At 52.1% G+C, this 57671-nt stretch carries 44 protein-coding genes, 1 other RNA gene, 2 pseudogenes and 1 other annotated feature (1 of these 48 running past the window's edge); of the genes and pseudogenes, 21 read left to right on the top strand and 26 right to left on the bottom strand.

The window, feature by feature from the left end; genetic code table 11:
• On the top strand, positions 1-275 hold the 3' end of the coding sequence (ptsP, locus tag ACI2I2_RS16055) for a phosphoenolpyruvate--protein phosphotransferase (RefSeq protein ID WP_404658782.1). Its footprint begins 2215 nt before the window's first position; the window shows 275 of its 2490 coding nt (coding positions 2216-2490); its start codon lies off the left edge, out of view; its stop codon occupies positions 273-275.
• A 247-nt stretch (positions 276-522) separates the two neighbouring features.
• Positions 523-2631 carry a metallophosphoesterase gene (locus ACI2I2_RS16050; protein ID WP_404658781.1) on the top strand — a complete coding sequence of 703 codons (2109 nt, stop codon included), beginning with the start codon at positions 523-525 and terminating at the stop codon, positions 2629-2631.
• 185 nt (positions 2632-2816) lie between these two features.
• Here the strand turns inward: ACI2I2_RS16050 and nhaC are convergent, their stop codons facing one another.
• The 3 genes from nhaC to ACI2I2_RS16035 form a co-directional block, all read right to left on the bottom strand.
• Complete coding sequence (gene nhaC / locus ACI2I2_RS16045; protein WP_404658780.1) at positions 2817-4253, bottom strand: Na+/H+ antiporter NhaC; 1437 nt, start codon at positions 4251-4253, stop codon at positions 2817-2819.
• 10 nt (positions 4254-4263) lie between these two features.
• Complete coding sequence (locus ACI2I2_RS16040; RefSeq protein WP_404658779.1) at positions 4264-5475, bottom strand: trans-sulfuration enzyme family protein; 1212 nt, start codon at positions 5473-5475, stop codon at positions 4264-4266.
• A gap of 276 nt (positions 5476-5751) precedes the next feature.
• The gene (locus tag ACI2I2_RS16035; protein WP_404658778.1) at positions 5752-6006 is read right to left on the bottom strand and encodes a helix-turn-helix domain-containing protein; all 255 of its coding nucleotides are present in this window, start codon (positions 6004-6006) and stop codon (positions 5752-5754) included.
• 108 nt (positions 6007-6114) lie between these two features.
• On the opposite strand from ACI2I2_RS16035, the gene ACI2I2_RS16030 reads away from it, so the two are divergent.
• The 3 genes from ACI2I2_RS16030 (at position 6115) to ACI2I2_RS16020 (ending at position 10185) form a co-directional block, all read left to right on the top strand.
• Positions 6115-6333 carry a helix-turn-helix domain-containing protein gene (locus tag ACI2I2_RS16030; protein WP_404658777.1) on the top strand — a complete coding sequence of 73 codons (219 nt, stop codon included), beginning with the start codon at positions 6115-6117 and terminating at the stop codon, positions 6331-6333.
• Positions 6334-6659: 326 nt separating this feature from the next.
• On the top strand, positions 6660-7601 hold the full coding sequence (locus ACI2I2_RS16025) for a DUF1837 domain-containing protein (RefSeq protein WP_404658776.1): 942 nt from the start codon (positions 6660-6662) through the stop codon (positions 7599-7601).
• A 1-nt stretch (position 7602) separates the two neighbouring features.
• Positions 7603-10185 (top strand): DEAD/DEAH box helicase, encoded by a 2583-nt coding sequence (locus tag ACI2I2_RS16020; RefSeq protein ID WP_404658775.1) that lies wholly within the window; start codon positions 7603-7605, stop codon positions 10183-10185.
• A gap of 273 nt (positions 10186-10458) precedes the next feature.
• Here ACI2I2_RS16020 and ACI2I2_RS16015 read toward each other — a convergent pair whose 3' ends face one another.
• From ACI2I2_RS16015 to smpB, 10 genes and pseudogenes are all read right to left on the bottom strand, one after another.
• Positions 10459-10740 (bottom strand): hypothetical protein, encoded by a 282-nt coding sequence (locus ACI2I2_RS16015; protein ID WP_404658831.1) that lies wholly within the window; start codon positions 10738-10740, stop codon positions 10459-10461.
• An 18-nt stretch (positions 10741-10758) separates the two neighbouring features.
• Positions 10759-11022: pseudogene (locus ACI2I2_RS16010) on the bottom strand (tyrosine-type recombinase/integrase); the annotation flags it as partial.
• A 45-nt stretch (positions 11023-11067) separates the two neighbouring features.
• Complete coding sequence (locus tag ACI2I2_RS16005) at positions 11068-12273, bottom strand: hypothetical protein (protein ID WP_404658774.1); 1206 nt, start codon at positions 12271-12273, stop codon at positions 11068-11070.
• Positions 12274-12283: 10 nt separating this feature from the next.
• Positions 12284-12495, bottom strand: a pseudogene (locus tag ACI2I2_RS16000) (tyrosine-type recombinase/integrase); the annotation flags it as partial.
• Between the two features lie 341 nt (positions 12496-12836).
• Positions 12837-13200, bottom strand: a transfer-messenger RNA (tmRNA) gene (gene ssrA, locus ACI2I2_RS15995).
• A gap of 69 nt (positions 13201-13269) precedes the next feature.
• A complete protein-coding gene (locus ACI2I2_RS15990; RefSeq protein WP_404658829.1) occupies positions 13270-14433 on the bottom strand; it encodes an HlyD family type I secretion periplasmic adaptor subunit in 1164 nt (387 codons plus the stop codon).
• A gap of 7 nt (positions 14434-14440) precedes the next feature.
• Complete coding sequence (locus tag ACI2I2_RS15985) at positions 14441-16627, bottom strand: type I secretion system permease/ATPase (RefSeq protein WP_404658773.1); 2187 nt, start codon at positions 16625-16627, stop codon at positions 14441-14443.
• On the bottom strand, positions 16624-18033 hold the full coding sequence (locus tag ACI2I2_RS15980) for a TolC family outer membrane protein (protein WP_404658772.1): 1410 nt from the start codon (positions 18031-18033) through the stop codon (positions 16624-16626). Before ACI2I2_RS15980 ends, ACI2I2_RS15985 begins: the two co-directional genes overlap by 4 nt.
• A 75-nt stretch (positions 18034-18108) precedes the next feature.
• Entirely contained in the window at positions 18109-29631 is an 11523-nt protein-coding gene (locus ACI2I2_RS15975) for a BapA/Bap/LapF family large adhesin (RefSeq protein WP_404658771.1), read from the bottom strand.
• 766 nt (positions 29632-30397) lie between these two features.
• Complete coding sequence (gene smpB / locus ACI2I2_RS15970; protein WP_330985160.1) at positions 30398-30880, bottom strand: SsrA-binding protein SmpB; 483 nt, start codon at positions 30878-30880, stop codon at positions 30398-30400.
• Positions 30881-31027: 147 nt separating this feature from the next.
• Here smpB and ACI2I2_RS15965 point away from each other — a divergent pair, with 147 nt between their 5' ends.
• The gene (locus tag ACI2I2_RS15965) at positions 31028-31465 is read left to right on the top strand and encodes a type II toxin-antitoxin system RatA family toxin (protein ID WP_404658770.1); all 438 of its coding nucleotides are present in this window, start codon (positions 31028-31030) and stop codon (positions 31463-31465) included.
• 1 nt (position 31466) lies between these two features.
• Positions 31467-31742 (top strand): RnfH family protein, encoded by a 276-nt coding sequence (locus ACI2I2_RS15960; RefSeq protein ID WP_404658828.1) that lies wholly within the window; start codon positions 31467-31469, stop codon positions 31740-31742.
• Positions 31743-31976: 234 nt separating this feature from the next.
• On the opposite strand, the gene bamE is transcribed toward ACI2I2_RS15960, so the two are convergent.
• From bamE to nadK, 3 genes are all read right to left on the bottom strand, one after another.
• Entirely contained in the window at positions 31977-32321 is a 345-nt protein-coding gene (gene bamE, locus ACI2I2_RS15955; protein WP_404658769.1) for an outer membrane protein assembly factor BamE, read from the bottom strand.
• A gap of 275 nt (positions 32322-32596) precedes the next feature.
• Positions 32597-34258 carry a DNA repair protein RecN gene (gene recN, locus ACI2I2_RS15950; protein ID WP_404658768.1) on the bottom strand — a complete coding sequence of 554 codons (1662 nt, stop codon included), beginning with the start codon at positions 34256-34258 and terminating at the stop codon, positions 32597-32599.
• Between the two features lie 85 nt (positions 34259-34343).
• Positions 34344-35222, bottom strand: a complete 879-nt coding sequence (gene nadK / locus ACI2I2_RS15945) for an NAD(+) kinase (protein WP_404658767.1) — start codon at positions 35220-35222, stop codon at positions 34344-34346.
• Positions 35223-35344: 122 nt separating this feature from the next.
• On the opposite strand from nadK, the gene grpE reads away from it, so the two are divergent.
• Positions 35345-35938: a nucleotide exchange factor GrpE gene (gene grpE, locus ACI2I2_RS15940; protein WP_404658766.1), complete on the top strand. Its 594-nt coding sequence runs from the start codon at positions 35345-35347 to the stop codon at positions 35936-35938.
• Between the two features lie 42 nt (positions 35939-35980).
• On the opposite strand, the gene ACI2I2_RS15935 is transcribed toward grpE, so the two are convergent.
• The gene (locus ACI2I2_RS15935; RefSeq protein WP_404658765.1) at positions 35981-37267 is read right to left on the bottom strand and encodes an HlyC/CorC family transporter; all 1287 of its coding nucleotides are present in this window, start codon (positions 37265-37267) and stop codon (positions 35981-35983) included.
• Positions 37268-37285: 18 nt separating this feature from the next.
• Complete coding sequence (locus tag ACI2I2_RS15930) at positions 37286-38077, bottom strand: inner membrane protein YpjD (RefSeq protein WP_404658827.1); 792 nt, start codon at positions 38075-38077, stop codon at positions 37286-37288.
• A 164-nt stretch (positions 38078-38241) separates the two neighbouring features.
• Between ACI2I2_RS15930 and ffh the strand changes: the two genes are divergently transcribed.
• The 7 genes from ffh (at position 38242) to ACI2I2_RS15895 (ending at position 43845) form a co-directional block, all read left to right on the top strand.
• The gene (gene ffh / locus ACI2I2_RS15925) at positions 38242-39603 is read left to right on the top strand and encodes a signal recognition particle protein (protein ID WP_330985169.1); all 1362 of its coding nucleotides are present in this window, start codon (positions 38242-38244) and stop codon (positions 39601-39603) included.
• 262 nt (positions 39604-39865) lie between these two features.
• Positions 39866-40114, top strand: a complete 249-nt coding sequence (gene rpsP / locus ACI2I2_RS15920; RefSeq protein ID WP_022649067.1) for a 30S ribosomal protein S16 — start codon at positions 39866-39868, stop codon at positions 40112-40114.
• An 18-nt stretch (positions 40115-40132) separates the two neighbouring features.
• Complete coding sequence (rimM, locus tag ACI2I2_RS15915) at positions 40133-40681, top strand: ribosome maturation factor RimM (protein ID WP_330985170.1); 549 nt, start codon at positions 40133-40135, stop codon at positions 40679-40681.
• A gap of 45 nt (positions 40682-40726) precedes the next feature.
• Positions 40727-41494 (top strand): tRNA (guanosine(37)-N1)-methyltransferase TrmD, encoded by a 768-nt coding sequence (gene trmD, locus ACI2I2_RS15910; RefSeq protein ID WP_330985171.1) that lies wholly within the window; start codon positions 40727-40729, stop codon positions 41492-41494.
• 40 nt (positions 41495-41534) lie between these two features.
• A complete protein-coding gene (rplS, locus tag ACI2I2_RS15905; protein WP_006178051.1) occupies positions 41535-41882 on the top strand; it encodes a 50S ribosomal protein L19 in 348 nt (115 codons plus the stop codon).
• 130 nt (positions 41883-42012) lie between these two features.
• The gene (locus ACI2I2_RS15900) at positions 42013-42420 is read left to right on the top strand and encodes a DUF2946 domain-containing protein (protein WP_404658764.1); all 408 of its coding nucleotides are present in this window, start codon (positions 42013-42015) and stop codon (positions 42418-42420) included.
• A 57-nt stretch (positions 42421-42477) separates the two neighbouring features.
• Positions 42478-43845: a PepSY-associated TM helix domain-containing protein gene (locus ACI2I2_RS15895; RefSeq protein ID WP_404658763.1), complete on the top strand. Its 1368-nt coding sequence runs from the start codon at positions 42478-42480 to the stop codon at positions 43843-43845.
• A gap of 3 nt (positions 43846-43848) precedes the next feature.
• Here ACI2I2_RS15895 and ACI2I2_RS15890 read toward each other — a convergent pair whose 3' ends face one another.
• From ACI2I2_RS15890 to ACI2I2_RS15875, 4 genes are all read right to left on the bottom strand, one after another.
• A complete protein-coding gene (locus ACI2I2_RS15890) occupies positions 43849-44331 on the bottom strand; it encodes an OmpA family protein (protein WP_404658762.1) in 483 nt (160 codons plus the stop codon).
• A 16-nt stretch (positions 44332-44347) separates the two neighbouring features.
• Positions 44348-45568 carry a diguanylate cyclase DgcN gene (gene dgcN / locus ACI2I2_RS15885; RefSeq protein ID WP_404658761.1) on the bottom strand — a complete coding sequence of 407 codons (1221 nt, stop codon included), beginning with the start codon at positions 45566-45568 and terminating at the stop codon, positions 44348-44350.
• The gene (locus ACI2I2_RS15880) at positions 45561-46169 is read right to left on the bottom strand and encodes a YfiR family protein (RefSeq protein ID WP_404658760.1); all 609 of its coding nucleotides are present in this window, start codon (positions 46167-46169) and stop codon (positions 45561-45563) included. The genes dgcN and ACI2I2_RS15880 overlap by 8 nt, the downstream gene beginning before the upstream one ends.
• Before the next feature lie 64 nt (positions 46170-46233).
• Positions 46234-46608, bottom strand: coding sequence for a DUF2799 domain-containing protein (locus tag ACI2I2_RS15875; protein WP_404658759.1), 375 nt, complete (start codon positions 46606-46608; stop codon positions 46234-46236).
• A gap of 216 nt (positions 46609-46824) precedes the next feature.
• Between ACI2I2_RS15875 and aroF the strand changes: the two genes are divergently transcribed.
• From aroF to ACI2I2_RS15860, 3 genes are all read left to right on the top strand, one after another.
• On the top strand, positions 46825-47895 hold the full coding sequence (aroF, locus tag ACI2I2_RS15870; protein WP_404658758.1) for a 3-deoxy-7-phosphoheptulonate synthase AroF: 1071 nt from the start codon (positions 46825-46827) through the stop codon (positions 47893-47895).
• 9 nt (positions 47896-47904) lie between these two features.
• Positions 47905-49026 carry a bifunctional chorismate mutase/prephenate dehydrogenase gene (gene tyrA / locus ACI2I2_RS15865; RefSeq protein WP_404658757.1) on the top strand — a complete coding sequence of 374 codons (1122 nt, stop codon included), beginning with the start codon at positions 47905-47907 and terminating at the stop codon, positions 49024-49026.
• 64 nt (positions 49027-49090) lie between these two features.
• On the top strand, positions 49091-49963 hold the full coding sequence (locus tag ACI2I2_RS15860; protein ID WP_404658756.1) for an SMP-30/gluconolactonase/LRE family protein: 873 nt from the start codon (positions 49091-49093) through the stop codon (positions 49961-49963).
• On the opposite strand, the gene pheA is transcribed toward ACI2I2_RS15860, so the two are convergent.
• The 4 genes from pheA to bamD form a co-directional block, all read right to left on the bottom strand.
• On the bottom strand, positions 49960-51120 hold the full coding sequence (gene pheA / locus ACI2I2_RS15855; protein WP_404658755.1) for a bifunctional chorismate mutase/prephenate dehydratase: 1161 nt from the start codon (positions 51118-51120) through the stop codon (positions 49960-49962). The two genes, ACI2I2_RS15860 and pheA, sit on opposite strands and share 4 nt — an antisense overlap.
• Before the next feature lie 22 nt (positions 51121-51142).
• Positions 51143-51268, bottom strand: a sequence feature (Phe leader region).
• Positions 51220-51267, bottom strand: a complete 48-nt coding sequence (gene pheL / locus ACI2I2_RS15850) for a pheA operon leader peptide PheL (RefSeq protein ID WP_110512077.1) — start codon at positions 51265-51267, stop codon at positions 51220-51222. (Overlaps the previous feature by 48 nt.)
• Before the next feature lie 280 nt (positions 51269-51548).
• Complete coding sequence (gene raiA / locus ACI2I2_RS15845; RefSeq protein WP_330985177.1) at positions 51549-51890, bottom strand: ribosome-associated translation inhibitor RaiA; 342 nt, start codon at positions 51888-51890, stop codon at positions 51549-51551.
• A 272-nt stretch (positions 51891-52162) separates the two neighbouring features.
• Positions 52163-52906 carry an outer membrane protein assembly factor BamD gene (gene bamD, locus ACI2I2_RS15840; RefSeq protein WP_404658754.1) on the bottom strand — a complete coding sequence of 248 codons (744 nt, stop codon included), beginning with the start codon at positions 52904-52906 and terminating at the stop codon, positions 52163-52165.
• Positions 52907-53037: 131 nt separating this feature from the next.
• On the opposite strand from bamD, the gene rluD reads away from it, so the two are divergent.
• From rluD to clpB, 3 genes are all read left to right on the top strand, one after another.
• Positions 53038-54018 carry a 23S rRNA pseudouridine(1911/1915/1917) synthase RluD gene (rluD, locus tag ACI2I2_RS15835; RefSeq protein WP_404658753.1) on the top strand — a complete coding sequence of 327 codons (981 nt, stop codon included), beginning with the start codon at positions 53038-53040 and terminating at the stop codon, positions 54016-54018.
• The gene (gene yfiH, locus ACI2I2_RS15830) at positions 54015-54746 is read left to right on the top strand and encodes a purine nucleoside phosphorylase YfiH (RefSeq protein ID WP_404658752.1); all 732 of its coding nucleotides are present in this window, start codon (positions 54015-54017) and stop codon (positions 54744-54746) included. The genes rluD and yfiH overlap by 4 nt, the downstream gene beginning before the upstream one ends.
• A gap of 128 nt (positions 54747-54874) precedes the next feature.
• Entirely contained in the window at positions 54875-57448 is a 2574-nt protein-coding gene (clpB, locus tag ACI2I2_RS15825; protein ID WP_404658751.1) for an ATP-dependent chaperone ClpB, read from the top strand.
• Positions 57449-57671 lie beyond the last annotated feature (223 nt).

The raw sequence follows: 57671 nt of genomic DNA, 5'->3' as shown, positions 1-57671 counted from the left end.
GGTTCGCCATTGCGCTTCCGCATTGTAAATCCTCTGCTGTCACCAGTAGCAGTGTCTCGGTGATGCGCTTAACGGAGCCGCTGGCCTGGAGTGATGACGTCGACGTGTCACTGGTCATCATGCTGACGGTCAGCGAACAGGAGAAAGGTGACCATATGAAAATATTCTCCAGACTGGCTCGAAAATTAATGCATGCAGATTTCCGTCAGCAGTTAATGGACAGCAAAGCCCCTCAAAATGTTGCTGAGCTACTCGAACAGGAAATGGCGGGCTAATCATGATGCAACAAATTCCCTACTGATTACCCAGCGTTAAGAGGAAATGATTATCTCCATAATCATAATGTTTCATGGCCTGGGAATAAAACAGGGTTCCCTATGCTGGAATCGATTATGTCTCCTGTAATGATGGCTCTTACATAAAAGACGGAAAAACATATCGGGATGCCTGGGCGATGCGTTATCGCGTCGGTTTTGCAAATAATTTCTAATTCATTCAGTTGAATGCTGGAGGGTGTGATTTATGAACAATAAAATGTGTTCGTGTCTGATGCTGGGTCTAATGCTATCAGGGAAATTAGCCGCTGCTTCGGATTATCAATATAGTGTTGCGTTTATGCCAGATATCCATTTTCATGATGTCTACGGGCATTTTTCCGACGGTGCATTTGATGGACTGAAAAACAGTAAAAGTGGTCAGCCAGCCATGATCCGCACAATGTACGCACAGTTAACCTCGACCCGACTTTTTAATGAGAATTATTTTGCATTACGCGCCGCACTTGATGATGCGGGCAAAAAAGGCATTAAACTTGTCGCTTTGCCTGGTGATTTCAGTGACGACGGTCAGCCCGTTCATTTAAGAGGGTTGGTAAAGATACTGCACGAGTATGAGCAGAAGTACGGCATGCGCTTTTTTGCGACGCCAGGGAATCACGATCCAAACCGGCCATTTGATCTGCCGGGCGGAGAGGAAGACTTTCTGGGGGCAGGGGGGAAAACTCAACGCATTTTTAGCTACGGTGCAAAGGAATGTACAGGATATAAAGGCAAAACAACGGTTATTCAAACCGATGCAGAATTACCGACAATTTGCAGTGAGGAAATGGTGAGTAGTGGTTATCAGCATGTTATGGATGCCATGAAATCCTTTGGTATGAATCCATTGCCTGATGATATCTACTGGGAAACACCCTATTCTGACTATCATTCTAAGAGATATAGTTACGCCGAAGCCCTCAGATTCAGTGATTTCAGTCAGCGACAATATGAAATTTGTACTCAGGGTACAGGAGGGAAATATAAACAACCAGGGTATGGGCCATGTTTTAATGTTGCAGACAGCAGTTATCTTGTTGAACCTGTTGCTGGACTCTGGCTGATGGCGGTAGATGCAAATGTCTATATTCCTTCTGCAAAGGCTGATATCACAAATCCAACTTACGCGAAGAATTTTGAAGGCTCTGGAGATGCCGGGTACAACAAAATGCTGACGCATAAACAGCAGACTGTTGCCTGGATGGCGTCGGTTGCAAAACGTGCCAAAGCTCAAAATAAAACACTTGTGACGTTTAGCCACTTTCCGATGGTTGAGTTTGATAATGGTGCAGCAAACGATATAGAAACCCTCTTTGGTGAAGGGAAATTCCAGTTAGCCCGGGCACCTAAAGAAGATACCAGCCATGCACTGGCAAAAACGGGTATCGGTGTTCATGTCGGTGGCCATATGCATTTCAATGACACCGGCGTACGACGCTATAAAGATGGGAGCTTATTGTTTAACATTCAGGCGCCATCAATGGCAGCGTATGTGCCTGCTTATAAGATATTGAATTTCAAAAACCAGCATGAAATTGATGTCCAGACCGTCGTTATTGATTCCGTCCCACGGTTTAATGAATTGTTCGAGCATTATCAGCAGGAATGGGACCATCTGAATGCAATTCATTCCCCACATATCTGGAATAATAATATCCTCAAAGCCGGAAGTTATTACGACTTTACCAACTGGCACATTACTGAGTTAACTCGTCTGCGTTTCATTCCTGAAGAGTGGCCATGTGAAATCCGGCAGATGGTGTTTAGTCTGAATGGCAAGGAAATGCTGATATTAAGTCAGCTTGAGGGATCAATGCCTTACAGTGATGTTCTCCGTGCTCCTTTGAGCGCCAGTCATGCCATTTGTGCCAAAGGTACGAATCTGGAGACGGTTGATATCACGCAGCGCTATCTTAAAAAGAATGCAGGTGCATGGAAAACGGCCAGCAAAAAAGCCGAAATACTGGCAATGAATGCAGGTTTTCAGTTGGATGACTTCGCGCGATGGAATGGATTTGATCTCGCCGTAGACTTCTATCGTTTGCGCAATGCAGATGAACTTGCACTGCGTGATATTTCGGGATCTCGCTTGAGCCAATATCGCCTGTTGACCGGGAGTCTTGCCGCTACACTACCACCGACAGTGATTAAGATTAATTCCGGGAGTTCATTTGAAACCATATTCAAATTACGCTTTGGCAGTATTTTTAGCGTTATTGACAAATATCTGAAAGGGACGCCGAGCCGTAACTTCCACATCAATACGAAAACCGGAGAAATTTCACCTGTTATCCAGAATGTGACCCCGATATAGTTGTTTAACCTGCGCAGGGCTCTGTTCTTATATAGAGCCCTGCTTGCTGTGTAAGTATCCAGAAAAAAGACCCTTTAAATTTCGAAATTGGTTCTAAAAGTTACTTGCCGGGCTGGAAGTGCAAAAATTGTTTTGTGGGGTGTGCGTTGGCAGGGCGGATATTCCCCCTGCCAACGTTAAGCTAATTAAACGAGAGCCGTCACATAGCGTGTGCCAAAACTCGTCCATTTAGACAAGAAAGCATACAGGATCGCAATCAGCCAGCAGGACAAATTAAAGAGAACAAACGGCAGGTAATCGACAGTCGCAACGCCGAGCGTTTTCGCCATAAACATGCCGGAGATTGTCCACGGGAACAGGCCTTCAAGCAGCGTTGCGCCGGATTCCATGGCGCGAGACATATTCACCCGGTGCAGTTTCTGCTTCTCATAACACGGCTCGTACATGCTTTTGACGATAAAAAAGCTGATCACCGCGTTGCCCGTACAGGCAACCAGCACCGAACTGGTGAACATCGTCGCGAGGATGGTGCGAGTGACGGTATTGAGCTTTTGCACCAGCCGCCGGAGGATCACCGCCAGCGCCCCGGAAACATCCAGCGCGGAAGCAAACAGAAATGCGCACAGCATCACCACTATCGGGCCGACCATCGAATACATGCCGCCACGGTTCAACAGCACATTGATATTCTTCGCGGTGGAAGCATCCATTGTTAATGACGCCAGCTCCGGCAGCATGCTGGAGTTAAATCCATTGATTGCTGCGCCAACAATATCTGCCATCGCGATATCCTGAAAAACCACTGCCAGCGCAATGCCGAAAGCGGCTGAGGCAATCAGGACTATCACGGAATCCCATTTCTTCATCGCGCCGATAAACACTAAAAGCGCGGGGGAGAGCAGTAACGGGTTGAGCCAGAACAGCGTGTTTAGCGACGACTTCATCACCGCAATCGCCGCCATTTGTGCGCCGGTGCCACCGCTCAGATGGTTGCCCAGCAGGTAAAAGCCGACACAGGCGCAGAAGAACGCCGGAACCGAGGTATAGAGCATATTGCGGATGCTCTGGTACAAATCCGCGCCTGCAGCAATGGCGGCCATGTTGGTGGTATCGGACAGCGGTGAAAGCTTATCGCCAAAGTACGCCCCGGAAATCACGGCCCCGGCGGTTATCGGCAATGAGACTTCCATCGCCGAAGCCACGGCCATCAACGCCACGCCAATGGTGCCCGCCGTTCCCCATGATGTGCCGGTAAACGTTGAGATGCAGACCGTCACCAAAAACGCGGTGAGGTAGAGATAGGCCGGATTGATCACCGCCAGGCCGTAATACACCATCATCGGAATGGTGCCGGAGACCATCCAGCAGCCAATCAGCATACCAATCGACAACAGCAGCAAAATGGCGGGAACGGCGTCTTTGATTTTCACGACCAGGGCTTTTATGACCTCGCTCCAGCTGCCGCCGTACCAGACGGCATAAAAGCTGGTAACAAGGGTGATGCAGATTAAGGTGAATTCGACCGGGTAGTTCAGCAGGCCAATGCCGACGGCAAAGACCAGAAAGATAGCGATCAGCAAGCCGACCGCAGAGGCGAACGAAGGCTGTTTTTGCGTGTTCATCCTTAACTCCTCACTTTCCATGAAGGGAGGCAAAAGCCGACTCCAGATCGGCAATCAGCAGCGTCGGGCTTTCCTGGCCGACAGAGAGACGAATCAGGCCCGGCGCGATGTCATCCGCCGCCAGTGCGGGTTCGTTGTAACCCCGATTTGGCGAGATAATCAGGCTCTCGTAGCCGCCCCAACTGCAGCCGATTTTGAACAAACGACAGCTGTCGATAAAACGCTTCACCTCTGCGAAGTGCCCGCCGCGAATTTCAAAGGAAAACAACCCAGAGAAGCCGTGCATCTGCTTGCGGATAATCGCCTGTTGCGCGGCATCTGCCATGTACGGATGGCGGATGTTTTCCACTTCCGGGCGAGTTTTCAGGTACTCAATCACCTGCAACACGTTCTCCTGATGGCGCTGCATGCGCACAGGCAAAGTGCGTAATCCACGCAGCAGCAGCCAGGCGACAAACGGCGACAGCACCGCGCCGAGCAGCTGGTGGGAGAAATCGCGGATCTCCGCCATGCGCTCACGAGAAGTGATCACCGCCCCGGCAATCAAATCACTGTGGCCGCCGAGATATTTGGTACAGGAATGAATCACGATATCGAAGCCAAGTGTCAGCGGCTTTTGAAACAGCGGCGTGGCCCAGGTGTTGTCGATAACCGTGGTAATCCCGTGCGCCTTCGCAAGCGTGGCGATAGCCGCCAGATCGACAATGTTCATCGTCATGGTGCCGGGTGATTCAGCGTATATCACACGCGTGGACGGACGTATCTGGCGGGTAATCGCTTCCGGCGTGCCATCCAGCACCACGTCGTACTCTATGCCGAATTTCTTCGCCATCTGTTTAATGAGCGCCATCGCCGGGCCGTAGACGTTATTGACCAGAATAATGTGATCGCCGCTGTTGAGGTTTGCCATCAGCACCGCGCTGATAGCGCCCATGCCGGAAGCAAAACAGCGGCACGCCTCGCCACGCTCCAGCTTTGCCAGCTTGTCTTCCACCATTTGCACCGTGGGGTTCAGGCCGCGAGAGTAGATGAAGCGTTCAGCCTCGTGCTGCATGTCGTCGCAGTAGGTTTGATAATCTTTCTGTACAAACAGGCTGGTCTGGATTATCGGGGCGCTGACCGCGCCAAAGTAGAGCTCGTACGGCTCGTCCTGCCCGGAGCAGGCGATAGCATCGGCAGCCGTAAAATCGTCATTTTGCAGGAACAGAGTATTGAGGTTCATTCGACATATCCTTGTGAAATAAAAGACAAAGCGAGACCCGGCACGCACGGGGAATCCGTACATGAGGGGCAATGTGTAGAGAAAAAAGCTAACGAGCAGGGCGCAACGGCCTGGTGATAATGGCTAAGGAAAGTGGGAGCAGCTTTCCCGGAAGTGGGGCAACGGAATGAGGTGGAACCAGTGTGAATCAGCGTGCATAAACAACTCCAGAGTGGGTGTTGTGGGAATGCGTCTGTCACTCACAGCGCGGGGTAAACAGCCCCGGAGTCACGGTATTCAGGAAGCAGGGTGAAGCAGTTCTCTCGGTAAACGGGTGTCGTGGCTGCCGCTATATCTATCAGGCCAGATAACCGCCGGATGCACATTAAGTGCGTTGGCAATCAACCACTCACCTTTCGGCCACGGGCGATTCAACGCATTCGCCAGCGTCGACGACGCCAGCCCCGCTTCGCGCGAAACCCTCGCCAGACTTGTGCCTCGCTTGCGTAGCCCGGCTATGATGTCGGCTGGGTGCCAGTTTTGGTTGGTCATTTCAGTTACTCCCTCTGTAGCCTATGAGTCACTTAATGGATGCTATCATCTTTGTTATGTGACTCATAGTCCGTGGTCCGATAAGCGACAAGAAGAGATGCTGAGCGGATGAAAAATCCATCTGGCATTCAAGTGCGCTTTGGTGCACATATCAAAAAACTCAGGCTTGAATCAGGCCTGTCTCAAGAAGCATTTGCAGATAAATGCGGCCTCGATCGCACCTACGTCAGCGGGATTGAGCGCGGAGTCCGAAATCCTACGATCGAGGTGGTTAGCGTTTTGGCTCGGGGGCTTGGGTTAGAGGTTCGGGAGTTGTTTGAGTTTTAGACTGTATTTTTTCTATTTAAGAATTCAAATGGCCATGACCCAAAATCCAGCGCCTATCATCCATGGGCTTTGAGGAAAAATTGGCAGTGCATGAAAACATATGCGTCAACTGAAGTGGGGTGGAGGCCGGGTTGAACACGAGAAAGGGAGAGCTTGTGAGTTAGCGCGATTCTACGTTTCCATTTAGTTAATTTAAATTAAGATGGGCGGGCTTTGTGCATTTAATGTGGTTGGCGTAGCATGGCAAGGCAAAAATGTTGCAACTACTTGAAATACGTATATATTGCGATTTATAGTTTAATTTTTATACGTGCGAGAACTAACTCATGGATGCACTGCATATCGCCCTTGATAAGCTTATAAGAGATGATGGTCAAACCTTAAATAGCTATTTTCGTGAGGTTAAAGTTAACTCATTGATTGAAAACACGAAGGCTACTTGTCATTTTCATTGTTTAAATTTGGATGGGAATGGGCGTCCTAGAGTTGATGCTCTCATAGAGTTTCTCAAAAGCAAAGTTGTTGATTATGCAATTCCACGAAAAAAAATAAATGAAGCTGTTGAGTATTTTAATCAAACAAAGTCAACATCAAAAATAGCAAAGCTTGCATCAGAAGCTCAGAGGCTTTTTACTAGACTAGCCAATAGTGGAGAGGGGGGCGAGTTTATTCTTTTTTTGTTTGCAGAGCAATTTTTAAAATTCCCTCAAATTATATGCAAAATGAGTTTAAAAACCAGTAGTCAGATGCATTACCATGGGGCCGACGGTATCCACATTGGTGTCGATAAGGACAATAAGAGATTGTGTTTATATTGGGGAGAGTCAAAACTTTATTCAAGTTTGTCAAAAGGAGTTGCGGAATGTATGGACAGTATAGCCCCGTTACTTCAAAGTACCATGGGAGCATACGGCGCAGAAACCCGCGATATGCAATTGCTTGAATCGCATCTTAACGTCGATGACCCAGACTTAGAGATTGCATTAAAAAGCTTCTTGGATCCAGATAACCCCGATTTTAATAAACTAGAATATAGAGGAATATGTTTAGTTGGTTTTGATCTTAAGGATTATCCTCAGGGTCCTAGTCAGATCAATATAAACGAATTGGTCGCTTTAATTAATGCCAAAATAGAGAGATGGTCAGCTAATGTTCAAGGGGGCATTTTAAAGAAAAAACTAGATCATTTTTCAATGCATGTTTTTATTTTGCCATTCCCATCAGTCAAGTCATTTAGAGCTAATTTGGTTAAAGCATTGGAGAGCTGATATGTCATTGAAAAATTTATCTGACTGGCTGATCAACAATGAAGGTTTTTTAAAAAAATATCAATCCTTGGTTTCAAAATCTATTAGAGATCAGTTTCCTGCTGTTGAGTCTGAGGTCATTACCAATATTAAGACAGAAGATGTTGGGTATCTTTTGACATGTGCAAGTTCTTTAGCGTTTTCAAATGATGAAAAATGCCAAGATGCAGCGCTTCGGATTGCACAGTATTGTCTTTTGAACGAAAAAAGTTCAGCGAGAAAAGATAGCGCTGCATTGATCTTAGATTCACTTTCAAATAATGCCGCTATAAAACTAGCAGAAAATCGAGGTTATATTTCTCCTGAGTTCGAAAATAGAATTCCATTTAAAGCTCAGCTAGAATTAACAAAACGAAAAATACAGTACACTATTGAAATAGATGCTGATAAAGATATATACGCAAATAGGTTTCAATCGGATTTTTGGGATGCAGTGCAGGAAAATTCATGGATTAGTGTTTCTGCTCCAACATCTGTGGGCAAATCATTTATTTTAGAGTCCTGGGTTGAGCGGTTTGTAAAATTTAATTCAAGCTGTTTGGTTATTTATGTCGTTCCAACAAGGGCTTTGATCTCAGAAGTACATTCTGAGTTACAAAAAAGGCTGGATCCGGATTTAACAAATGCTATAAATATTCAAACGCTACCTTTAAATAACGTATATAAACCTGGGAAGCCAAACGTCTTCATCTTCACGCAAGAACGTTTGAACTTGTTTTACAATCACTTTGCCGATATTCCTGTAGTAGATGTATTAGTAGTGGATGAAGCACACAAAATAGGTGATGGAGGGAGAGGGATCATACTGCAACACGTTATCGAAATGACCTGTATCAAAAATTCTGAAACAAAGGTTATTTTCGCAAGTCCATTCACATTGAATCCTGAAATACTTCTTACCGATGCACCTATCTCGAAAAAGAAGAAAACTATAAAAAGCAACTATGTTACTGTAAATCAAAACCTAATTTGGGTTGAACAAAAGCCGAGGAAAACAAAAGAATGGGCTATGTATTACTTGTCAAACAATGACAAGGTAGAGCTTGGGAATTTTGTTTTGAAAAACACACCATCACCAGAAAGCAAGAGGTTACCTTTTATAGCATTATGTTTAGGCGAAAGCACATCAGGTAATGTGGTTTATGTAAATGGTGCGGCAGAGGCAGAGTCAACTTCAAAGCTTTTGGCTGCAAGTATATCTAACGAAACAGATGATTCAGAGATTCTAGATCTTATTGAGTTAAGTGAAAAGGTTATACATAAGAATTTTGCTCTTAACAGAACGCTAAAGAAGCGAGTCGCATTTCATTATGGTAATATGCCATTGATAATTAAGGGGGAAATTGAAAGGCTATTCAGCAAAGGCAAGATTGATTATTTAGTTTGCACTTCAACGCTGGTTGAAGGAGTCAATATGGCGTGTAAGAACATATTCATTAGAGGGCCTAAAAAAGGCAATCTTAAGCCAATGAGAGAAGAGGATTTTTGGAATCTGGCAGGTAGGGCTGGAAGATGGGGAAAGGAATTCCAAGGAAACGTTATTTGTGTTGATACTGATAGTGAAAGACTGTGGCATGGAGAACCGCCAAAATCTAAGAAAAATATTATTATTACACGAGCCACAGATGCAATTTCAACTGATTCAGATGAGTTAATATCATATATATACTCTGAGAATCATTATGGAATGTCTGAGCGAAATTCTAAACTACAGAGCTTGTTTAGCTATTTGTGTTCTTCATTTTATTTCTACAATGGCTTGGATAATAATCCTTACATGGAAAAGTATAAAATAAATAATATGGATGAAATAAATGAAGTTATTTTTGACGTTTTTGACTCATTAACGTTCCCTCATGATATTGTTGTTAGACACCCAGGTATTAGTCCACTGTTAATGCAGAACCTATGGGAGCGTTTTTCAAAAGATAAAACAAAGCCCGTAGAAAGGTTATTGCTCTCTGAACCTGGAAGTAATGATGCCTTAGACTCATATGTGGCCGCATTCTCTAGAATAAGTGATACTTTAAGTAAGAAGTTAGGCTATAATTCAAAAGGTGCATTTGTACAAGCATTGCTTGTTTCTAAATGGATGCGGGGTTATCCTTTGGCTCGCTTGATTTCAGATAGAATCTCCTATAATAAAAAGAGAAATATTGAGTTCAAAGAGGCGACTCTAATTAGAGGAGTTATGAAAGATGTTGAAGAGATTGCTAGGTACCATGCGCCAAGACTTTTGGGGTGCTATAACGACTTACTGAAGAGTTTCTATATCTCTATTGAAAGGTTAGATCTTGTTAAAGATGTTGAAGATATCGGTGTGTTTTTAGAGTTAGGGGTTAGTTTAAAAACACAGATTTCATTAATTGGTCTTGGATTTTCGCGAACGGCAGCAGTTATGCTATCTGAGCTAATTCCTGATGATAGCCTAGATGAAATGGATTGTATTAACTGGATTAAAGACAATAAAATTGATACAGATGAATTGCCACAGTTAGTTCAAAATGAAATCGATACAATATTTCGTGGTATGTGGATTAAATAGCAATTTGATAATATTCTTTGCTGAAAAGAGAAGTTAAACATAAGCACTAAATTTCTTAGTTGGAGCTGAGGTGCGACTTCTCTCTTATATTCGTTCAGAACGCTATTCCAGCATAGGCTTTGCTAACATTGCCATGACTTTGTGCACAGGCCCTTAGAATCGTTAGTGCATGCATTATCAGTACTTCGCTACGCTCAGCTTGAAACAATTCGTTATTGAATTTTCCCCCATGGAATAGATTGTTTCTTACTCTACGAATCAAAATAAATGTTTTTATGGCTGTGCTGTCTTCTTGAGGTAGTGAATCATCCCATGAAAGAATTCCATCATTAATAATTTTTTAGGTGGTGAATCCATATAATAATTAATTGCATCTATAAGATCAGGGTTGTCCGGCTTATAAAAAACCTTTTCAACTTGCTTTGCATACTTATCCCAATTTGCTTTTGCATCTTTTGTGTTATGATAAAGGCCAATTGCTTTTAGACAATATTCATAGCGCGCAAATTCTCTGAAAAATTCATAGCATAATTTATCTAGTGATGACATTTCCATTTTATATGACCTCTCGGATTTATTATTAATTTGGCTTCCCCACAAATCCATGAGAATAACTCTTTTCTCAAGATAAATGGCCCGGTTATCTGCTCGTCTAACTTCATTTTATTTGAATGAGATAACGCAGGCTCTATGACATCTGCGTTAAAGCCGGCCTCATTCATCGCGGTACTCGCGATTGAGCGCAACCCGTGTGCAACCGGCTTCCCTCCATAACCAATACGGCTTAAGAGCCGCGTTAGTAGTCTGACTATTCATCGTTTGCTTTGGATCATTTCTTACAGATTTTTAATGCTCAGCCGCCAAAAAAAACCGCCACTGCGTTTATGGTTTAATATGATCATATATCTGTATTTCATCCATGCATGTTTCAAGTTTGTAAAAATCAGTCAAAGGATAAATGGATAAAATTTCATCGTCAATGCTACCGGTTAATGCACGATCTTTTCTTCTTCGGAGCCTTTTACTGAGATATTCTCTATTCGAATGCACCTCTGATTCTGGTATGTAATCGACTGTTTTAAGAACCTGCCAGGATACAGGTAATGTGAATTTAAAAATCTTAGCTAAATTTGGACAAAATTCATTATTAACCATCTCCTCATAACGTACTTTTGGGGGAAGCACAACGTTTATGCCTCTGGCACCAAGAGCATTAGCTGGCAATTTTGTTGAGCGGTAAGCAATCCCAATTACATCCTCATCACTGTTTCGACTTATCCATTGCATTAGAAGATTTGGGATTATATACTCTTGAACAAAAGACGCATTGTCATATTTTTTTAAATAATTGCATGCGATGATTAATGGCCAAAGCGCTAAATATGATAATTTAGTGTTGAAGTCATATTTGTTTTTTCTTTTTGACTCTAATATAGATCTCTTCTTGTATAAAAAATCAGGTCCCAAATTAAGTACCATTGAGTAATCATCTTCGGAAACCTTGTAAGCAGATATATATAGCTTGTCAAAATCAGGTTTATCCATTTCTCTCCAGCATATGTAAAGAGATGTTCCTAGATACAAGCAAGGTAGACCAGCAACCGAAAATCTTTGCGCTCTAACTAAATGGCGTTGGTTGAATGGGATATGAAACATATCTTTTCTTGTGGAAAGCGGTTTGTCTGACTTCCTAACGCGAAACAATGGTTCTTCATCATTGCATAAATCAGAAAGAGGGATACATATATTTTCAATATGTCTAGATATAGTTCGAGGTTCAAGCATACTTTCAAATGAGTCATATGCCGATTTAATGTCACCTGATAAGAAACATTCTAAGCACGTTATAATTTCTTTTTGGATTATACCTACCGCTCTTAATCTATTACGTAAACGTGAACTTAATCTATTGTTATTTCCGTTGATGTAATCGACTAAGCAATCTCTAAATTTATTGCATTTAAGAGTAAAATCATCAATTAATGTGAGGTTTTTGTCAATTTCAATTGGCGGTCTAATACTGGATTTTCTTCTGATTGTATCAAAAAGGTCATTAAGTTCTTCGTCAAGTTCTTGCTGTGTAATCATTTTTTAATCACTATAAATTAAATAAAGGATTTTTAGGAACCATATATTCAAGATGTTCTGGTGCAAAGTGAGCATAAACCATAGTCATTTGATAGCCGAGTGACCTAATATATCTCTAAGGACCAGTATGTTTCCGCCGTTCATTATAAAGTGACTGGCGGATGTATGCCGAAGTACGTGGGTACATTGGCCTTCCGATAGTTCTTTGCCGGCTCGCTTTACTGGGCACGGCAGGTTGTTTCTGATCATCTTTATTCAGTCACCTTTATGCTGTGGGAACTCGTTGCAGGATCATTCGAAGATCCTTGTCGAGTACTCGGATAACGCGGTAATGGACTTCTTTACCAAGGCTGTTGTTTTGACAGGATTTTACGGCAGAAATGTTATGAGAGAAAAGCAAGAACTGCAATTTTGTAATGAAAACTTAGAATTGTATATCGTTCTTAGTTGGCTTAACTCCGCAAAAGTGAGTAAACCACAGACACAAAAAAGCCCGCAGGGCGTTTGCCGTGCGGGCTTTCAGGACTTCGTCTCAGGCTCTGGTGACCATCAACCAAGAATTTTGGTGGAGCTGGCGGGAGTTGAACCCGCGTCCGAAATTCCTACATCCTCGGTACTACATGCTTAGTCAGTCTTTACATTCGCCTGGCACCTGCGGATTGACACGCCACTACCAGACTAGCCTGATTAGTTTTAACACTTCAGCCCCAGGCAGGACATCCATGCGATCTCTTTTGGGTTTGACCTCTCTTTGATCCCCGTCTTAAGAGCGGAAGCTAGGGAGAGAGGGCTCAGAGCAGGTTATTAAGCTGCTAAAGCGTAGTTTTCGTCGTTTGCGACTATTTTTTTGCGGCTTTTTACGAGGCAAACCGCCCCTCGGCATGCACCTTGGGTTTCGCGAATCCCGTCGAATCCAGAATCAGCCCCAATGTGTCCGGCCAGTATAACAGACCTGTCACCCTGAATACCACCGCTAACAGGCCCGGAAACGCTCACTTAACGCTCACGTAGCGCTTCTTTTGCGCGATTGAACGGTTTGATCAGGTAATCCATGATGGTTTTTTCGCCGGTTTTAATGTCGACGCTGGCGACCATCCCCGGGGAAATCGAGAATTTATGCCCCTTTTTGTTGACCAGATAGTCCTGATGGGTGCGGATAAACACCCGATAGTAAACGATTTCTGGCTTCACTTTGTCCTGGATGGTGTCCGGCGAGATGGTTTCCACTTCGCCTTCCAGGCCGCCATAAATGGCATAATCGTAAGCGGTGATTTTCACCAGCGCGCGCTGGCCTGGGTGGATAAACGCGATGTCTCGCGGTGAAAGACGTGCCTCAATCAGCAGGTGATCGTCCAGCGGCACAATCTCCATTAAATCCCCGTTCGGCGGGATAACGCCGCCGATGGTGGTGACCTGAATGTTTTTGACGATGCCGCGCATCGGCGAGCGCACGGTCAGGCGGTTCACCGAGTCTTCGCGCCCTTTAAGTATGGAAGAGAGCATGTCGACTTCGGCATTAGCCTTGGACAGTTCCTCACGCGCCTGCACGTAATATTGCGAGCGTAAATCGGTGATTTTCAGCCCCAGGTCGCTCTTTTCCCTTTGCAGCCGCAGCACTTCTACGTGGCTTGCCGCACCGCTTTTTTCCAGCCTTTGGGTGATGGCGAGTTCTTTGTTCACCGAGTCGATGGCGTCCTGAATTTCGCGTTGGGAATCGGTTAACTGCGCGCGACGGGTTTTGTAGAGCCGGGTCTCAGAAGCCAGCAATTCCGGCCACGCTTTCAGGGAGTCCGGGAATTTGAGCGGCAGGTCGTTCACCTCGGCGTACAGACGCGCGCTTGAAGCGAGTGACGCACGGTACTTCGCGGCGCTTTCGCCCACGTTAGATTCAGAACGCGTGGGGTCAAGTCTGGCAACCACTTCCCCGGCCTGAACTTTGTCGCCTTCATGCACCATCAGTTCAGTGAGCACGCCGCCGTCGAGTGACTGCAACACCTGTTCGCGGGAACTTGGCACCACTTTCCCTGTGCCGGTAGAGACTTCATCCAGCGAGCCGAAATACGCCCATACGCCCAGCAGTAAAAAGAGCAGGGCGGAAAGGCCGATGATTTTGCTGGCCCCGGAAAACTCGTGTTCCCGGCGGATATCCAGGTCATCCATCGCAATATCATGCTGATTGGTTTTCATTGTTCCACCCCCGCCCGCTGGTCGTTGTCGGTGCGCGATTGCCGTTCATCGCCTGTGCTTTCGGGGCATCCATCACCAGCTGGCCATCCTTCAGCACCACGATGCGTTCCACCAGTTCCAGCACGGGCACGCGGTGCGTGGCGACAACCAGCGTGCGGTTGCCAAGCCAGTTGCCAAGCCGCTGAATAAATTCACGTTCGGTGTGTTCATCCAGCGAGGCGCTTGGTTCATCCAGCAGCACGATATTGGGTGAGCGCAGCAGCATGCGCGACAGCAAAATAGCCTGGCGTTGCCCGCCTGATAAGCCGTTGCCGCCTTCCATAATCGGGTGGTCGAGCCCTTTTGGCAGGCGTTTTACAAAGCTGTCGGCTCCACAGATTTCCAGCACTTCGAAGATGGCTTCGTCGGTGGCGTGCGGTGCGCCAAGGGTCAGGTTTTCACGCAGGGTGCCGAAGAACAGCCGCGCGTTTTGGCTGAGGAAACCGATATTGCGGCGCAGGTCTGCCATGTCGATTTGCGGCATGCTGAGGTTATCGAGCCGTAAGTCGCCGTTCACCATGTCCACGCCACCCGCCAGGGCTTGCAGCATGGTGGATTTCCCGGCGCCGTTTCGGCCTAGCAGCGCGACGCGTTCGCCGGGCAGAATTTCAAGGCGTGAGATGCGCAGCGGCACACGCTGATCTTCCGGGTGATAGCGGAAGTGGGCGTTCTCAAACACGTAATGCCCGTGAAAGATTTCCTGATGCACCAGCGTTTCGTCGCGCTGGGTTTCAGTCGGCAACTGCATGATGCTGTCGAGCCCCATTTTTGCCGCTTTCACCTGCTGCCAGCGTGCCAGCACGCCACACAAACCGGCCATCGGGGCAATCATTCGTGAGCCGAGCATCGACGCGGCGACCACGGAACCGGTGGTTAAATCCCCTTCGATAACCAGCGGCGCACCAAACAAAATCACCGCCGCATATACCAGGCTTTGCACCGACATGCCCCAGCCAATCAGGCCTTGCGTCAGTTTTCGGGTGCGCAAACCTGATTCACCGGTGATGCGGATATAGCTGTTCCACTGTTGCAGGAAACGGTTTTCGGCCTGCATCAGCTTGATGTCTTCCAGCCCTTGCACGCTCTCAACCAACACTGCGTTACGCAATGTGGATTCGTGTGCGGCCTGGTTCGCAAGAATGGCGAGTTTTTTCTGCAACAGCAGGCCTGGCAGCACCATCATCACTGCGGCAACAGGTGCGATCCACGCCAGCTGCGGGGCGATGATCGCCATGACGATGATAAACAGGAAGAAGAAGGGCAGATCGACCACCGTCGACAGCGTGGACGAGGTGATCATTTCACGGATTTGCTCCAGCTCGCGCAACTGAGAAATAAAGCTGCCAGTGGAGCGGGGTACCGCGCTGTTACGCAGGCGCAGCGCGTGACTGAAAACGCGATCCGAGATGCGCATATCCGCACGTTTACCCAGAACGTCCATGATATGGGTACGCGCCTCACGCAGCACAAAGCCGAAGATCACCGAGATCAGCACACCTGTCGCCAGCACATACAGCGTCGGATAAGACTGCGCGGGGATCACCCGGTCGTAAACCTGCATCGAAAAGACGATCCCTGCCAGCGAAAGAACGTTGACCAGGAACGCGGCGATCATCACCGGGATGTACGGTTTGACGTCCTGAAGCACCAGATCCTTCATCCAGTCCGGGCTGAAGCGTGAGATATAGCTGTCGACGCGGCTGTCTTTTAGCGCTGAAAGGGGGCGCAAGGCGGCAACGTATTTCACCGATGAGAGCAGTTCGCTGGCCGCCACCCGGTTGCTTTCCCCGTCGCCATCGATCAGGAACACATCCACCGAATCGTCGCCGTTGAAATGCTCGATGACCGCCAGTTGCCCGTCTTCAAGTTCAGCCACGACCGGCAGCCGCCACTGGCTAAAAGCGTGCTCGGTAATGGTCAATTGATGAAACGACAGCCCGGCCTGACGGCTGAGCTGTGTTAACGCCGGGGTGTGTGTTTTACCTTTAAACCACGGGGCGTTGGCCTGAATACTGCCCGGCGAACACACCACGCGATAGTGAGCGGCAACATGCCCAATGGCCAGCGCCCAGTTGCTGAGGGCGTGGTCGCTAATCAATTCTTCAACAGGAGGAGCGGCACGGGTCATGGCTGGATCTCCACGGACTGGATGCTGCGATTATTTAAGCCAAAAGCCTGGCGCAAGGTGCCGGTGTTATACAGGCAGTCGAGCTGGAGCTGATGGAGTTGGCTTTGTGTCGAAAGTTCTGAGAAGCGCGCCTGATACACTTCCTGTTCGGCGTTAAGGACATCCAGTAACGGGCGTGAGCCCAGGTCGAGATACTGCTGCTGATAAAGTTCGCGGGTGCGTTCGCTGAGCTGTTGCTGGCGGCGCAAAATCTGCAATGAACTGGCAAGGTTCATCGACTGGCTGCGAGCTTCCAGCAACTTCTGGCGAACATCCAGCCTTGTGCGCTGAATGGTGGATTGGGCCGATTCCACCGCGTGACTTGCGGCATCGCGTTTGGCGGTTAAGCCGCCGCCCTGATAAATCGGCATTTCCACTTTCACCCAGGTGGAGTACTGGGTTTTATCCAGCACTTCATGGCTGGGATAATTGTTGTTGAGGTAGTGCTGAACGGAGGGTTCCAGCGAGATAGTCGGCGTCATTTGCGCATTGGCATATTCAAGATTCGCCTGCGCTGCATTGGCCTGCGCCCAGGCTGCCAGCACAGACGGCACCAGACGATCGTCCGGTTTCGCCATCATGCAGCTTTGCTCCAGTTTGGCCGGGAACTCCGTGCTGACGCCGTTAAGCGAATTCCAGCCGAGCAGGGTCATCAGAGTCGCCTGCGCACTGTCCAGACTGGCCTGATACTGCACCAATTGTGAACGAGCCGATTCGATACGCGCATCGGTTTGCACCACATCAGATAACGAAGTGGCCCCTTCATCGTTGCGTTGCTGAGTCAGTTTGCCGATGCCGTTCAGAGCATTTAACTGATCTGTTGCGGCATCCACCATCTGCTGCCAGGACTGCACCTGAACCATCGCCACGGCGGTGTCGCGGGCGACGGTATCGATGCTGACCAGCACGTTGGCCTGTTCCTGTGCCGCGCCTGCGGTTTCTGCTTTCACCTGGCTTGCGACTTTGCCGAAGTCGTAGAGCATTTGGGAAACAGACAACACCAGCGACGGGCTGTACCCGCTGTTGGTGTAGGTGTTGCTGTAGCCGTTGTTCATGCCCGCGGTGACCTGCGGATAGTATTTCGATTTGGCGACGTTAATCTGCTCGTTTTGCGTGAGCAGTTTCCCGACAGCCTCACGGATAGCCGGATGCCAGTTGACGGCGCGGCTGACCGCATTGTTGAGCGTCAGCATACCCGGCGCTGCGCTGCTTAAGGGAAGCTCGGCGGCTGAACCATCCAGCGAGGGTAAACCCTGCTGGCTTGCCAGTCCTTCAGAACTGATGAGCTGTGGCTCATCTTCGGCATACACCTGGACAGAACAGAGGTGGAATGCCAGCAATACTGCGACAGGCGCTCTTCTTCCCATATTGTATCCCTTTCAAAAATCACGACAGGTTGCTGCTTTATGCCCCGGACGGAGTCCGCCCGGGGCTGTTATGGCCTAGCCGGTAATAATGTGATTCTGCTGAACAAGTTCATCGAACGTGGTGTGCACGTTGTTAAGGGTGATAAGCGTGGTTGAGTTGTAGGTTGAACCCGTCCCGTCGCGGTCTATCGCGATGACGGTGTCCGTACCGTTGGTGGTGACTTTGACGAAGTTCCCCAGCGTCGAGGCCTGATGATCCCAACCGGTCAACAGTTCGCGCAGGTCAATTTTGTCGCCCTGAGCGAGGCTGAAGTTGGTCCAGTTGTCGCTGTTGTTGCCGCCCGTGGCATCCGCAGTGTTGAGCATGTGGTAAATCAGCGTGTCGCCATAAGCCGAGCCGTTGATGACATCATGCTGGTTAGTGCTCGCAATCTGCGGATTCATGTTAATGGTCAGCGTGGCCGTGTCGGTGTGGCCGTTCTGATCATTGAGCGTGTAGGTGAAAGTCTCCTTGCTGGTCATCGAGGCGACGGTGACACCGGCTTTCAGGGCGTAGGTGTACGAGCCGTCGAGGTTCATGGTCAGCGTGCCGTAATGGCCCTGAATCGTCATGCTGCTGGTGCTGCCTGTTGGATTCAGCGTGCCGCTGCTGCCACCGAAGCCATTCACGGTCAGGGTGGTGTGAACGGTGGAGAGCTGATCCAGCGCACCTGCCGCATCGGTACCGTCAAAGATATTGCCGTGAACGTTGGCAGTGTTGCTGTCGAACGTGTCGAGGTGATACGTCGTGCCGCTGATTGACGGCGTGATGGTGACGGTTCCCAGCGACAACGCGCCGATGCTGCCGTTGACTGTCAGGGTGTAAGTGCCTGCCACCAGCTCTTTCCCTGTCAGGGCGACGTCAATGCTGTTCCCCAACAAGGCGGAACCACTGAAGTTACCGTTGGCGACAGTGTTGCCGTTCAGGGTCAGCGTCCAGCCAACAGACAGACCACCCAGCGCCAGACCCGAGGCCACGTCAAAGTGCAGCGTTGCGCCTTTCAGTACGCTGTTCGGGTCAACCACAAACGTGCCGCTGCCGCTACCGGAAGTGCCGCTGAGCAGAGCCGTATTCCATTTCGCTTGCCCCACGTTAGTGGAAGGCAGCGCGACGGTATCCTGCACCGTGGTGAAGGCCATGACGGCGCTGTTGTCATCCACCGCGTTGAGCACTTGCGGCGTTGGGGTGATGTTCAGCGAGGCGCTGTCCGTGTCGCCGTTTGCCGCTTTCACGGTGTAGACGAAGCTGTCTGGCGTACTGATGCTGTCGGCCCCGACACCGCTTTTCAGGGTGTAGGTGTAATTGCCTTTGGCATCAATGGTCAGCGTGCCGTACAGCCCATTGATAGTGGTGGTTCCGGTGGCTGATACTGCCACGCCATTCACGTCGGTAATGTGCGCATCCGCAGGCACCACATCGTTGGTCAACACGTTGCCGGTGGTGCTGGCGGTAATGCTGTCGACCGCATAGGTGTGGTCTTGCAGAATGTTCAGCGTGTAGCCCGTCAGCGCGGTTACCCCACTGGCGGTGTTGAGCAGGAACAGGTATTCCCCGCCCGGCAACGTCAGGGTCAACTGGCTGGACTGGCCGCCTATCAGCGGGGCGTTCAGCCAGCCTTTCTGCACTTTGTACTGCTCATACTGCTGAGTCAGGTCGTTAAAGCGGTAAATGTAGAGGTCAAAGGTGGAAGCCAGCGCCACCCCGCCGACTGACGATTGCAGCGTCATGGTGCGGGTGCTGCCATCCTCGACGTCGAATTTAATCGGGTTAGTCATGTTGGCAAGCACATCAAGACTCAGCACACTGCCCAGCCCGACGCCGACCACCGTGAAGCCCGATTGCGACGACGCGCCGTTATTGATGGACGTGACATCAGTATCAAACACCAGCGAAGCACTGTTGTCTGCGGCAACGACGCTGCTGGCTGGTGGGGTTGGGCCCAGCGTCACCACCAACTGTGCGGAATCGCTGATACCGCCCTGGGTGATGGTGTAGGTGAAGCTGTCTTTGTGGCCGAGTACGGCGGCTGAAGTGTTGGTCAGGGTGTAGGTGTAGCTGCCGTTCTGGTTGATATGCAGCGTGCCGTACAGCCCGACAATATCTGCGCCGCCCGCCCCAACCGTGACCGAATCGCCGTTCGCGTTGGTGACTTTGGTGAGCAGGGTGCCGGTTGGTGCGTTGTCCTGACCGCCGCCCGCATCCTGATCGGTTATCACGTTACCAATGTGCGATGTGGTCCCGCTGACGGTACCTGCACTGGTTTTCTGTACGTCGACATCCAGACTGGTGTAAGACCCGGTCGCCAGCAGGCTGGTGTTGTAGGTCAGGACGCGATAGTCGCCGCCCGTCAGCCCGGTCAGGCTGATCCGTACGCCGCTGCCAGTCAGTGTCAGCAGGTTGGCAAAATCGCCCACCCCGGTATTGATAAAGGTCTGCCACGATCCGCTCGCGGTGTCGTATTTCTGAATGACGATCTCCTGAGTGGAGAGCAGCGACAGCACGATCCCTGTCGCCGCCGCGTCGATCGTCACATCACCGGACCCGCCGTTGGCAATACTGAACTGTACCTGAGCCGTGTCGTTACCCAACACCGAGGCCACGTTCCCCAGCGCACCAACCAGCAGCAAGCCGTAATCCGTCAGGTGCTCGGTGGTGGTGGTGGCGTCAGAGGTCAGCGCCAGATTGGTGATGTTGTCGTTCGCGGAAAGCGGCAAATTAGGCGAAAGGACCGAGTTTGGCCCGGAGGTGTTCCCGGCGACATCCGTGGCCGTTGCGGAAATCGACAGACCGTCGATTTGGCGCACCGGCAGCGTCAGGCTCCAGCTGCCGTTACTGCCTGCGGTGGTGGTCAGTGTGCCCCCGCCGTTTGGCAGCGTAATGGTGATGGTGCTGTTCGCTTCCGCCGTGCCGCTGAGCACGCTACCGTCTGCACTGATAGCAATTCCCGGTGCCGCTGGTGCAGTGGTGTCAACAATCACGCTGAACGGGGCGGATGGACTACCTGCACCGTTGGCGTTGCTGGCGGTTGCTGTGAACGCATGAGCGCCTTCGGTGACGTTCGCCGGTGGGGTGAATGTCCAGGCTCCGCTGCCATTCGCCGTGGTGGTGCCTACCGCGACGCCGTTGTTGTAGATAGTCACAGTCGAGTTTGCCTGCGCGGTACCGCTCAGGGTTGGCATGGCATCGTTGGTCAGCTGTCCGCTGGTCAACTGGCCGACTGCGCCACCCGCCACATCATCCACTACGCTGGTGATGGTGGGGGCATCCGGTACTCGGGTGTCTGGCGCGGTAAAGCCGACGGAAACGCCCACGTTGCCCGCTCTGTCCTGAGCAAAGGCCAGCAGCGCTTGCCCGGTGGTTTGCGCCGGGGAAATCGTCACCGTAAATGCGCCAGTACCATCAGCGGTCGCTGTGCCAAGCACGGTGCCTGTGGCGCTGGTGATGGTGACGGTGCTGTTGGCTTCCGCCGAACCGGTGACTCGCGTCCCCGTTCCGTTCATGGTCAGGCCTGAAGGCGCGCCCGGAGCCACGGTGTCCACGATGATCCCGGCAGCCGTAGACGTTGCACTGAGGTTGCCCGCTGCGTCAGTAGACGTCACGGTCCAGGTGTGAACACCTTGCGACAGCGCGGTTGTTGGCGTCCATGTCCATGCGCCTGATGCGTTGGCTGTGACGGTGGTGACGAGCGTTGCGCCATCATAAATTCTGACGGTGCTGTTGGCTTCCGCCGTGCCGTTAAGCGTTGGCAGTGAGTCGTTGGTGAACTGCCCGTTGCCCACGTTACCGACGATGTTCGGCACGTCATCCACGATGTTGGTAATGACTGGCGTCACCGGAGCCGTAGCATCCACCACAATGGTGAAGCCGGTGGTTGGCTGGCTGATATTCCCGCCAGCATCCGTTGCGGTCACGGTCAGCGTGTGTGAACCATCTGCCAGCGCTGTACCCGGCGTAAATGTCCAGGTGCCTCCGGTCGCAACAGTGGTACCAAGCAGGGTTGAACCGTCATAAATGCTGACGGTGCTGCCTGCTTCTGCTGTGCCGGTCAGGGTTGGCAGATTGTCGTTGGTGAGCTGTCCGTTAGTCAGTGCGCCCAGCGCGCCGCCCGCCACATCGTCAGTGACCGATGTCAGCGTTGGCGCAACAGGAATGGCGGTATCCACCGTGAACCCGAACGGCTGCGACGATGTACTGATGTTGCCCGCCGCGTCGGTGGCTTTCGCGGTCAGCGAATGAGGGCCATCGCCGAGTGTGGACGTGGTGACCGTCCAGTTGCCTGAAGCATTCGCCGTGGTGGTGCCGACCAGGACGTTATTGGTGTCGTAAATCCTGACCGTCGCCCCCGCTTCTGCGGTGCCGCTCAGTGTCGGCGTGTTGTCGTTAGTGGTGCCGTTAATCAGGACAGGACCGACGACAGGAGCAACATCATCCGTGAGCGAGGTGATGACAGGCGCCAGAGGAGCCAGTGAGTCGACCACGAAACTAAAGCTGCCAGACGCGGCGCTCAGGTTGCCTGCCGCATCGGCCGCTGTGGCGGTGATGACGTGGTTACCTTGCGCCATATCGGCAGTTGGGGTGTAACTCCACGCCCCGGTTCCATCGGCAGTGACGGTTGCGAGCGGGTTGCCGTTGTCATACAGCTTGATGGTGGCATTGGGTTCGCTGGTGCCGCTGATCGCCGGACGGGTGTCGTCGGTCACGCTGCCGTTGCTGAGATTCCCCGTCGACGGGCCTTGATCGTCAAACACCGTGGTAATCGCCGGAGCATTTGGCGCACTGGTATCCACGGTAAACGTACGAACATCCGAGGCGACGCCCGTGTTGCCAGCGGTATCTGTTGCCGTCGCGGTGATATTCCATGTGCCCGGTGTGAGCGCAGTGCTCGGGGTGAAGGTCCAGCTCCCCAGCGCGTTCACGGTGGTTGTGCCCAGTACGGTTGATCCGTTATAGAGGGTGATCGTCGAACCGATTTCCCCTGTCCCGCTGATCGTTGGGTGCGTTTCGTTGGTGGAGCCGCCGTTCGGCACAACGCCAATCACTGGCGCAGTGTTATCTCCCACTGCGGTGATGATCGGTGCGCCAGGTGCTGAGGCATCGACGTTAACCGTGAAGCCGCTGGTGCTGGCACTGACGTTGCCTGCCGGGTCGGTTTGATTCACCGTCAGCACGTGTGGGCCATCGGTCAGCGGGGTAGTGAGCCTGACAAGCCATGTGCCGGTCGGATCAACGACTCCGGTGCCGACAGGGTTGCCGTCGGAGAATATCGTGATGGTCGCACCGGCTTCACCGCGCCCGCTCAGGGTTGGCTCAGTGTCGTTGGTCATCTGGCCGCTGACCAGTGGCCCAACAATGCCGGGCTGATTGTCAGCGACAACCAGTAACGTCGGCGTGGCCGGTGCTACGGTGTCAATGACAATCGGGAAGGCGCTGGAAGGCACGCTGGTGTTGCCTGCGGCATCCATCGCGGTGACCGTCAGACTGTGATTACCGTTAGACAGTGTGGTGCCGATCGGGAAGGTGAACGTCCAGTTGCCAGAGCCGTCAGCGACAGTGGTGCCCAACAGCGTGGTGCCATCGTAAACACTGACGGTGCTTCCCGCTTCGGCGCTGCCTTTCAGCAGTGGCTGGGTGTCATTGGTTGCCTGACCTGCTGTGAGGACTATCGGCTGTGAACCATTGTCATTCGCCACGTAGGTGATGGCTGGCACGCCAGGTGCCACGGCGTCAATGTTCAGCGTGAAGCTATTGGAGACGCCGTTGGTATTGCCTGCGGCATCGGTGGCTGTCGCGGTAAAGACATGCGAGATACTGTCCAGATCGCTCGACGGGGTGAAGCTCCAGGTGCCGCCAGCCGTGGCGGTTGCGGTGCCAATTTTGATCCCATTATCGAAGATAGTCACCGTCGAGCCCGGTTCGCTGATCCCGTTCAGCGTTGGCCGCGCGTCGTTGGTCAGCGTTCCGCTGCCAATGGTACCGACGTTGCCTGGGACATCATCCGTAGCGGTGAGGATCGTTGGCGCTACTGGCGCACTGAGATCGACGTTAATGGTGAACGGCGCGGAGGGGCTGCCTTCTTCTGGTCCTTTGCTGGCTGTTGCTGTGAAGGTATAACTTCCTTCGCCTAACGCCAGCCCGGCAGGAACGGTAAACGTCCAGTTGCCACTGCCGTCAACAAGGGCATTGCCGATTTCGGTGGTGCCGCCATTAACGTAAATATGCACTGTTGACCCTGCTTCCGCTGTGCCGTTTAGCGTTGGAGTGGTGTCATCGGTGCTGCCATTCGCGGCGATATGCCCCTGAATGCTGCCGATGTCATCATCAACAGTGACGATAACCGGGGCGTTGGGTAGATCGCCTTCGTTAAAGGCGCTGAAGGTGGTACCGGGGCTTTGGTTGCCAGCCTGATCCTGGGCAATCGCCACCAGGTTTTCACCTGCAACCTGAGGAGTGGTGAGGGTAATGGTGTAATCACCTGTCGGTGAGGCGAGCCCGGTGCCTATCACATTGCCCTCTGCGTCTTTGATAAAGACGGTGGCATTGGCTTCGGCGGTGCCCGTGACTGTCACCCCGTCGAGAGGTGGGTTCACTGTTGGCGCATCCGGTGGCGTGATATCCACCGTGAAGGTCACTGGAGTGTCCGGCGTGGTTTCGTTGCCTGCCGCATCTTTGGCGGTAAACGTCAGGCTATGGCTGCCTTCCGTCAGCGCGCTGGTGGTGTAGGACCACGTGCCGCCTGTTACCAGAGCGGTGCCAATTTGCGAACCGTGGTCATAGATAATGACCGTCGTGCCATCTTCCCCGGTACCGGTGATCAGCAGCGTCTGGTCATCAGTGAATGTGTTGTTGACGACCGGGCCGGTGACCGGGCCTTTGTCATCGAGGATTTCAGTCACCGTCGGTGGCAGGATGGTGGTTTCAACGTCGATGGTGAACGTTGGCGAGGTGCTGCCCACGTTACCCGCTTTGTCAGTCGCGACTGCCGTAAAGTTATAGGTGCCATCAGCCAGCGGGGTGGTGATCGCCAGACTCCAGTTGCCGCCTCCGTCTGCAACAGCGGTGCCGACCAGCGTTAACCCGTTGTAGATAGCAACGGTGCTACCAGCTTCCGCCGTACCGTGCAGCACAGGCAGGTTGTCATCAGTCGCGCCGTTGTTCAGCACGTTGCTCTGCTCGGCTCCTACGTCATCAGCGGCATAGCTGATAAGTGGTGCGTCGGGAGCTGTGGTGTCGACAGTAAAGACGGCTGCTGGCGACGGCTGGCTGACGTTGCCCGCCAGATCGGTTTCCGTGGTGGTGATGGAGTAGGTGGTTCCGTTGGTCAGCGGTGAGGACGGGGTGAACGTCCAGGTGCCGCTTTGGTTGACGACAGTGGAGCCGAGATAAGTCACCCCGTTGTAGAGCGTGATAGTGCTGCCGACTTCGCCGGTGCCGCTAAAGGTTGGCGTAGTGTCGTTGGTGAAGCCGTTGTTGGCTACATAACCGACCACCGGTGCTTCGTTATCCGCCACCAGAGGGGCGACCGGGGTGGTAGGGGCGACAAGATCGATGGTGATGGAGAAGACACCCGACGGTGGGCTGACGTTACCCGCGGCATCTGTCGCGGTAGCGGTGATCACGTTCAGACCGGGGATTAACGGGGTATCAAGCGGGTAGCTCCAGTTGCCCTGGTCGTCAGCCTGGACCGTGGCGATAGGGTTACCGTTGTTATACAACGTGACGGTGGCATTGGCTTCACTGGTGCCATTCAGCACCGGTTCGGTCTGGTTGGTGATACTGCCGTTCGCCAGAGGGACTGGGTCGGTTTCAAGAATGATGGTGGCAGAGATGACCTGAGGCGCATCGGGCGCGGTGGCATCTACGTTCAGGGTGAACGTCGCATCAGGACTGACGTTCCCTGCGGCGTCGGTCGCATTGGCCGTCAGAACGTGAGGGCCATCGCCGAAACCGACCGGCAGGGTGAAAGTCCAGTTGCCACTGGCGTCCACTGTCGCCTGACCGAGTTCCTTGCCGTTATCGTAAATCGTGACGGTTGAGCCGATCTCTGTGGTGCCGGTCAGGCCCGGTTTGGTGTCATTGGTGAGATCGCCAGAATCCAGCACGATCCCCCCGGTGTCGGTGACGACCATCACCGGTGCGCCCGGCGGGGTGGTGTCCAGCGTGAATGTCCAGGCTGCTGAATCTGCCGAGGTATTGCCGACGTTATCGCTGGCATTGACGGTCAGCGAATGGTTCGGCCCGGTCAGCGGGGTCGTGAAGGTGTAACTCCAGGTGCCGGACGGGCTGACGGTAATGTCCGCCACAGGACTGCCGTTATCCATCAGATGGACGGTGGATCCTGGCTGGCCGGTACCGCTAACGGTTGGGGTACTGTCGTTCGTTAACCCGCCATTAGCGACCGCACCAATCAGAGCTGGCGCATCGTCATTGACCAGGGTTATCGCGGGCACCTGCGGCGCGACGGTATCGACCACGATTGTCCACGGCGCTGAGGCTGTGCTGGCGTTACCGGCGGCATCGGTTGAGATCACTGTAAACTGATGGCTGCCTTCGGACAGCGGGGGAGAAGGGGTGAAAGTCCAGTTACCCGAGGCGTCCATCGTTGCGGTGCCCAGCGGGGTGCCGTTATCCAGCACCGTCACCGTCGAGCCGATCTCAGCTGTACCAGAGAGCGTCGGTGTTGCGTCGTTGGTGGTTTTTCCATCGAGCACTGAGCCGAGGATCTCCGGGGCATCATCGACCACATCGAGAATCACAGGCTGATCGGGCGCGGTGATGTCCGGTGCATCTGCGTATCCTGGCGCACTCACGTTGCCTGCCAGATCGGTAGCCGTCGCAGACAGATGTTCGCCGTTGTCCTGGGCAGGGGCAAGAGTAATGGTGAACTGGCCGTCGGTGCTGCTGGCCTTGCCGGTGCCAATCACATGGCCTTCAGGATCTTTAACGGTGACGGTGCTGCCCGGTTCAGCATGGCCGGTCAATTGCGTACCGGTGCCATTCACCAGCAGATGATCCGGTGCATCAGGCGCTGTTTTGTCCGGTGCGACAACGCTGGAAGGCTGGCTGACGTTGTGGGCGGCGTCGGCGGCTGTCGCCAACAAACCCTGACCGTTTAACTGCGGTGTGTCGAGCGGCACGATAAAGTTGCCGCTTGGGTTGGTCTGCGCGGTACCCAAAACATGGTCGCTGCTGTCGGTAATGGTGACGATGCTGCCCGGCTCCGCCTGACCAATTACGTTCATGCCATCGGCGGTCACCTGAAGACCGGTAGGTGCAGCAGGAGGCGTGGTATCAGGGGCAACGATAGTGTCGGGGATGCCGACGTTAGCGGCGCGGTCAGTGACGCTGACTATCAGGGTTTCGCCGTTGGTTTTTGGCGAGCTCAGGGTGATGGAGAAGTTGCCGTTCTGGTCCGCTGTGCCAGTGCCCAGTTGGGTGCCCTGGGCATCTTTAACCACAACGGTACTGCCCACTTCGGTATGGCCGGTTACGGTTTGGCCCTGATTGGCGACCGCAACATGGTCGAGCACAGGAATCTGGATGTCGACATTAATCGTGACAGAAGCCGAAGGCGCACTGGTTCCTGTGCCGTTGTTGGCCGTGGCGGTAAAGATATGATCGCCATCCGCCAACGCTGGAATAGGGGTAAAGCTCCAGTTGCCGCTAGCATCAGCCTGAACGACAGGGGCTAGAATAACGCCTTTGTCGCTGACGGTGATAAACGCGTTAGGCTCTGCGGTGCCGCTCAGCGTTGGCGTATTGTCATTGGTGAAGCCGCCAGCAGAGACATTTCCCTGGACGGGATCGACGTTGTCATTGATGGTGACAATCACGGGTTGGCTTGGGAAGCCGGAGTTGGACGCGTCAAAGTCTGTCGGCTGCCCTACGTTACCTGCGGCATCCTGAATGCGTGCTTCCAGCGGTTCGCCGTGCGTTTTCGCCGGGTTCAGGGTGATGGTAAATTGCCCGTCGTTGCCCACCAGTGCAGTGCCAAGCAGGACATTATTGCCGTCATAGATAGTCACCGTACTGCCTGCTTCTGCGGTCCCGGTGACGGTGGCACCATTTTCAGAGACCGTGGAGATATGCGCAGGATTGGGCGGCGTGGTGTCAACGGTAAAGGTTGGGGCCGTCGTTACCTGGCTGACGTTCCCCGCTTTGTCCGTCTGAGTAATGGTGATGGTGTGCGAGGTTTCGCTCAGCGGTTGTGAAGGCGTGAACGTCCAGTTGCCGTTGGCATCGACAGTTGTCGTGCCGAGCACGGTCTGACCGTCACGCACGGTGATGGTATCGCCCACTTCCCCTTTCCCGCTGAAGACTGGCTTGGCGTCATCGGTGACCGATCCGTTTTGCAAATTGCCGACAATCGACCCGACATCATCATTGACCCCGGTGAGCTGTGGCGCATCCGGCGCGACGGTATCGACCGTTAAGTTAAAGTGTGTGGATTCAATGCTGTGGCCTTTAATGTTAAAGGCAATGGCCGTGAAAGAGTGGGCGCCTTCACTGAGCGGCGAAGTAATCGAGAAGCTCCATGTGCCATTGCTGCCGACCACTGCGGAACCCAGCAAGTGACCATCGGAGAATATATGAACGGTGCTGCCTACCGTCCCGGTGCCTTTCAGAATTGGGGTGTTGTCGTTGGTATACTGGTTATTGCTGAGCGGCGCTGAAGTGTGATCGTCCACGGCGGAAGTGATCACCGGGGTTTCCGGCAATGCCACGTTCGGTGCCGTCACGGAGGCAGAAGGGCCGGTATTTCCGGCTTTGTCAGTGGCATCAACCGTCAGTTTTTCGCCGTCGAGCTGTGAGGGCGTAACGCCAATGCTGAAGTGGCCGCTGCTGTCAGCCGTGCCTTTGCCAATGACGGTGCCGTTCGGATCTTTTACCTCAACGGTGCTACCAGGTTCAGCGTTACCGGTGACTGTTTTGCCGTCAGCAGAAACGGCCAGGTTGGTTGGCGCATTAGGTGGCGTGGTGTCGCCGTTACCATTTCCGTTGCCATTGTTACCGTTTCCGTTCCCGTTATTACCGTTTCCATTTCCATTGTTGCCGTTGCCGTTGCCGTTGCCATTTCCATTGTTGCCATTCCCGCTGCCGTTATCGCCGCCGCTGGATTTGTTATCCGATCCGCCGCCACCACCGCCACCACCACCGGCAGCGATGCCAATCCCTGCTGCTACCGCGACACCGCCCAGAACCCAGGGCCAGATGGCTCCGCCTTCAGAATGGCCGTCGGCAATCATGAAGCCGTCGAGGTTATCTATTTGCTGGAAATGCAGGCCCTCGCCGGGATTTTCTACCCACCACAGTGCGCCATGGCTGTCTTCCAGCACCAGATGATTCGCGCCTTGTGAATTTTCAACGTAGAAGTTTTTGAGGGTGATGGTTTCGCCCGAATTGAGCTTGATAACCATGTCCTGCCCGGTTCGTGTTATCGAGGCGATATCTGAGCGCTCAAGCTGTAACTTCACAACGGAAGGTGAGGTGAGGGTAACTTCAGATGCTTCAACATTGCTGGTGACGCCAGTCAATTCAGAAATAATGGAAACAGGACGCATGGTTATCACTCCATTCAAAGAAAGTGGTGTTATCGTTTTTGCGAGCAAGGCTGTGCATCGCCGATAAACGTATTCGCAGTTAATGCCTTAAATGGGATAGCCCTTATCGTAAATTTTAAGCGAGCGAGTCCGTTGCCCGTGAAAGCAGAAAATAAAAAGGGTTGCTGTGTTTAAGCTGGATAATTTACCTTAAGATAAAAACCCCTATTTTTTATCGGTTTAATTTCGTAACGTGCTATTCATGATATAGACAGGAACAAAAGAATGCGCAAATTAAGCAAGGGTTAACTTCGGTTTAGCAAAAGTGAATTTTTAGTCCCTGAGGGTTGTGGTCATCTGACCTGTCTGTTGGCGTCAGGGTGGTTAAACCTGAGAGAGTTTGAGTTTAATTGCTTGAAATATAGAGTTTATGACTGCCACAACCAAAATCGAAACAGACAATGCCATAATGAGAATGATTACCATGGCTAATGATTTGCACGGCCGATAACTGTGATGAATATCGTATTTTCCTTTTGGTACTGGCTGTTTTTATGCGATCACGGTCGTGATGAAATAGCGGTAATAAATAACTCATAATAAGTAGAGTTGCTGATTACATGATATATTCTGGAATAAATAAAAAATGTCGGCCAAACTATTTAATTTGCGGCTGTTAATAACGGGGTGTCATTATTATTGACGGAGAGTGTGAGAGATAAATGAAGGGAGAATGTGCTCCGACAGCGCCATTCTTCGCTGCCGGAACAGAAAGCACTTGTCGGGCTTAGCGGCCTGCGTGCTTCATGATACGAGCTTTGTCGCGTGCCCATTCCTGATCTTTGAGATCAGTTCGCTTGTCGTGCTGTTTCTTACCTTTCGCCACACCAATCTTCACTTTGCACCAGGCATTTTTCCAGTACAGCGAAAGGGCAACCACGGTGTAACCTTCACGGTTAATGCGGCCATACAGGGCGTCGAGTTCACGCTGATTCAGTAGCAGCTTGCGGGTACGTGTTGGATCGCAGACGTAGTGCGTGGAAGCCACCGCCATCGGGGTAAAGTTGGCGCCAAACAAATACGCTTCGCCATCTCTGAGGATCACATAGCTGTCACCGATGTTGGCTTTGCCAGCGCGCAGAGATTTTACTTCCCATCCTTGCAGGGCAAGACCAGCTTCGTATTCGTCTTCGATAAAGTATTCGTGACGGGCGCGTTTATTCAGCGCGATGGTGGCTGATCCAGGTTTGTGGGCTTTTTTCTTAGTCATAGTGTCCTGAAGTCATCTTTATCTGTACCTTGCCTCAATCCTCCCGCGAGGCGCAATGGCCTATCTTAGCACGAGTTGTGGCACAGCGTTTTTTTTAACAGGGGATAAATGATATTATTTGTGCCAGAACAGAGAGTGGAAATTGCTATGCCTCAGATTAGTCGTACTGCGCTGGTGCCCTACAGTGCGGAACAGATGTACCAACTTGTGAACGATGTGGATGCGTATCCTGCTTTTCTTCCGGGTTGCACTGGCAGCCGGGTGCTGGAAGCCGGGCCGACACAAATGACCGCCGCGGTGGATGTGTCAAAAGCGGGGATCAGCAAAACGTTCACCACCCGGAATACCCTGACCAGCAATCAAAGTATTTTGATGCACCTGGTCGATGGCCCGTTCAAAAAACTGATTGGCGGCTGGAAGTTCACCCCGCTGAGCAGCGATGCCTGCAAAATTGAATTTCACCTCGATTTTGAATTCACCAATAAGCTGATTGAGATGGCGTTTGGTCGCATCTTTAAAGAGCTGGCATCGAACATGGTGCAGGCCTTCACTATCCGCGCGAAAGAGGTCTACAGTGTCGGCTAAGATGGCGGTAGAAGTGATTTATGCGCTGCCGGAAAAGCAGTATCTGCAAAAAGTGATGCTGGAAGAGGGCGCGACCGTAGAGCAAGCGATCTTTGCCAGCGGCTTGCTGAAGCTGCGCACCGATATCGATCTCAGTAGCAATAAAGTCGGCATCTGGAGCCGTGCGATAAAACTGCAGGACGAGGTTCATGATGGTGATCGCGTGGAAATCTATCGACCGCTGATTGCCGATCCAAAAGCATTACGTCGCCAGAGAGCAGAAAAAGCAGGGAAGTAATCGACACCGGGCCACATGCGTCTGCCATTCACAGGTCAGGTAAGCGTAACGCCATCTGACAGCAATCCAGCCCCGCCCGGCGGCACTTCGTTTGCGCGGGCCTACAAAGACGATTTCTGTGGAGCGAAATTGTTTGTAGGTCAGGTAAGCGCAGCGCCACCTGACAGAAGACGATGGAGTCTGTTCTGGACAATAAAAAAGCGCTCAGTGAGCGCTTTTTTTACGACTGTTGGCTTAGTTGTTGCCGGTCAGAGCTGGCTTGTTGTCGATATTGGTCAACACGCCGCTGCTATTAAAGGTGAGCGTCAGCGTCTGCTGGGTCACTTTCTCGTGGCCAGGCTGCTGGCGGAACACGTAGAACCAGGTATTGGTCCCGAATGGATCGGACATCATTGGCGTACCCAGAGCATAGGCAACCTGCTGCTGTGTCATGCCGACACGAATCTTGGCAACGTCGTTAGGGGCCAGGTAGTTACCCTGGTTGATGTCAGGACGGTAAACCACTCGCTCCAGAGTGGAACAGCCTGCGGTCAACATCAGAAGAACCGCTGCGGCAGCAGTCAGCATTTTACAGCGCATAGTGATTTCATTCCTTTTCGGGCCCGAGCAGTTCACGGCTCAATTGTAATTTGACGATGATAATAGACCTTGTCGCACATTAAAACCTTTCTGCCCATCATCTTTCAAGCTGCAGATGCGTTGGCTGCACCTGCTCACCCCAGTCACTTACTTAAGTAAGCTCCTGGGGACTCCCAGGTTTGCCGCCTTTCTGCAACTCGAAATCTAATAGGCAGAGCGTCTGGTCTGTAGGCGTTTTTTTGTTGTGAACTGAGACTCTCAGATTGCGAAAAAGTTTATGCCGCCAGTAACTCTTTGGCGTTTGCCAGCGTGTTGCGAGTGACTTCGCTACCGCCGAGCAGGCGCGCCAGTTCTTGCAAGCGAGCGCGTTTATCCAGCGGTTGCATATGGGTTTCCGTCATTTCGCCGTCGGTTTCTTTGCTGACATAGAAATGATGATGGCCACAGCCCGCCACTTGCGGCAGATGCGTGACACACATGACCTGAGTCGAATCGCCCAATTGGCGCAGTAATTTACCCACCACCGCAGCGGTGGGCCCACTGATGCCCACGTCGACTTCATCAAAAATCAGCGCCGGGGTTTCCATTTTCTGTGCTGTGATCACCTGAATGGCCAGTGCGATACGTGACAATTCACCGCCGGAAGCCACCTTGGCAATGGGCTGCAACGGCTGACCAAGGTTAGTGGTCACGCGGAACTCAATGCGATCGGCCCCTTCGGCTGTGAGGTGGTTCTCCTCGAATTTCACCTCAATGGTGAACTTGCCGTGTGGCATGGAAAGCTGATGCATGCTTTCCGTGATAAGCCCGGCCAGCTCAGCGGCGCTCGCCATGCGTACGGTATGCAGTTGTTGCGCGGTTTCCAGTGCCTGCTGGTGATGTTTACTCACCGCAAGGCTCAGCGTTTCCAGTGAATCAGCCTGATCGTCAAGTTGCTGCTGTTCATCCAGCAGAGATTGATGGAACGCGGGCAATTCTTCAGGGCTAACGTGGTGCTTACGCGCCAGCGCTATCTGACGCGAGATACGTTGTTCAAGTTCGAACAGGCGGTTCGGGTCGAGATCTAATCTGTCGCAATAGTGGCGGAGCTCGTCGCTGGCTTCACTGAGCTGAATAGCGGCTTCTTCCAGCATCTCCAGAACACCTGAAAGTTTGCTGTCCATGCTTATCAATTCGGTCACCATTTGGCGAGCGCTGTAGAGCTGGCTTTGCAGGTTGGCATCTTCGCCATCAGCCAGCAGATTCAGTGCTTGCTGGCTGGTGCTCAGCAACTGCCCGCTGTTTGCCAGACGCTTATACTCTTCATCTATCTGTTCAAATTCACCTGCCTGAGGCTGGAATTCATTCAGTTCTTTAAGCTGGTATTGCAGAAGCTCGGCACGCGCGGCACGTTCGTGGCTCTGTTGCTGATGTTGTGCCAGATCGCGGCAGCTTTGATGCCATTGACGGTAATGTTCGGCCATGCGCTGAGTGAGCACGTACTCACCGGTATAGCCATCAAGCAGGGTTTTTTGCTGCTCAGGTTTGACAAGCTGCTGGTGGGCATGCTGGCCATGGATTTGGATCAGCAGTTGACCCAGCTCGCGCAATTGCGATAACGGCACGGCAGTGCCGTTGATAAAGCCACGGGAACGGCCATCGCTGCTGATCACCCGGCGGAGTAAACACTCACGTCCGTCTTCAAGCTGATTGGCTTCCAGCCAGCGCAGTGCGGCAGGGGTGTCTTTCAGGGCGAAGCGGGCGCAGAGATCGGCCCGGTTAGCACCAGCCCGAACCATATCGCCTTCCGCGCGGCCACCCAGGCACAACCCGAGGGCATCTATCGCAATAGATTTACCGGCCCCGGTTTCCCCGGTGATGGCCGTCATACCGCCATGAAAATCGATTTCAAGTTCGCGTACGATTGCAAAATTGCTGATGGTAAGTTGTGCCAACATAGCCGTCTTCCTGTATGAAAAACCATAACTGTAATTTCATACAGTATAGACTGGTTTTTTATACAGTAAAGAGGCGAGTCCGAAATCAGAACAATTTTTTTGACCAGCCGAGTTTTGAGCTCAAGGTGTTGAAATAGTTGTAGTCTTTAGGATGGATTAAGTTGAGGTGGTAGTCGCAGCGACGAATCAGCACATCTTCGCCTTCCTGAATAGGCAGGGCAATTTGGCTGTCACAGCTGATTTCCAGGTCATTACGTGGATGAGCAAAGCGCAAACGGATGGTACTGCTGCTGTTGATCACCAACGGGCGTGCCGTGAGGGTGTGCGGGAACATGGGCACCAGCGTTATCGCGTCTAAAGAGGGCGTCAAAATCGGGCCACCCGCAGAAAGTGAATAGGCGGTGGAGCCTGTCGGCGTGGAGATAATCAAACCGTCTGATCGCTGAGAGAACGCAAAGACTTCATCGATATACACTTCGAATTCAATCATGTGCGCCACTTTACCGGGATGCAGCACCACTTCGTTGATGGCGGTGCTGATGCGCTTCTGGCAGTCATGCTGGCAGACCTGGGCTTCAAGCAGAAAGCGCTGCTCGGTGATATAGTGGCCTTCGAGGACATCGGCTAACTGCTGCTGCGCGTTGTCTGGGTCGAGATCGGTCAGGAAGCCAAGATTGCCACGGTTAATGCCGATGACTTTAATGTCATAGCGCGCCAGCGTTCGTGCGGCGCCTAGCATGTTGCCGTCACCGCCAACAACGACCGCCAGGTCGGCCTGCTGGCCAATTTCCGCCAGTGTTCCGGTGGCGACATTTTTCAGCTGCAGTTCGCGGGCAATTTGTTGCTCGACAATGACATCGTAGCCTTTGGTACACAGCCAGCGATACAGCATTTCATGTGTGGTGAGCGCGGTAGGATGGCGGGGATGACCGACAATACCGATACACTTGAAATGATTGTTCATTTTCTGGAGGTCCTTGTGCCGAATGAATGATGACAATGTGCCTGCTTCCCTTGAATCCCGCAGCGCGATCCCCATAATAAGCGAAGTCAGCGAGATGAATACCAAAAAACGCGGAGAAATTCATGAGTAGTAAAGAACAGAAAACGCCTGAGGGGCAAGCCCCGGAAGAAATTATCAAGGACCAGCATGATGAAGTTGAGGCTGTAGAGTCTGATGCTTCTGCTGAGCAGGTGGATCCGCGCGATGAGAAAATTGCGAATCTGGAAGCTCAGTTAGAGGAAGCGCAGACGCGTGAGCGCGATGGCGTGCTGCGTGTGAAAGCCGAGATGGAAAACCTGCGTCGTCGTACCGAACAGGACGTTGAGAAGGCGCACAAGTTTGCCCTTGAGAAGTTCGTCAATGACCTGCTGCCGGTTATCGATAGCCTCGACCGCGCGCTGGAAGTGGCTGATAAAGCCAATCCAGAGATGGCGCCAATGGTGGAAGGTATCGAACTGACGCTGAAATCCATGCTCGACGTGGTGCGTAAGTACGGTGTGGAAGTGGTCGGCGACATTAACGTGCCAATGGATCCGAACGTTCACCAGGCGATTGCGATGGTTGAATCGGAAGAGGTTGCGGCAGGTAACGTGCTGATGGTGATGCAGAAGGGTTATACCCTGAACGGGCGTACCATTCGTGCGGCGATGGTTTCCGTCGCGAAAGCGAAGGCATAAGCCTCGTCATTTCCTCTCCCCGCCCGGGGAGAGGAACGCCGTTTATTCAGAAGCACTTTCCCGAATTGATTTCACCGGCACCACTTTCACCTGCTTAATCATGTTGTCCTGAACGTCGAGAATATCGATATCGAACTGGTTGATGCGCACGCGTGTGCCAATGGCCGGGATTTCTTCCAGTGCTTCCAGAATCACGCCATTGATGGTGCGGGCTTCATCTTCCGGGAAATGCCAGTTGAAGGCTTTGTTCAGCTCACGCACGTTTGCGGTACCGTCGATAATGACTGAGCCGTCGTTTTGCGGTGTGACTTCTTCCGCCAGTGAAGGTGACATCGAGGTGGTGAAATCACCGACTATCTCTTCCAGAATATCTTCAACGGTAACCAGGCCCTGGATATCGCCGTATTCATCGACCACCAGACCCGCTTTCTTTTTATTGCGCTGGAATTTGACCAGTTGGGTGCTGAGTGGCGTGCCTTCAGGCACGTAATAGATTTCATCCGCGGCGCGCAGCAGGATCTCTTTAGTAAACTCTTTTTTCTCGGTCATCAGGCGGTAAGCTTCGCGCACGCGCAGCATGCTGATGGCGTCATCGAGTGAATCTCTGTAGAGCACAATACGCCCGTGCGGCGAGTGGGTGAGCTGACGAACGATGGACTTCCAGTCGTCGTTGATGTCGATGCCGACGATTTCGTTGCGCGGCACCATGATGTCGTCAACGCTGACTTTTTCCAGATCCAGCACTGACAGCAGCATATCCTGATTACGGCGAGAGATTTGCGAGCGTGACTCGTTCACAATCGTGCGCAACTCTTCTTTACTGAGCGCTGCGCTGATCGACGTTTCGGTTTTGATGCCCATCATTCGCATTAGGATGCGGGTGATGGTGTTGAGGAACCACACCAGTGGCATCATCAGCACTTGCAAAGGCGCTAACAGAAAGCTGCTGGGATAAGCCACTTTTTCCGGATACAGCGCGGCGATAGTTTTCGGCAGGACTTCGGCGAACACCAGCACCACAAACGTTAATACGCCGGTTGCGATAGCCACACCGGCATCGCCGTACAGACGCATCCCGACAATCGTGCCCAGCGCAGACGCCAGAATATTGACGAGGTTATTGCCAATCAGCACGAGGCTAATCAGGCGGTCTGGCTTACGCAGCAGTTTTTCGACACGTTTGGCCGCGCTGTTGCCCTGTTTTGCCATATGACGCAGCTTGTAGCGGTTGAGCGTCATCATCCCGGTTTCTGAACCAGAGAAGTAAGCAGAAATAAAAACCATGACGACAAGCGTGATGATGAGCGTCGTGGTTGAGATATGTTCCAACGGAGATTCCTTTAAGTCTTAGCTGACAAACTGCTGCAGAACGCGGCTGCCAAAATAGGCCAGCGTTAACAATCCTGCACCCGCGACGTTAAACCACACCACGCGGCGCCCTCGCCAGCCTTCATGATAATGACCCCATAACAACACGATATAGACAAACCACGCGATGATGGAAAGGACCGCTTTGTCGATATTTTCCACACTGAACAGATTGTGCAGATAAAACAAACCGGTACACAGGGTCAAAGTGAGCAGAACAACGCCGACCTGGGTGATGTGAAACATCTTGCGCTCAATGCTCATCAGCGGCGGCATTTCGCTGCTGAAGGCCAGCTTTTTGTTCTTAAGTTGATAGTCAATCCATGCCAGTTGCAGGGCATACAAGGCTGCAATGATTAATGTCGCGTAGGCAAACAGCGACAGGCCAATATGCACCATCATGCCTGGAGTCGCTTCCAGATGTGTGATGAACTCGTTGGGCATAAACGTCGCGAAGGCGAGGTTAATCAACGCAAATGTGTAGACGATAGGCAGAAGCAGCCAGCCGCGATTGCGGGATGCCACAATGGTCATCACCGTACAAATCATCAGGCTGACCAGCGAACCGACGTTCAACAGGCTGAGGTTTTGTCCGTTCTCACCGCCCGGCAAAATTCTCGCTTCCAGCGCAAAGGCGTGACACACCAGCGCAATCACCGCAGAAAGTATAGCCATGCGCCGCCAGCCACTGTTTTTTTGCAGCAGGGCAGGGATGATCAGCGCGAGGCTGATGGAGTAGGCGACGAGCGCGAGCAGTGCAAAAACAGGCATATAGATGTTGTTGTCGGCATGGTTGAAAGAGAAGCAGTATAGCGTCACGCGACGCATGCTCCAACCGTTGCATCACAACTCGGGCGGTGTCGTGTTATACTCCGGCAAAATTCTGTGACTGTGTCGCTGTGGCGACCGAACGTTTCCACCTCAGGCGAGAGACAATGTTTGATAATTTAACCGATCGTTTGTCGCGTACGCTGCGCAACATCAGCGGCCGCGGACGCCTTACCGAAGACAATATTAAAGACACGCTGCGCGAAGTGCGCATGGCGCTGCTTGAAGCCGACGTGGCGCTGCCAGTCGTGCGTGAATTCATCAACCGCGTGAAAGAGCGCGCGGTGGGTCATGAAGTGAACAAGAGCCTGACCCCGGGTCAGGAGTTCGTCAAAATCGTTCGTAACGAACTGGTTTCGGCGATGGGCGAAGAGAACCAGGTGCTCAACCTCGCCGCTCAGCCGCCAGCCGTGGTGCTGATGGCGGGCCTGCAAGGTGCCGGTAAAACGACCAGCGTAGGTAAACTGGGTAAGTTCCTGCGTGAAAAGCACAAGAAGAAAGTGCTGGTTGTCTCTGCGGACGTTTACCGTCCAGCGGCAATCAAACAGCTGGAAACCCTGGCTGAGCAGGTTGGCGTGGACTTCTTCCCGTCAGACGTTGCGCAGAAGCCAGTGGATATCGTTAACGCGGCGCTGAAAGAAGCGAAGCTGAAGTTCTACGACGTACTGCTGGTGGATACCGCCGGTCGTTTGCACGTCGATGAAGCGATGATGGACGAAATCAAGCAAGTCCATGCGTCCATCAATCCAGTTGAAACCCTGTTTGTCGTCGATGCGATGACCGGCCAGGATGCCGCGAATACTGCAAAAGCCTTTAACGAAGCGCTGCCGCTGACGGGTGTTGTACTGACCAAAGTGGACGGTGACGCCCGCGGCGGTGCGGCGCTGTCGATTCGCCACATCACCGGTAAGCCGATTAAATTCCTCGGCGTCGGCGAGAAAACCGAAGCGCTGGAGCCGTTCCACCCGGACCGTATTGCCTCCCGTATCCTCGGCATGGGTGACGTCCTTTCGCTTATCGAAGATATCGAAAGCAAAGTTGACCGCGCACAGGCTGAGAAGCTGGCGAATAAACTCAAGAAAGGCGATGGTTTCGACCTGACAGACTTCCTTGAGCAGCTGCGTCAGATGAAAAACATGGGCGGAATGGCGAGCCTGATGGGCAAGCTGCCTGGCATGGGCCAGATTCCGGACAACGTTAAAGCGCAGATGGACGACAAAGTGCTGGTGCGTATGGAGGCGATTATCAACTCCATGACCCTGAAAGAACGCGCCAACCCGGACATCATCAAAGGTTCCCGAAAACGCCGTATCGCCGCAGGCTGTGGCATGCAGGTGCAGGACGTTAACCGCCTTCTGAAACAGTTCGACGACATGCAGCGCATGATGAAGAAAATGAAGAAGGGCGGCATGGCGAAGATGATGCGCGGTATGAAAGGCATGATGCCGCCGGGCTTTCCGGGGCGTTAATTCGCTTTAGCGATTTATGTGGCTGACAAAGAAGGAAAAAACGTGGTTTTTCCTTCTTTGTGGTAAGCGGCCGAAAATCAATGAATTGATTTTCCTTATTTTTATTTTGGTGGCATCTGTTCTTTTCTTAGCAGAAATGAGCTTTGCCGTCAGTCTAAGATTGCTTTTTGCGCCGAAATGAGTAAAATTTTCGGGCTTTTAATATGACACCGGGCTCCGTCCCTCGATGGGGCCCGGTGTTTTATTCACACAAGAGGATGTTATGGTAACTATTCGTTTAGCACGTCACGGCGCAAAAAAGCGTCCGTTCTACCAGGTTGTCGTTACTGATAGCCGTAATGCACGCAACGGTCGCTTCATCGAGCGCGTTGGTTTCTTCAACCCACTGGCTAGCGGTGCAGAAGAAGAAACTCGTCTGGATCTGGATCGTATCGCTCACTGGGTTGGCCAGGGCGCTACTGTTTCCGATCGCGTTGCTACGCTTATCAAAGCAGCAAACAAAGCAGCTTAATCTGTCACGGTGGTCATGATGAGCAAGCAACTCACCGCGAAAGCCCCAGCCGATCCTATCGTGGTTGGTAAAATGGGTTCTTCCTACGGTATTCGTGGTTGGCTCAGAGTGTTTTCCTCCACCGAAGACGCCGAAAGCATTTTTGACTATCAGCCCTGGTTAATCCAGAAGGCGGGTCAGTGGCAAGAAGTCGAGCTGGAAAGCTGGCGTCACCACAATCAGGATCTGATCATCAAGCTGAAAGGCATTGAAGATCGGGATGCCGCGAATCTGCTGACCAATTGTGAAATTGTCGTGGATTCCTCGCAGTTGCCGGCGCTGGATGATGGCACGTATTACTGGAAAGACCTTATGGGCTGCCAGGTCGTGACCACTGAAGGCTATGATCTCGGTAAAGTCATCGACATGATGGAAACCGGGTCAAATGACGTTCTCGTCATCAAAGCAAACCTGAAAGATGCGTTTGGTATCAAGGAGCGGTTGGTTCCGTTCCTCGATGGGCAGGTTATCAAGAAAGTCGATCTCACTACTCAAACCATTGAAGTAGATTGGGATCCTGGTTTTTAAGACCTCCGGATTACCGGTAAAAGACGACATGATGGGGAAAGGCTTGTGTTTATTGGTGTAGTTAGCCTGTTTCCAGAAATGTTTCGCGCGATTACCGACTACGGGGTAACTGGCCGGGCAGTAAAAAATGGCCTGCTGAACATCCAGAGCTGGAGTCCTCGTGATTTCGCTCATGACCGGCACCGTACCGTGGACGATCGTCCTTACGGCGGCGGACCGGGGATGTTAATGATGGTGCAACCCTTACGGGATGCCATTCATGCAGCAAAAGCCGCGGCAGGTGAAGGCGCAAAGGTGATTTATCTTTCACCTCAGGGACGCAAGCTTGATCAAGCAGGCGTCAGTGAACTGGCAACGAGTCAAAAATTGATTCTGGTGTGCGGTCGCTATGAAGGGATAGATGAGCGCGTGATTCAAACCGAGATTGACGAAGAATGGTCTATCGGCGATTACGTTCTCAGCGGTGGTGAGTTACCAGCAATGACGCTGATTGACTCCGTCTCCCGGTTCATTCCGGGTGTTCTGGGCCATGAAGCTTCAGCAACGGAAGATTCCTTTGCTGATGGATTGCTGGACTGTCCACACTACACCCGCCCTGAAGTGTTAGAAGGGATGGATGTCCCGGCAGTGTTACTGTCAGGCAACCATGCTGAGATACGTCGCTGGCGTCTGAAGCAGTCGCTGGGCCGGACCTGGCTTAGAAGACCTGAACTTCTGGAAAACCTGGCTCTGACTGAAGAGCAAGCAAGGTTGCTGGCGGAGTTCCAACGGGAACACGCACAACAGCAACATAAACATGATGGTGAGGCGTAAGCCCCCAATTATCAGTTTACCCAGGATAAGAGATTAAATTATGAGCAACATTATTAAGCAAATTGAACAAGAGCAGATGAAGCAGGACGTACCTTCCTTCCGTCCGGGTGATACCGTGGAAGTGAAAGTATGGGTTGTTGAAGGTTCCAAAAAACGTCTGCAGGCATTCGAGGGCGTGGTTATCGCTATTCGTAACCGCGGTCTGCACTCTGCATTCACTGTTCGTAAAATTTCCAACGGCGAAGGTGTTGAGCGTGTCTTCCAGACTCACTCTCCAGTAGTTGACAGCATTGCTGTTAAACGTCGTGGTGCCGTTCGTAAAGCTAAACTGTACTACCTGCGTGAGCGTACTGGTAAGTCTGCTCGTATCAAAGAGCGTCTTAACTAAGATCTCGCTAACGCGACATCCAGATAAAAAGGGCTGGCCGAAAGGCTGGCCCTTTTTTCATGTCTGTGAGGGTGAATGTTAACGTCTGTGCCATAAATCATTTACAATGCCTCCGCTTTTTGGGGGGAAGATGGCCGGAAACAGATTTCATCGCAGTCACAGCAAACGTCTCGCGGCCTGGTTCGCGCTGTTTGCTATTGCGCTGATTATTGTGGCCCCGCTGATTTCCGTCTCCCTGCAAAAAGACCCGATGAGCGCGATGCCGGGCATGATGCACCACGATATGCCGATGATGGGTGAGCATCACGATGGCCATAAGCCTGTTCTGATGCCTGTCGATCATGCTGAAGCGTGCGGCTACTGCGTGTTACTGGCTCATGTTCCTGGCCTGATCCTCGCCCTGATTCTGCTGATAAGTGCGCTGCTGCTGCGCTTACGTGAGCGTCCTCCACGGCCTGCGATTCAGGCGTGGCATTTCTTCCCCTGGCTCTTCCCTCAAACCCGCGCGCCGCCGGGCTGGTCTGCTTTTATCGGCTAACAACACAACAATGGGCGTTTAAGCGCCATATCCCTGTTTGCTTTTAAAAGGAAAAGTATGACCACCTGCACTCCACGCGCGGCCTGGATCAACCTGCTGCGCCGTCTTCATTTTGCTGTAGGTCTGTTCGTCGGGCCGTTTATTTTTGTTGCTGCGTTCACCGGCACGCTCTATGTGGCTACGCCACAACTGGAAAGCTGGGTTTATCTGGATGCGTTAACCGCTCAATTGAGTAATGATCGCCATTCTCTGGCCGAGCAAATCTCCGTTGCGGAGCAAGCTGTCGGTAAGCATTTGCCGCTGTTTGCTGTCCGTCCGGCTCTCACACCGGGTGAAACGACTCGCGTGATGTTTAATGACAGCTCATTGGGGGAATCAGAGAGCCGGGCCATTTTTATCGACCCGGCTACGCTTGCGGTGAAAGGCGATATGACTGTCTATGGCACAAGCGGTATTTTGCCGTTACGCCAGTGGATTGACTACGCGCATCGCTCCTTATTACTGGGCGATGTCGGCAGGCTTTACAGCGAGCTGGCTGCGTCATGGATGTGGTTCGCCGCCTGTGGCGGAATTGCGCTGTGGTTTTTCACTCGTCCGAAACGGCGCATCAACAACCGTGTACAGAACACCCGCCGTCTGCATGTTTCGCTGGGCTGGCTGTTACTCGTTGGGATGCTGTTGTTCTCTGCTACAGGGCTGACCTGGTCGCAGTGGGCTGGCGGGAACGTCGATAAGCTGCGCGCAACCTTTGGCTGGTTAACACCGCAGGTCAACACCCAGCTTAGCGGGCAGGCGATGATGCAGGACCCCCATGCTGAGCATCACTCAGGTATGACGATGAGCATGCCAATGGCGATGCAGTTGGATCTGGCGCAGTTTGATGATGTGTTGCATCTTGCTCAGCAATCCGGCATTGACGCTCGTAAGCTTGAGATCCGCCCGCCGAAAAGTGCGGATAAAGCGTGGACGGTGACAGAGATAGATCGGGGCTGGCCGACACAGGTGGATGCCGTGGCAATCGACGCGGATAACATGCAGGTTGTGGATCGCACGCGCTTTGACGAATTCCCGTTAATGGCAAAGCTTACGCGCTGGGGCGTAGATTTCCATATGGGGCTGTTATTCGGTGTGATTAACCAGATCGTACTGATCGCTTTTGGTTCTGCGTTATGTGTGATGATCGTGATGGGATACAGACTATGGTGGATTCGTCGTCCGTCACCGTCGAAATACAATCCACTCATGACGCTCACTCAGAGCTGGTGTGATTTGCCGCGAACTGGGCGCTGTGTTGCAGGCGTTATTGCGTTATTGCTGGCATTCTCGATGCCGGTGTTGGGTGTGAGTCTTGTGCTGTTTATCGCAATCGATATTCTGCGCTGGCGCCTGGCCAGCACAGTTCACGAGGTTCAGCCGGTAGAATAGTTATCAGGGCGTGCTGATAACGATCGTCACACGACGGTTTTCAGCGCGGCCCTGCGCCGTTTTATTGCTGGCGACAGGATATTTTTCCCCGAGTCCGCGAGTGATCAGGTTGGTGCGCGGGATATGTGCACCTTCCGCCCACGCATCCGCGACGCGATTGGCGCGTTTGAGCGAGAGCGCTTCGTTATAGCTGCTTTCACCGTAGTTATCTGTGTGTCCATCCATACGCATGTGCTTCAGCCCGGTGGCGGCCAGTTGAGAAGCCATCTTCTGAATTTGCTGACGGCTATCGTCTTTAAGCTGGTAGTCATTGGTAGCGAACAAGATTTTATCGTTCAGGCCCAATGACCAGTCACCGTTGTTTTCTCTGAAGCCACAGGCTTTCATTTCAGCGATTTGCTCTGGGGAGAATTTCCCCTGCGGCGCCTGACAGCCAGTCAGAAAGAGGGCGGTCAGGACAAAAGGGGTGATAAGACGTTTAAGCATGCTGAATTCCTTGTTGTCAGAAAGCTGTTTTGGTTCGCTGATTTTTCATCAGGTACATATTCTTATCGGCCTGTTCGAGTAAAGTCTCCACTGCATCATGCTCCCAGGCCAGGGCATAACCAATACTGAGCGTAAAGGGCGTCAGATAGCCGTTATGCATGTCTACCGAACGATTAAATTGTTGTGCGACACCTGAACAGATGCGCTGCACCTGAGGTTCGTCGTTAATGCCAATGAGGATCATCGCGAATTCATCGCCGCCTAATCGATAGGCAAAGTGTTGCTTGCCGCTAAATTCAGCCAGCCGTACCGCCGTTTCAATTAGCACGCAGTCGCCAGCGGCGTGGCCCCAGGTATCGTTGATGTCTTTGAAATCATCGCCATCCAAAAACAGCAAGGCGGCCGTCGCTTTTGCGACGCTATCGTTCATCAGGGCATGAATACGGTTACGAAAAGCTGCCCGATTGGGGAGACCCGTTAGCGGATCGTGCATGGCTGTTTTCAGCAACTGATCATTTTTGGCTTGCAGCGAGGTTTGCCACTGCTCCATTTCATCCAACAGGCTGTTGAAGTCCTGGGCGAAGTGGTGAAATTCTTCGATTCGCTCGTCAGGAACGCGACGCGAAAAGTTTCGATTAGTTCTGACGTCATGGGCGACATCGGCAATATTCTGCAAGGCATTCACCACGTCGGCGTGGAGATGGCGTGAAATAAGCATGGCGGCAGCGGTAGCCAATAAGATACAGCTGGTGAGAACGGCCAGTGAGTTCCAGATAAAATGGCCAATCAAGCTATCTCTTGCCGTTAGCCTTATCTGGCCAATAATTTCACCATTATGGATAACCGGTTGGGCAGCAGGCTTCGGAAATAGCCAATGGCTGAGCATGAGAGTAAAGCGCTCGCTATTTGCTGCACTTTCATAAGCCCAATGAGCAAACAATTCGTTGTGTTTATTAAAGACTTCAGCCTGAGCAAACTGCCCTTGTTTACCCAGCATTGCCAGTGTGTCAGTCGCCGCAGTGGCATCGCCAAAGACCAGCGCCGCTTCAATACTGTGACTCATTGTGGCGCCAGTCAGCTCAAGATTTTTTTGCGCATACTGTTTAAAGGTCACGACTGAAACCGCACACAGCATTAACCAAATCAGCATCATGGTAATGACGATACTGGTGGTGTTGATGCGCCGTAGGGCTCTTTTAAACGTCGGGCGCGACGCAGCGGAGATGTCCTTATTCATGTTTTTTATTCCGGGCAAGCATGAGAACGTCCGGATTGACCCTGACACCACTTCTGGAGAGGGCATCCAGATTCACGGAAAAAGTGACTCGTTCTTCATGACGCTGCAGGCAAAATGCACTGCCAATACTGCATTCGGCGTTTTGTTCTGCAATGGTCAGTAACGGATGGCTCTGAAAGCGATTCACGATTTGCTGCTGACGCTCTGGAGATTCGGTACCAAAATAAAGTGCATCGCAGCGGGCAGACAGGGCATCTTGTTCATTATGGACAATCACTGTCTGGTAGTTTTTTACGCTATTGGTATCGTCGGGAAGCGTGGTGCTAAGCGTGGACGTTGAAAAGACACACAAGATGGGTGGGCCGTTGAGCGCGGGCCAACGAGTGTAACTGATGATGCCGGAAACAATATCGCGGACAGCGCTACCCTCACCGGTAGAGGCTGCGTACACCGGGGCATTGATACTTGTAATGAAGAGTGCCGCAATCAAACGGCACGAAAAAGGTTGCCACCGGGTGCTCACCTGAAACCGCCATGTATTCAGAAATGATATATTCACAAAACTTATATAAAGAGTACCATTATTCTGAATTACAGTCATTACTGACCGTAATTGCATCAGTACGTTACTGAAAGACTTTATGATAAGCAGCCAGAGCTTAGCCTCAACGAAGCAACGTCGACTGTGCGCCTTCTTTCATGCCTTTATCCCAGGCTTCGCGTAATTCTTTGGCGTTGGCTTTACTGTCACACCCTTCTGGATAAATCTTCCCGGAAACTCCCCAGCCGTACAGCAGATGTGCCTGACAGATATCTTCGAGGCCGACAGCATAACCCTTAAGATACAGTGGACGATTGACCTTCGAGTCGTCCAAATCGTTGGCAAGCCTGTCATCGCTGCGGGGTTTGACGCCCGTTCGTCCGTCATCAATGCCCTCGCCATACCAGTCGGTTGCGCCTTTGGGCATATCGGCGTAAGGATCGAGTTTGCAGCCACTTAACAGAAGGAGTAACAGAGCGCACAGAAAGGGTTTCATCATGACCTCCGAATCAATGCTTTCAGCATAGCGTAGCCGCTGGGTATCGCGAGTGGAATGTTTTGTTTACGACTTTACGTAAGGAAAATGCCATTAAAATGCCATCCGTAAAGTAAAATTTACGGATTATGGATTGAAATCTTTACCGCGTGTGATATCGTTAACCCATCCTCAGTGAGGAACCCAATTATCGCAAACGAGCTATACAGGATCGCCATCATGCAAAAAGACGCGCTGAACAACGTACATATCTCCGACGAACACGTTCTGATCACCCCTGAAGTGCTGAAAGCGGAGTTCCCGCTGACCGCCGCTCAGGAAGCCCAGATTGCCGATTCTCGTCAGACCATTTCCAATATCATTGCTGGCCGCGACCCGCGCCTGCTGGTGGTATGCGGGCCGTGCTCCATTCACGATCCGGAAGCGGCGATTGAATACGCACGTCGATTTAAAGCTCTTGCCGCAGAGGTCAGCGATAGCCTCTACCTGGTGATGCGCGTCTATTTTGAAAAACCACGTACCACAGTGGGCTGGAAGGGGCTTATCAACGATCCGCACATGGATGGCTCGTTTGATGTGGAAGGCGGTCTGAAAATAGCTCGTCGTTTACTGGTTGAGCTGGTCAGCATGGGCCTACCACTGGCGACCGAAGCGCTCGATCCGAACAGCCCGCAGTACCTGGGTGACCTGTTCAGCTGGTCTGCAATTGGCGCACGTACTACCGAATCCCAGACTCACCGCGAGATGGCGTCGGGTCTCTCAATGCCGGTTGGCTTTAAAAACGGCACCGACGGTAGCCTGGCGACAGCCATCAACGCCATGCGCGCAGCAGCGATGCCGCACCGTTTTGTCGGTATCAACCAGGCCGGTCAGGTTTGCTTGCTGCAAACTCAGGGCAACCCAGACGGTCATGTGATCCTGCGTGGCGGTAAAGCACCAAACTACAGCCCGGCAGACGTTGCTCAGTGCGAAAAAGAGATGGAACAAGCAGGACTGAAACCGGCTCTGATGGTAGATTGCAGTCATGGGAACTCCAATAAAGACTACCGCCGTCAGCCTGCCGTGGCAGAATCCGTGGTGGCGCAAATTAAAGACGGCAATCGTTCCATTATTGGGTTGATGATTGAAAGTAATATCCATGAAGGTAATCAGTCTTCCGAACAGCCACGTTGCGACATGAAGTACGGCGTGTCGGTCACGGATGCCTGCATTAGCTGGGAAACGACGGACGCCCTGCTGCGTGAACTGGACAAAGATTTGCGTGGCCAGCTTGCGGCTCGTCTGGCGTAAGAGGAATTTATGGTTGCTGAACTGACCGCACTGCGCGATCAAATCGATGAAGTTGACAAGGCGCTGCTGGGATTACTGGCACGCCGCCTGGAGCTGGTGGCCGAAGTAGGGGAAGTCAAAAGTAAGTACGGCTTGCCCATTTATGTGCCTGAGCGTGAGGCTTCCATGCTGGCCTCACGCCGCCAGGAAGCCGCCGCGATGGGGGTCCCGCCAGATCTGATTGAAGACGTGCTTCGTCGTGTGATGCGTGAGTCTTACTCCAGCGAAAATGACAAAGGCTTCAAAACCCTTTGCCCGCAGCTGCGTCCAGTGGTGATCGTCGGCGGCGGCGGTCAGATGGGGCGTCTGTTCGAGAAGATGCTGACGCTGTCTGGCTACCAGGTTCGCATTCTTGAGAAAGAAGACTGGGCTCAGGCTGAAGCGTTAGTGGCTGATGCGGGTATGGTGATTGTCAGCGTGCCGATTCATACCACCGCGCAAATCATCGAGAAACTGCCAAAGCTGCCAGCAGACTGCATTCTGGTGGATTTGGCTTCCGTCAAAGCAGTGCCATTGCAGGCGATGTTAGCCGCTCATAACGGGCCGGTGTTGGGCTTACACCCGATGTTTGGGCCAGACAGCGGCAGTCTTGCGAAGCAGGTTGTGGTTTATTGTGATGGCAGGCAGCCGGAAGCCTATCAGTGGTTCCTGGAGCAAATTCAGGTTTGGGGTGCGCGTTTGCACCGCACCAGCGCTGTTGAACACGACCAGAATATGGCGTTCATTCAGGCGCTGCGCCACTTCGCCACGTTCGCCTATGGCTTGCATCTGGCGGAAGAGAACGTTCAGCTTGAGCAACTGCTGGCGCTGTCATCGCCGATTTACCGTCTTGAACTGGCGATGGTGGGCCGCCTGTTTGCACAGGACCCGCAACTCTACGCTGACATTATTATGTCTTCGCCGAGTAACATTCAGCTGATCAAGCGTTACTACAAACGTTTTGGTGAGGCGATTGGCCTGCTGGAACAGGGCGATAAACAAGCCTTTATCGATAGCTTCCGTAAGGTTGAGCATTGGTTTGGGGATTACGCCCAGCGTTTCCAGAGCGAAAGCCGGACGCTACTGCGCCAGGCCAACGACAGTCGGCAATAAAAAAACTGTTTATACTCAAAAGCCAGAGGGGAAACCCGCTGGCTTTTTTTATAGGGAAACGATCATGGCACAGCCAGAAGTGTTGTTTGATTACACCGGTCATCTGCCGGAATGCCCCACCTGGAGTGAGTCCGAACAGGCGCTCTATTGGGCCGATATCCTTGAGTATGAAATTCACCGTTACGATCTGCGAAGCGGCGACCATCAGGTTCTGCAATTTCCTGAAGAAGTTGGCTGTTTTGCGCTGAGGGAAAACGGGGGCTTTATCGTGGCGTTGCGCAGCGCCATCTGGTTAAGCGACAAGCATGGTCTGCTGGTTCGCAAAATTTGCGATAATCCAGGCAATCCCCAACTGGCGCGTTTCAATGACGGCGGAACCGATCGTGATGGGCGTTTCTACGCGGGAACGTTTTGGGGGCCTGGCGATTATAACGGCGCGTTATTGGTGCGGGTCGATAATCAACTGAAGCCGAAAGTTATCCAGTGCGATATTCACGGAGCAAATGGCCTGGCGTTTAGCGCCGATAAAAAATGGATGTACACCTCCGATACGCCCAACGGCGTTGTGTATCGCACGCCTTTGGATAACGAGGGAGAGCCGGGGCAACGTGACGTTTTCCATCAGTTTTCTGCAGGTGAAGGCATTCCTGACGGTGCAGCTATTGATGAAGAAGGCTGTTACTGGAGTGCGATGTTTGATGGCTGGCGCGTTGTGCGTTTTTCGCCTGAAGGCAAAATACTTGAAGAGCACCGTTTGCCGGTACGCTGCCCGACGATGGTCTGCTTTGGCGGGGAAGAGATGAAAACGTTGTTCATTACCACCACTCGCGAAAATATGAGCGCGGAAGAGGTGAGGCAATATCCGTTATCAGGTGCCATCTTCACCCTGCCAGTTAGCGTGGCAGGAATGAAGAAGTTGCCTTTTGTGGGGGCTTAAGCCGGGTCGACCGGCACCACATTTTCACCTGGATAGCAGCCAAGAACCTTCATGGAGCGGGTGATCGCGCCCAGCTCCTTCAATGCCTTTTGCATGGCATCCGATTCCAGATTCGCCTGGATATCCAGATAAAACATCTCTTCCCACGGGTTGCCATAAATTGGGCGGGATTCGAGTTTGGTCATGATCAGATTGTGATTTCGCAATACCAGCAGGGCCTCTACCAGCGCACCGGCCTGCTGGCCCGTTGCCATCAGCAGCGTGGTTTTGGCTGGAACCTGATCGGAAACATCAATTGCTTTGCGAGCCAGCACGACGAAGCGAGTAATGTTTTGCGTCTGGTTAGCCAGGTTGCGTTCAAGCACTTGTAAACCATACAGGCCGCCACCGGCTTCGCTGCCCAGTGCGGCAACGTGAGGGGAGTTAGCCTCGGCCACTTTTTCCATCGCTGCAGAGGTGCTCTCGGTGTACTCGATTTTCCAGTGCGGATAGCGGTTCAGGAACTGGCTGCATTGCTGGAAAGGTTGCGGATGGCTGTATACCGTTTCAATGTTGTCCAGATCGGTCGAACCCGAAACCAGAACGCAGTGATCAATCGGGATCGTCATTTCACCCACGATAGACAGACTGGTGTGCTGAAGCAGATCGTAGACATCATTAATGGCGCCAGAGCTGGTGTTTTCAATCGGCACGACCGCGTAATCAGCTTGCCCGGTTTCAACCTGATTAAAGATATCGGCGAACTTAGCGCAACCGCTTTCAATAAATTGCTCGAAATGACGAGCAGCATACTGACGCGCAGCAAGGTGAGAGTAGGAACCTTTTGGACCGAGGAAGGCGACGCGGGCTGAGTGTGGATTTATTTTATTCAGATGCTGTTGCAACAGTGCCTGCTGGGTGAGAACAGAGTCTTCGATGATCAGCTGGAACAGACGTGTAATGTAATGCGCGTCAAGGTGATGAGTCTTTCCAAGGGTAATCAGACGTTCAAGCAGATCGCGCTCTCTGTCGATATCACGTACAGGACGGTGTGACAGGAGTTTGGCTTTGCCTACTTCTACCGCTAGCCCACGGCGTTCCGCCAGCAGAGAGAGCAATTTTTCATCCAGTGCGCTTATCTTATCGCGCAGAGCCAGTAACGGGTTTTCCGCAGTCATAATGTCGCCTTTCTTGTTATCAATAAAAAAGGCCCCCCGGTGTGGGAGGCCTTATTGTTCGTCTTCGCATTCTTTATCACACGACGAAACGCCTCCCATTCAGGGGAAGGTAAAAAAGAATGCGAAGAAGAACGGAACAATTTTCATCAGGGTTTCCTTGAGACAGTGCAGTTAAAGTAACCGCACTGTTTTCATGCTGTCAACCGCAAAAGCGGATGGGCACAAAAAACGCGCCCCGAGGCGCGCTAAGACAGATGACAAACTTTGTATCATCGCGAAGCAGCCTAGGGAATCGGATAGAAAACGGGAAAATCAATTTATTGATTTTCGGCTGATAATCACAATGAAGGAAAAACCACGCTTTTTCCTTCGTTGTTAAACGAAAAAACGCGCCCGGAGGCGCGTTGGATTAACACAGATGTTAAGGATTACTCTTGTTCAACTTGTTCAACGAAGTTGACGTCTTTCACCGATGCATTGGCGCGACGTGCTTCCCCTTTGTGTTGCACTTTATTGAGCTGCCTTTCCAGCTTGTTGATCAATTCGTTAATGGCAGTGTACATATCATCGTGACGAGCGCTGGCAACCAGATGTCCGTTCGGGGTATTCATGGTCGCATCGGCAACAAAACCCTGTGGCTCTTTGGACAGAATGATATGGGGGTTAATCAGTTGAGTTTGCCATTTTTCAAGTTTGGCGAGACGGTCTGTGACATGCTGGCGGATAGCCGGAGTAATTTCCATTTGTTTACTGGTAATGTTCATTGTCATAAATTTTACCTCTTGTCTTTCCCGTCTTGGTGATTCCAGCATACCTGTCCCAATGTCAAAAAGCGTGATGCAAATCACGTATTTTTGTCACTTTTTGTCAACTCATGCATTTTGTGAGGCAGGACAGGAACAGGGGATTTTTTACTTGAGGAAGTGGCAAAAGAGAGCCATAGTTGATGGGATGCGTCAGCGCTAAACCGCTTCAGCTTAATACTGAATTGCATAAAAAACGGCAGCCCACTGGGCTGCCGTTTTTTTATCAACAGAGCACATTACCCGTTGGTTTTGCTTCCGTTGGCGGCAATGATTTTTGCCACTTTATCCGCTTGCGCGTTCATCTGCATTTCGCGGTAAGCTTTTTCCATCTTCGGCAGCGCATCACGCGTCGCTTGCGTATCCGGGAAGTCACGCAGCATGCCTTCTGTGCGGTTCACCACGGCAACCCATGCACCACGGTCAGTGTAGTAATCCACAACCGACAGTTCATACTTCGCCAGACGATCTTTCAGGAACACCATGCGTTTGTAGGCATCGGATGAATACTGGCTCTGCGGATAGCCGCGGACCAGTTTGGAGAAGTCGTTGAATGCATCGCGAGCGTGCTGCGGATCGCGGTCTGAACGATCAACACCAAAGAAGCCCTGCAGAGCACTGTCATCCAGCGCCATGTTGGTCAGGCCACGCATATAGATGACGTAGTCGATGTTTGGATGGGTCGGGTTCAGACGCATAAAACGATCGATAGCAGCCTGAGCAAGCGGCAGATCGGCATTTTTGTAATACGCATAAATCAGATCCAGCTGCACCTGCTGAGAGTACGGGCCAAATGGATAGCGGTTATCCAACGCTTCCAGTTGCGTTATCGCCTGTTTCCAGTTACCGTCCTGCAACTTTTGTTGAGCAGTCGCGTAGATTTCATTTGGCGGGTTATCAGGCACCTCTTCCTTTGAACCGGAGCAACCCGCCAAAGCCAGGCTCAGTGTGGCAAGGGCCACCAGGTATTTCATGCGCGTCATGACGTTTTGACTTTCCTCAGAATGTTTATGCGGGAGATTATCATTCCTGCTCCCGATTAAGACCAGCTACAATAGCACACTATATTATACGGCGAAGCCGTAAAACCCAACGTTAAACGAAGAAGATGTCTATGGCACAACTTGTACAACTCACCGCAACGGTATCCGAAAAACAACTCGGTCAACGCTTAGATCAGGCTTTGGCCGAAATGTTCCCGGATTATTCACGTTCGCGCATAAAAGAATGGATTCTTGACCAGCGAGTGCTGGTTAACGGCGTTATCTGCGACAAGCCGAAAGAGAAAGTGTTGGGTGGGGAAAGCGTCGCCATCAATGCTGAAATCGAAGAAGAAGCTCGCTTTGAGCCGCAGGATATCCCGCTCAATATCGTGTATGAAGATGACGACATCCTCGTTATCAACAAGCCGCGCGATTTGGTTGTGCATCCTGGTGCAGGTAACCCGGATGGCACAATTTTGAATGCGCTGCTCCACTATTATCCTCCGATTGTGGACGTTCCTCGTGCAGGCATCGTGCACCGTCTGGATAAGGACACCACAGGTTTGATGGTGGTGGCGAAAACCGTTCCCGCACAGACTCGCCTGGTGGAAGCCCTGCAATTGCGTGAAATAACGCGTGAGTATGAGGCGGTAGCGATTGGTCACATGACTGCAGGCGGTACGGTTGAAGAACCGATCAGCCGTCACCCGACCAAACGTACGCACATGTCCGTTCACCCGATGGGTAAACCGGCGGTAACGCACTATCGCATCATGGAACATTTCCGTATTCACACGCGTTTACGTCTGCGTCTGGAAACAGGCCGCACGCACCAAATCCGTGTGCATATGGCGCATATCACGCATCCGCTGGTGGGCGATCAGCTTTATGGCGGGCGTCCACGTCCACCGAAAGGGGCCTCCGAAGCGTTCATCACCGAGCTGCGCAAATTTGACCGTCAGGCCCTTCACGCCACCATGCTTCGTCTGTATCACCCGATTACCGGGATCCAGATGGAATGGCATGCACCTATCCCACAGGATATGGTCGACTTGATTGCCGCGATGCGCGCAGATTTCGAAGAACATAAGGACGATGTTGCCTGGTTATGACCAAGATTATCACTCCTCAGTGGCCGATGCCTGAGAGCGTCGGGGCGTGCAGTTCAACGCGAATAGGCGGTGTCAGCCTGCCGCCTTACGATTCTCTCAATCTCGGCGCCCATTGTGGGGATAACCTGGAACAGGTAGAGGAAAATCGCCGTCGCTTTTATGAAGCGGCAGCGTTTCCATCTCGCCCAGTCTGGCTTGAGCAGGTCCATGGCAACGCCGTGTTGACCCTAACGGGCGGCGAGTACGAATCGAAACGTGCAGACGCCTCTTACAGCAACAAGCCAGGACTCGTTTGCGCCGTGATGACAGCGGACTGCCTTCCGGTGCTGTTCTGTAATAAAGCTGGAACAGAAGTTGCCGCCGCTCATGCTGGCTGGCGTGGCCTTTGCGATGGCGTTCTGGAAGCGACAGTCGGTCATTTTCAGGATAAGCCCGAAAACATTCTGGCCTGGCTTGGGCCGGCCATTGGTCCCACCGCTTTTGAAGTGGGCGGCGAAGTTCGCGAAGCGTTTATGGCTAAAGATCCTAAAGCAGACTCGGCTTTTCGTCCTGTGGGCGAAAAATACTATGCTGATATCTATCAACTGGCACGCCAGCGTCTGGCAAATCTGGGCATTCAGCAGATCTTCGGCGGCGATCGCTGCACACTAAGCGAAAAGGATGATTTTTTCTCTTATCGACGCGATCGGACGACAGGTCGTATGGCAAGTTTCATTTGGCTGATATAACCTAAAGAATCAAGACGATCCAGAAGGCTGGCTTATTTTTCATAAACTCCAGGTCTTTAACCTTGAATAATTGAGGGATGACCTCATTTAATCTCCAGTAGCAAATTTGACCTGTTATGGGAGGAGTTATGCGTCTGGATCGTCTTACTAATAAATTCCAGCTTGCTCTCGCCGATGCCCAGTCTCTCGCACTGGGGCACGACAACCAATTCATCGAACCTCTTCATCTCATGAGCGCACTTCTGAATCAGGAAGGCGGTTCGGTACGTCCATTATTAACCTCTGCTGGCGTTAACGCCGGACAGCTCCGCACGGCCATCGATCAGGCATTAAGCCGTTTACCCCAAGTAGAAGGTACTGGTGGTGATGTGCAGCCTTCACAGGATTTGGTGCGGGTGCTCAATCTTTGCGACAAGCTGGCGCAAAAGAGAGGGGATAACTTTATCTCGTCAGAACTGTTTGTTCTGGCGGCGCTTGAATCACGCGGCACGCTGACCGACCTGTTGAAAACCGCCGGAGCCACGACCGCCAATGTGACCCAGGCGATTGAACAAATGCGCGGAGGTGAAAGCGTGAACGATCAGGGAGCCGAAGACCAACGTCAGGCTTTGAAAAAATACACACTCGATCTGACTGAGCGCGCCGAACAAGGCAAGCTCGATCCGGTGATTGGGCGTGATGAAGAAATTCGTCGCACCATTCAGGTACTTCAGCGTCGAACCAAAAATAACCCGGTATTGATTGGTGAACCGGGCGTGGGTAAAACGGCCATTGTTGAAGGTCTTGCCCAGCGTATCGTGAATGGTGAAGTGCCTGAAGGGCTGAAAGGTCGCCGCGTACTGGCGCTGGATATGGGCGCGTTGGTGGCAGGTGCGAAATATCGTGGTGAATTCGAAGAACGTCTTAAAGGTGTGCTCAACGATCTGGCGAAACAGGAAGGCAACGTCATTCTGTTTATCGACGAGCTGCACACCATGGTAGGTGCTGGTAAAGCCGATGGTGCCATGGATGCGGGCAACATGCTGAAGCCTGCACTGGCCCGTGGTGAATTGCACTGCGTGGGCGCAACGACACTGGATGAATACCGTCAGTACATCGAAAAAGATGCGGCTCTGGAACGTCGCTTCCAGAAGGTGTTTGTCGCAGAGCCTTCAGTGGAAGATACCATCGCTATCCTGCGTGGCCTGAAAGAGCGCTATGAACTGCATCACCATGTGCAGATCACGGACCCGGCAATCGTGGCAGCGGCCACACTGTCGCATCGTTATATTGCGGATCGCCAGTTACCGGACAAAGCCATCGACCTTATTGATGAAGCGGCCTCCAGCATCCGTATGCAGATAGACTCGAAGCCGGAAGAACTTGACCGTCTGGATCGGCGAATCATTCAGCTCAAGCTGGAACAGCAGGCGTTGAAAAAAGAGTCAGATGAAGCCAGTCTCAAGCGCCTGGATATGCTTAATGAAGAGCTGGACGATAAAGAACGCCAGTATTCAGAGCTTGAAGAAGAGTGGAAAGCCGAAAAAGCCTCCCTCTCCGGGACTCAGACCATCAAGGCAGAACTTGAGGAGGCGAAAATCGCCATCGAGCAGGCTCGCCGCGTTGGGGACCTCGCCAGGATGTCTGAGCTCCAGTACGGAAAAATTCCCGATCTGGAAAAACAGCTGGCGATAGCCACCCAGTCTGAAGGCAAAACCATGCGTCTGCTGAAAAACCGCGTGACTGACGTGGAAATTGCTGATGTGCTGGCACGCTGGACAGGTATTCCGGTAGCAAGAATGCTGGAAGGTGAACGTGACAAACTGCTGCGCATGGAGCAGGAATTGCACAGTCGGGTAATTGGGCAGAATGAAGCAGTAGAAGCGGTTTCCAATGCTATTCGCCGCAGCCGTGCAGGATTATCCGATCCGAATCGCCCGATTGGTTCATTCCTCTTCCTGGGGCCGACCGGTGTGGGTAAAACTGAGCTGTGTAAGGCGCTGGCTAACTTCATGTTCGACAGTGACGACGCGATGGTACGTATCGACATGTCAGAATTCATGGAGAAACACTCCGTTTCACGGCTGGTGGGTGCACCTCCGGGATATGTTGGTTATGAAGAAGGTGGCTATCTGACTGAAGCTGTTCGCCGCCGTCCTTATTCGGTGATTCTGCTGGATGAAGTTGAGAAAGCGCATCCTGATGTGTTCAACATTCTGTTGCAGGTGCTGGACGATGGTCGTCTGACAGACGGGCAGGGGAGAACGGTCGATTTCCGTAACACCGTGGTCATCATGACTTCTAACCTCGGTTCCGATTTGATTCAGGAACGTTTCGGCGAACTGGATTACGGCCATATGAAGGATCTGGTGCTTGGAGTGGTAAGCCATAGCTTCCGTCCGGAGTTCATTAACCGTATTGATGAAGTGGTGGTGTTCCATCCGTTGGGTGAGAAACATATCGCCTCCATTGCGAAGATCCAACTGCAGCGTCTCTATCAGCGCCTCGAAGAGCGAGGTTATGACGTCCATATAGAAGATGATGCGTTGGCTCTGCTGAGCGCAAACGGCTATGACCCGGTGTATGGCGCGCGTCCGCTGAAGCGAGCTATCCAGCAGCAAATCGAGAACCCTCTGGCGCAGCAAATCCTTTCCGGTGAGCTGATTCCGGGGAAAACCATCAAGCTGATGGTGAAAGATGACCGTATTGTTGCGGTGCAGTAAGTCACAAAAAAGAAAAAACGGGCCCTTCGGGGCTCGTTTTTGTTTAAAAACCAGGCAAGAATAAGCGTTTACAAGCCATTTTGTATAAATAGTGAGCGGTCGATAAGTTTTTTCGAATTTATACTTGTCACCCCGGAATAACTCCCTATAATGCGCCTCCACTGACACGGAACAACGGCAAGCAAGCCGCCGGGTCAGCAGGGTTTCTCCGGAAATTCTGACA

It is taken from the genome of Scandinavium sp. NPDC088450 (assembly GCF_044900545.1).
In the GTDB taxonomy this organism is placed as follows: Bacteria; Pseudomonadota; Gammaproteobacteria; order Enterobacterales; family Enterobacteriaceae; genus Scandinavium.
This window is presented reverse-complemented; position numbering and strand designations above follow the sequence as displayed.

Coding starts and splice junctions, on each gene's coding strand:
- ACI2I2_RS15980 (WP_404658772.1), bottom strand. CDS start 18,033: ATGGGAAGAAGAGCGCCTGTCGCAGTATTGCTGGCATTCCACCTCTGT.
- clpB (WP_404658751.1), top strand. CDS start 54,875: ATGCGTCTGGATCGTCTTACTAATAAATTCCAGCTTGCTCTCGCCGAT.
- ACI2I2_RS15990 (WP_404658829.1), bottom strand. CDS start 14,433: ATGGATGACCTGGATATCCGCCGGGAACACGAGTTTTCCGGGGCCAGC.
- ACI2I2_RS16025 (WP_404658776.1), top strand. CDS start 6,660: ATGGATGCACTGCATATCGCCCTTGATAAGCTTATAAGAGATGATGGT.
- ACI2I2_RS15875 (WP_404658759.1), bottom strand. CDS start 46,608: ATGATGAAACCCTTTCTGTGCGCTCTGTTACTCCTTCTGTTAAGTGGC.
- rpsP (WP_022649067.1), top strand. CDS start 39,866: ATGGTAACTATTCGTTTAGCACGTCACGGCGCAAAAAAGCGTCCGTTC.
- rimM (WP_330985170.1), top strand. CDS start 40,133: ATGAGCAAGCAACTCACCGCGAAAGCCCCAGCCGATCCTATCGTGGTT.
- ACI2I2_RS15930 (WP_404658827.1), bottom strand. CDS start 38,077: ATGCCTGTTTTTGCACTGCTCGCGCTCGTCGCCTACTCCATCAGCCTC.
- ACI2I2_RS15900 (WP_404658764.1), top strand. CDS start 42,013: ATGGCCGGAAACAGATTTCATCGCAGTCACAGCAAACGTCTCGCGGCC.
- ACI2I2_RS15960 (WP_404658828.1), top strand. CDS start 31,467: ATGGCGGTAGAAGTGATTTATGCGCTGCCGGAAAAGCAGTATCTGCAA.
- aroF (WP_404658758.1), top strand. CDS start 46,825: ATGCAAAAAGACGCGCTGAACAACGTACATATCTCCGACGAACACGTT.
- raiA (WP_330985177.1), bottom strand. CDS start 51,890: ATGACAATGAACATTACCAGTAAACAAATGGAAATTACTCCGGCTATC.
- recN (WP_404658768.1), bottom strand. CDS start 34,258: ATGTTGGCACAACTTACCATCAGCAATTTTGCAATCGTACGCGAACTT.
- ACI2I2_RS16035 (WP_404658778.1), bottom strand. CDS start 6,006: ATGACCAACCAAAACTGGCACCCAGCCGACATCATAGCCGGGCTACGC.
- ACI2I2_RS16005 (WP_404658774.1), bottom strand. CDS start 12,273: ATGATTACACAGCAAGAACTTGACGAAGAACTTAATGACCTTTTTGAT.
- ACI2I2_RS16050 (WP_404658781.1), top strand. CDS start 523: ATGAACAATAAAATGTGTTCGTGTCTGATGCTGGGTCTAATGCTATCA.
- ACI2I2_RS16020 (WP_404658775.1), top strand. CDS start 7,603: ATGTCATTGAAAAATTTATCTGACTGGCTGATCAACAATGAAGGTTTT.
- nadK (WP_404658767.1), bottom strand. CDS start 35,222: ATGAACAATCATTTCAAGTGTATCGGTATTGTCGGTCATCCCCGCCAT.
- ACI2I2_RS15880 (WP_404658760.1), bottom strand. CDS start 46,169: ATGACTGTAATTCAGAATAATGGTACTCTTTATATAAGTTTTGTGAAT.
- ACI2I2_RS15860 (WP_404658756.1), top strand. CDS start 49,091: ATGGCACAGCCAGAAGTGTTGTTTGATTACACCGGTCATCTGCCGGAA.
- bamD (WP_404658754.1), bottom strand. CDS start 52,906: ATGACGCGCATGAAATACCTGGTGGCCCTTGCCACACTGAGCCTGGCT.
- pheA (WP_404658755.1), bottom strand. CDS start 51,120: ATGACTGCGGAAAACCCGTTACTGGCTCTGCGCGATAAGATAAGCGCA.
- tyrA (WP_404658757.1), top strand. CDS start 47,905: ATGGTTGCTGAACTGACCGCACTGCGCGATCAAATCGATGAAGTTGAC.
- ACI2I2_RS15895 (WP_404658763.1), top strand. CDS start 42,478: ATGACCACCTGCACTCCACGCGCGGCCTGGATCAACCTGCTGCGCCGT.
- ACI2I2_RS15985 (WP_404658773.1), bottom strand. CDS start 16,627: ATGACCCGTGCCGCTCCTCCTGTTGAAGAATTGATTAGCGACCACGCC.
- ACI2I2_RS16040 (WP_404658779.1), bottom strand. CDS start 5,475: ATGAACCTCAATACTCTGTTCCTGCAAAATGACGATTTTACGGCTGCC.
- nhaC (WP_404658780.1), bottom strand. CDS start 4,253: ATGAACACGCAAAAACAGCCTTCGTTCGCCTCTGCGGTCGGCTTGCTG.
- ACI2I2_RS15965 (WP_404658770.1), top strand. CDS start 31,028: ATGCCTCAGATTAGTCGTACTGCGCTGGTGCCCTACAGTGCGGAACAG.
- smpB (WP_330985160.1), bottom strand. CDS start 30,880: ATGACTAAGAAAAAAGCCCACAAACCTGGATCAGCCACCATCGCGCTG.
- yfiH (WP_404658752.1), top strand. CDS start 54,015: ATGACCAAGATTATCACTCCTCAGTGGCCGATGCCTGAGAGCGTCGGG.
- dgcN (WP_404658761.1), bottom strand. CDS start 45,568: ATGAATAAGGACATCTCCGCTGCGTCGCGCCCGACGTTTAAAAGAGCC.
- grpE (WP_404658766.1), top strand. CDS start 35,345: ATGAGTAGTAAAGAACAGAAAACGCCTGAGGGGCAAGCCCCGGAAGAA.
- ACI2I2_RS16030 (WP_404658777.1), top strand. CDS start 6,115: ATGAAAAATCCATCTGGCATTCAAGTGCGCTTTGGTGCACATATCAAA.
- rplS (WP_006178051.1), top strand. CDS start 41,535: ATGAGCAACATTATTAAGCAAATTGAACAAGAGCAGATGAAGCAGGAC.
- ACI2I2_RS15890 (WP_404658762.1), bottom strand. CDS start 44,331: ATGCTTAAACGTCTTATCACCCCTTTTGTCCTGACCGCCCTCTTTCTG.
- ffh (WP_330985169.1), top strand. CDS start 38,242: ATGTTTGATAATTTAACCGATCGTTTGTCGCGTACGCTGCGCAACATC.
- ACI2I2_RS15975 (WP_404658771.1), bottom strand. CDS start 29,631: ATGCGTCCTGTTTCCATTATTTCTGAATTGACTGGCGTCACCAGCAAT.
- ACI2I2_RS16015 (WP_404658831.1), bottom strand. CDS start 10,740: ATGGAAATGTCATCACTAGATAAATTATGCTATGAATTTTTCAGAGAA.
- rluD (WP_404658753.1), top strand. CDS start 53,038: ATGGCACAACTTGTACAACTCACCGCAACGGTATCCGAAAAACAACTC.
- bamE (WP_404658769.1), bottom strand. CDS start 32,321: ATGCGCTGTAAAATGCTGACTGCTGCCGCAGCGGTTCTTCTGATGTTG.